Here is a 51,091-nt window from a genome sequence, read left to right as displayed (position 1 = left end):
TTTATCTCCGTTAACGAGTCTTTGAACTGGATGAATCCACCTTTTATCTCCGTTAACGAGTCTTTGAACTGGATGAATCCACCTTTTATCTCCGTTAACGAGTCTTTGAACTGGATGAATCCACCTTTTATCTCCGTCAACGAGTCTTTGAACTGGATGAATCCACCTCTGAACTCCGTTAACGAGTATTTGATATTAAATATATTGCGATCGCAGATGTTCTGCATTCCCAATTCCAGAGAGCATCAGCAGTTTAGGTGAATCGAACGCGCCAGTAGTGATTTGTTTAAAAAAAATCTGACCTTTCACGTCATATAAAAAAGCTAACGCTAAACCTAAATCCTGAGCAAGCTTTCTTACTAGGGAATGGAAGCGAGGTTTTCTAGATAAGAGTGAAAAGTCAGATATTAGAATGAGTGGAAAAAGAGATTGTGTTTGTCCTACCGCCAAGTAGAATCAATACTCAGTTCACCTGGAACTAAGCTTAATAAGTAGGCGGAGGTATTAGCCACGATCCCAGTGGCGATCGCGTTCATAGCGACGGTTATTGTCATAAATGTTGCGAAAGTTATTATCACGTTCATAACGACGATTGTTATCGCGTTCATAGCGACGATTGTTATCGCGTTCATAGCGACGGTTATGATCGCGTTCATAACGACGATTGTTATCGCGTTCATAGCGACGATTATGATCACGCTCATAACGGCGATTGTCACGAATGTTGCGAAGCTCGTTCTCGCGGTCATGGCGACGATTATGATCGCGTTCATAGCGACGGTTATGATCGCGCTCATAACGGCGATTGTCACGAATGTTACGAAGCTCGTTCTCGCGGTCATAGTCACCATTTCTGTAGTGACGACTCTGACGTTCGTAGTTACCATCATCGTTGCGTTGATAGCTGTAGCTATCTAACTCAGCAAGATAAGACGCTGGTGTATTAGCATCAGCTTTTGGAGAAATCGCCAAAGCTGAAGCAGATGCTATCAAGCCGGCGAGCAAAATAGAGGTCAAGCGGTTCATGATGTGAGTCAAAAATTGTTGACAGTAATTTATGCAAGTCCAGTCTGTTTAGGAAGAGCAGATTCCACAAGTCTTTTAATCAATCCTAACAGTGTTGAATAACTCGAAAAGTTTTCTTAAGTGCGGCGATCAAGAAATGTTTTGTCGTCTATACTACTTTCTGACTTTCCACATCTTGTTAAAATTAAAATGACTCTTTGAACTGGATGAATCCATTTCTGAACTTTGCCAACGAGTCTTTGAGCTTCCTTCATTAAATGAGTTTTTGAACCCATTAAGGGGTACAGCCGGGAAATGATTGCGGCTGGTAAAACCTTCCAGCAAGTTTAGCCAGACACATTGTTCTGAAAGTTGCGGTTAGTTTCCGGTATCACTGCCTAACTTAAATCAGAGACTTCTAGCAAAGAGGGTGCAGTGGGTGGAGCAGCTTTATTACTAAGAAAATGGGATTCTAAACTTTGCTGTCAACACATCACTAACCGCATTTATGCAACGCCCATCAATTGCGTAGCGGGTATTCTCAGCAACAAGTTACTCCATCCGACCGATCATCAAACCTAACTTGGGCATTCTTGGTAATAGTGAAGGAATTGATATTCAACAAGACCGAGCAATACTTGAACAACTACCAGGAATGACCCAAATAGTTTTATGATTCTCTACGAAAGCATATTTGAAATTATTTAGGTCTACTACCAAAATATTCTCAAGCTCATTCTGGAACATGGTGATTGGTGAATTACCGAAAGGTAATTTGTGCAATACTGGTTTTGAACCTTCTTCCAGAGTCAAATAAAGTACAGGGAGATGAAAAAGTATGGTTAAACACCCATTTCATGATCAACTGAGTTTAGAGGAACAAGCTGAAAAACTCGGAAAGCAAGCAGTAAGCTTGGGTTTGATTCCCAGCTTTGTGGTGCATTACTTTCCTGATACTTGGGTATTTTATATACCTAATGAAAGTAAATCGGAACCGCTGACACCAGAAGAGGCATACTTTCGTTTAAAGCAACTGGTTAAATAGTAGATATTTTGACGACAAATTTTTGAAGACAACGGCTAGATACTGCAATTGTTAAGTAATGGTAGTTATGGCGAAACCAGCAATTTTAACCGTCGATGACGATCCAGAAGTGTTGCAAGCGGTATCACGAGACTTGCGTCATCAGTATGGCGATCGCTTCCGCATTGTCCGAGCAGATTCAGGTATCACGGCTCTGGATGTGGTACAGCAACTAAAATTACGAAATGAAGCAATTGCTTTATTTTTAGTGGATCAACGTATGCCCCAAATGGGAGGCGTAGAGTTTCTAGAACAGGCAAAAGGCATCTTTCCCGATGCGAAACGTGCCTTGTTGACGGCTTATGCAGATACGGATGCTGCGATTAAATCGATTAATAGTGCCAGACTTGATTATTACTTACTCAAGCCTTGGAATCCACCACAAGAGAGACTATATCCGGTTTTAGATGATTTACTAGATGACTGGCTAGCTGGATTCCGCCCACCCTTTCAAGGCATTCGAGTCATTGGTAATCGCTGGTCGCCTTTTTCACATCAGGTGAAAGACTTCTTAGCACGTAACCAGATTCCATACAAGTGGTTAGATGTTGAACTGGAGCCGGATGCCGCAAAATTAGTGGAATACTCACAAGCTGATAGGCAGACAACAATTGCCATTGGTGCTGTTTCCCGATGGTTCCCGGTTAATTCAACCATCTAATTTAGAGATTGCTGCCAAAATTGGACTGCAAACTCAGGCAGAGCGCCCCTTCTATGATTTGGCGATTGTGGGTGCTGGCCCTGCGGGACTGGCAGCCGCCGTCTATGGTGCTTCTGAGGGATTGAGTACTGTCTTAATTGAGCGTGAAGCGCCAGGAGGACAAGCCGGTACGAGTTCGCGGATTGAGAACTATTTGGGGTTTCCTGTTGGCTTGAGTGGCAGTGATTTGGCAAGGCGGGGAGTCACCCAGGCGCGGCGATTTGGGGTAGAAATTCTCACTCCTCAAGTTGTAACTGGGGTTCGATTAGAAGATCCTTATCGGATTCTGCAATTGGCAGATGGTAGCGAGATTAGTTGCCATGCACTTTTAGTTGCAACCGGCGTTTCCTACCGTTGGCTAAAGGTTCCAGGAGCCGAGAAGCTCACAGGAGCAGGAATTTATTATGGTGCTGCCATGACTGAGGCGATCGCCTGCACCAACGAAGAGGTTTACTTGGTAGGCGGGGCAAACTCTGCTGGACAAGCAGCAATGCATTTTTCTAAGTATGCCAGCAAAGTGATTATGTTGGTGCGGGGAGAGTCACTAGCATTAAGTATGTCACAATATTTGATTGACCAAATTGCCGCGACAGAAAATATCCAAGTTTGCACAGGTTGCAGCGTCGTGGAAGTCAAGGGAGAAGAATATTTAGAAGCAATTGTGATTAATCATGCCAAGACTGGACAAACCCAAACTGTGTCGGCGCGATCGCTGTTTATTTTCATCGGTGCTAGCCCCAAAACTGATTGGCTCGATGGCGTTATTCAACGCGATACTCAGGGGTTTATTATCACAGGCCCAGACTTGATGCATAATGGCAAATCGCCTCGTGGTTGGCCTTTGGAACGCTCTCCTTTCTTATTAGAAACCAACATTCCCGGAATCTTCGCAGCTGGAGATGTCCGCTATGGCTCAATTAAGCGGGTAGCATCCGGTGTGGGAGAAGGTTCGATCGCCATTCAATTCGTTCACCGCTACCTAAGTAATGTTTAGCTAAAGCAGCCAATACGAAGCTGTGTAAAATCTGTAAACTCTTTCCCCTGCCCCCCTGTCCCATGGCTGCTTCATTGACTTGCGTTGATGCCAATTATCCCGATGATGATTAAGGCGATCGACACAAGTTTGATTAACGTGGCAGATTCCTGAAACCAAATAACACCAATAAGAGCAATTAAAACAGTTCCTAATCCAGCCCAGACAGAATAGGCGACACTCACTTCAAGTCTCTTAAGGGCAAAGGTCAAAAAAGTAAAACAAAGTCCATAGAAGACAAATATTAAAATTGAAGGAACTATTTTAGTAAATCCCTGCGATAATTTCATGCAAGTTGTGCCTGAAACCTCAAAAAGGATTGCTAATATAAGGTAAATCCAACTTGTTGACATATTTTTTGTAAGTGGTTTGTTAAGAGCAACTCGCCCTAAAAATAGAATAAACAGTCCGGAAGTAACTCATGAAAAATTTTTACAAGTATAATCTCAATTCTCCATGAAGATGCTTTGGGGGCAAGGCGTAGTCGAGTGTAAATATATGCAGCCTCACAAAGAAACGATCTAAGTAAATACAGTTCAGAATGAGCAACAAAACCCAAATGTAGATCCGCGATTGATTTATCGCAGATTTATCGCGTTTTGAAAGACTAATTATTTACATCAATAACCCTTAATTGAGCATATTGCGATACAAGTATTCCAACATTTAAAATCAAACGTGCAGTAGTATAATTGAGGCTGATTCCGGGGCTTTATGGCGATGAAATTGCTCAAGCATTGGGGCAACGTCTGCTGTAGTATGATTGTGTTTTTGTCCTACTAATGGTATAAGAGATGACGGCTCAATTTGAATACAGTACTCTTGCCGATCCAAAGGATATTCAGCAGCTAATATATATCCTTGAGCAGTGTTTCATCACCGGAGGTGGTGGCGAGGAAGCTTATATCAATCTCATTGGCGTAAAAAATTTCCGTATTATTCTGGGATTTGGGCAATTAATTGGTGGATTGGCAACTCTGGATATGGGTCAGTGGTGGGGTGGTATGCGTGTACCAATGACAGGAATTGCCGCTGTAGGTATTGCTCCAGAATACCGTGGTTCGGGAGCAGCGATCGCTCTCATGCAGCAGACGCTCAAGGAACTTTATGCTAGAGGTATACCGCTCTCTGCTCTTTATCCAGCTGTGCAAACCCTGTATCGAAAAGTCGGGTATGAGCAGGGGGGTAGCTGGTGTAATTGGGAAGTTTCTACTAAGAGTATCCAAATGCGGGAGCAACCCCTACCTTTGCAACCAATAGTGAGTATCAATCATCAAGTCTTTCACGAACTATATCAGCAGCAGGCGAGACTAACGCATGGATATTTAGACCGACATCGAGCAATCTGGGAGCGCTTAATCCAGCCAGATGAGAAAGAAACATTTTACGCATATTTTATCGGTACAAAAGAGGAACCCGAAGGCTACATCCTCTTCAGTCAACATTCAAAAGAGGATGGCCCAATTTTGCGAATCAAAGATTGGGTAATTCTCACAGTTGCAGCTGCACAAACATTTTGGTCTTTTCTTGCCAGTCATCGCTCCCAAATTGACCAGGTGCGATGGAGGAGTTCTGTGAGCGATTCTTTAACATTGCTGCTACCAGAGCAAACTGCCAAACTTAAGAATACGATGCGTTGGCTGCTGCGGGTAGTAGATGTAGTCAAAGCGCTGGAAATGCGGGGTTATCCATCGGGAATTGAAACTGAACTGCACCTAGATATTCAAGATAATTTGCTAGATGCAAACAATGGTAAATTCATCCTTTCTGTTGCCAATGGACGTGGTGAAGTTACAAAAGGTGGAAAGGGTGAGTTGCAGTTAAATATCCGAGAATTAGCACCACTATATACAAGTTTGTTCGCTCCCTACCATTTGCAAATAGCCGGAAAACTGCATGGGACAGAAACCGCTATTTCAGCAGCTACGCAAATATTTGCAGGTAGTTCTCCTTGGATGGCTGATTTTTTTTAACCTGAGCTGTCAACGAATCTCTCTATAGTTGAACTAAAGTTCAAGTGGAGGTGGGGTGTTAGGGGACTTTTGTAAGAAGTCTATTGGTGTCAACTTAAGCTGAAATGACTGTATGAGTTTTGCCCTCACCCCCAGCCCCTCTCCCAAAATTGGGAGAGGAGAGCAAACTCTCCAGTTCCCCTTCTCCCAACATGGGAGAAGGGGTTAGGGGATGAGGGCAACACCTCTGTCCACACACCCATAAACAAGTAGTAATTTATTTATTGATAATCCCTAAGCTGGAAACATAATTAATCCTTCGCTCGTCCTTCCGCTAGATTAACAATTTCTGTTGTTGTCAACTCACACCATAAATAAAACTGTCAGCGATTTACTTGTAATAAGTAATGATGATTTATCGTGCTTATCTAATCCCAAATATCATCTGGTAAAAATAACTCAACGGGATTTATGACTTTTTCTCCGGAAGTTCAGCACAGTTATCAGAAAACAATCTAAGTAAACCTGATTAGTTGATTCTTACTTGCACACCCACATTTACAACATGAAATCACATCTACTGGCGATTGGTTTAAGTAGTTTGCTTTTAGTTGCAGGACAAGCTAAAGCCTCACAATTACAGTCTTGGTACTATGATTCTAGCCAAAACCAATTAGACTTAACTACCACTTCAGGAATAGAACCAAAAGCCTTTTTATTAGATAATCCGAATCGATTAGTGATTGACTTACCTGGAACTAATTTTAATTCCGATACTATTAAACAAAGTTTTGGTAAGGCGATAAAAGAAATTCGCCTCGGCAAACCAGACTCTCAAACTACTCGTTTTGTCGTCGAGTTAGCTCCTGGTTATGATGTTACTTCCCAAAATATATCAATTAAAGGAGATTCTCATTCACATTGGATCTTCAAATTCAATTCATTTAACCGCCAAAGTAATCCCATTGTTGGAGAAAATAGAGAAGATATTGCCATCAAATCCACAGATGCATCTACATTTGCTGGAGTTGTGAATCTTGGTCAAGAAATGATTGGTATCACTTCTCAGATTCGCAGTTTATTAGCAAGTTATAAAACATTGAATCCAGGAATATTTTTCTTAGATTTATCTACAGGAAATTATATAGATATTAATGGCGAAAAAAGATTTGCTGCTGCCAGTACAATCAAATTCCCCTTATTAGTGGCTCTTTTCCAAGAAATAGATGCAGGTAGAATTAAACTCACCGATAAATTAGTGATGCGGCGCGATTTAAAGGTAGGCGAATCTGGAATTATGCAATACAAACCCATCGGCACTAAATTTAGCGTCCTAGAAACTGCTACCTTGATGATGACAATCAGCGATAATACCGCCACAAATCTGATTCTTGATCGCTTGGGTGGTGCAACAAAAGTTAGCCAACGTTTTCGCAGCTGGGGATTGCAAAATACAGCACTTCGGAATCTACTTCCAGACATCGGGGGCACAAATACAACTAGTTCCAAAGATTTGGTCAGATTGGCGGCGTTAGTTTCTAATAATCGTTTGTTATCCCCAACTAGCCGCAATCAAGTTTTAGGTATTATGCGCCATGTCAAAACCAATAGTTTACTACCAGCAGGTATCGGTCAAGGGGCGACCATCGCCCATAAAACTGGTACATTGAGATTTATCATCGGTGATGCGGGTATTATTCAAATGCCCAACGGCAAAAGCTATTTAGCAGGTGTTTTAGTGCAAAGACCAAACTACGATCCCAAAGCTGGAGATTTTGTCCGTGAAGTTTCTAGAAGAGTCTATAATTACCTAGACAATACCAAAATTAGCAATATAGAACCGATACTTGGCGATGCCTCCGGTGGGCTACGCCTACGCACTCCTTAATCAAGCGATCATTTAGTCCACCAGCTCAAATTCGGTAGATGAATAAGTTCGTAGTAAGGACTTTAGTCCTGGATTTTTAAGCACGTTTTGTGCTGACTACAAACTGATCATATTTAATCGCACAAACTACCACTAATATTGCACTAAATCGCAAAAATAGGGACGTACAGCTGTACGTCCCTACATATCTATCTGTATTCAGGTATTTTGTCGTGAAATGGAATTAACTCAGGAAATTTGGTGTACCACTATTACCATTCCTACCAACAGCAGGAATTTCCACTGTGTCATCTTTAGCTTTACCAGTGCCGTCATTGACAACGGAATTAGAGTTACCCACATGTCCATTAGGGATAAACAATTGTGGATGGTCAAAGGGCGCTTTATCATACCGAACTCGGTCATCAGTCAGTCCTTTTAAAAAGGCGACCAAATCCTGTTTTTCTTGTGGTGAAAGATTTAGGGGCGGAAGTACTCCAAAATCACCACCCCGATTGTAAAAATCAACCACTTGCTCTAGAGTCGCCTGACCTCCATTGTGGAAGTAGGGAGCAGTGAGTTCCACATTGCGAAGTCCAGGTGCTTTGAAAGCTCCGTTTGCAAGCACAGTTTCACTGGAATTCAAAGGTGGACTAAGGGTTGGGGGGTTTTCACCAAGGAGATCCTTAAATTTGCCCAACTGAGCCAATCGTGCTTCTGAAAGCGGATTACTACCCGGGAAACCGTCATGACCACCCAAACCGGGGTCGTCTGTGGGCGGTCTGACGCCGATATTGAAGAAGCCATTGTCTTCAGGGAGTTTTGGACCAAACGGCGCACGTTTGATTCGTCCCTCTTTAGCCACACTGCTCGCTGAAGCCGCTGTTAATTCTACTCCAGTGTGGCAACCAATACACAGACCTTTGCCCTCAAATAGCCCTTTCCCTCGTTGCTGCTGCACGGTTAAAGCGCTGGTGTTTCCTTCCAAGTAGCGATCATAGGGCGTATCATAGGAAATGAGCGTAGACTCGTACAACTGAATTGCCAGACCAAAGAATAGCGAGAAGTTGTACTCTAGCACCGTATATTCATTAGTCTCCAAGGAGCGATCGGGCCTTTTGACAATAGTCCGTTTACCGTCAGAGTCAACTTGGATGAGGCGAGTAGAATTCCACCACTCCGGCTTGAAGGCATCTTGAATCATCTGCTCGTATGTTTTATCTTTAAGTCCAGGCTGAGGCGATCTACTATATTTACCTAAAACGCTGTCTTGTGGATGCACAATCTGTTTAACTAGTGGTCTAAGAGGTAATAACTTTTTCGCAAGTTTTCGGGGGAGCTTTTTACCCTTAGCAGCGGTGAAAGATATTCTGTCAATTAGCCCCAACTTATCACTCCCGAACTTATCACCAATTTCTTCAAAAGTGCGACCATCTGCGGATGACTCAAAGGAACTGAGTGGCGGTCCAACAGCTTGAGACGCCAAAGACGAGTTCTTGAGGCTAACTTTCACAAATTCTGCCCTAATTGGGTTTATAGCCTTGACGACGGCAGCGTTAGGATCCCTTAAACCGAAGGGATTTACCCCATTAAAGATATTTTGTGCCCTTCCATCCCAAAAGTTGCGGAAGTTGAATGCAGCATTAATCACGGTTGGCGTGTTACGCGGCTCAACACGCCGCACATTGATACCTCCTACGTTGAACACCGGATCTAGGTCGGTTGTAACTTTGTCTTCTGCATTTCCAGGTGTGACATCCACAAACTTTGAATTGAAAATCCCCTGAGAAGAACTGACATCGTTATGGTCATATATAATAGTTTTAGGATCGTTTGGGTTTGACAGCTTGTGGAAGGGGAAATCTTCTGGTTTAAGCTGATAGTTTGGTAGTCCGCCGACATTAAAAACTGAATCTGGATTCTCTGTACCATTGGCGTTGACTCGCAAAAGCCCAGGAGCAATCTGATTTTTGGATCTATTGTCGGCTCCAGCATGGAAGTGACAACTAGCACAGGAGGTCTTTCCATCGCTCCCAATCTGCATATCCCAAAAAAGAGTCTTTCCTAACTCGATTGCAGCTGTTTTGTCTGCTACAAAGTCTCCAAGATTATCAGGTTCTGGAACCGATACGCTTTTGAGCGAAACTGGAGACTGGCCTGTAACTGCTGATACAGTATTTCCGGCTATTACTGCTACCAGAACAATGGCAGCAATTGTTATAGTCCTTGAAAATCTCGATCTTAAGTAGTTAGGCTTGCTATATCTGAATTTCCACTCTTGTTGCTTTATTTTTGTCACTAGAGATTTGAGCAAAAATCGACCTCTTGAGGTCAGCAATAAGTAACTTGATAATCCTGTGATAAAGATTACTAAACTGATTATGGGTATAATTCCCATAGTTGTTTTCTAAAGTAACACCGAGATAAAGTATACATTTACGAGGAAGTTTTAAATTTAATATTCATGTAAAATAAACACGCAAATTACGAATTTTATGTGAACAAAAAATACCCTCTTGGGGCTACGAATAATCAATTGAGTTTGGTCAGCTAATTGTTTTATATTGAATTTGCATTGACTAAGCTACTAATATCTATTCTCAACAAGAGTTTGATAAAATCAGTTAGGTATATCTTAAACTTATTATTAGCCCTACTGTGTGTAGGAGATTTGAATGTTACTACACCAAAGTTCGGGTCGGTGGCGCTTAGGGCTAGCATTATCGCTATTAACAGTCTTCTTGTGGGGAATTTTACCTATTGCCCTAGCAGTAACTCTACAAAAACTTGATGTCTATACCGTTATTTGGTTTCGCTTTTTGGTATCATTTATACTGCTTATTGTGTATTTAAGGATACGTGGCAAATTACCAAAATTAGAACAACTACGCTCTGCTTCTGGAAAATTATTAGCGATCGCTACAATATTTTTAGGGATTAATTACTTTTCGTTTACTCAAGGTTTAGCATTAACATCGCCTGCTAATGCTGAAGTTCTCATTCAATTATCTAGCCTTTTATTAGGTTTCGGAGGGTTAGTAATTTTTAAAGAACGTTATCGGCTGTCTCAATGGATTGGTGTTAGTGTAATGATTTGCGGTTATCTTTTATTTTTCCACGAACAATTAACGAATTTAATTACAGCACATGGTACATATATACTAGGTAGTGTTTTAATCGCGCTAGGATCGACAGCTTGGGCTATTTATGCTTTGGCACAAAAGCAGTTATTACAATCTTTATCTTCTACCAGCATCATGTTGGTCATTTATGGAGGCTGTGCTTTATTATTCACTCCTCTAGCCAAAGTTAAATCACTTTTTATACTTGATACTTTCCATTTAGGAATGTTGATTTTTTGTGCCTTGAATACCTTTATCGCTTACGGTGCTTTTTCTGAATCATTACAACATTGGGAAGCATCACGAGTCAGTGCAGTAATAGCTTTAGCTCCCATTGTGACATTAATATCAGTTACAGTTGTATCAGTTATTGCACCTGATTGGACACCATCAGAACACTTCACTCTTATAGCAATATTAGGAGCGGGTTTAGTAGTTACAGGTTCAGTAGCAATCGCTTTAGGAAAAGCTGATTAAATGCAATGTTTTTCCGGATTTTTACTGGCTTTTTCATTTAGTGATTTTGTGCAATATTCAAAGCTACAACATAAATACTGAGGCAGACTATTTTTTATTTGTTATGATTTAATAGTGAAGGCAAACTACTGAAGTCAGCTGGATACTTTACCCATCTGCATGATTTTGTAGTATTTAATTGTTGACTTTCTAGCCGAAATCTCCTTGAAAAAGAATTCAAAAATCAGAATTCAGGAGTCAGAATACATTCTTAGGGAATTGGAAATAACTACTTTTTAAAACTACCCAAACTAAGATTTAGTAGGAATTTCAAATCCATCATTACCCATCATTTTAAGCAAGCTACATTCGCAATTCATACATAATTCATCCTAATTTATAACTCCTGACTCCTAAATTCTGTTTTGATAAAATTGAGGCTAATAACTTGAATTAAACCAAGCAGGGCGCCCGAATAACTACCAAAGCCAACACCCGATAAAACCAGACCACCGAAATAGTTGAGCGATGAATAGTTTGTTTGGTAATTGGGCCAGCACCCTCAGAAAAAATTCTTTATTGCTGGTTCTTTCAATGGTGCTGCCAACATTTGGAATTAGTAATTCTGTCTTGGCAGCAGAGCGGATTTATGCATCTTATTCAGCCTTAGAGCTTTCCATTTCAGTAACCACTTTAGAGAACTACGCCAAAACAGGTGTAATTAACGAAGACTTAGCAGCCTATCAGCAATATCTGCCTCTAGAACAGCTTCAAGAATTGCGGCAGATTTTACTTAATCGTGTGAAAGTTAGTCCGGTAATAGTTTCGCAACTTCTCTACACACCGCAAGGAGAATTTTTACTGCATCGGTTGGCGCAAGTAATTAAAACTAGTCAACCAGAACCAGGATTAAGTACTTTGCGTTCGGCGCTAATTTTAGCCTCTGGTGAATCGGGAGGCTTGACACTTTTAAATGTGTTGCGTAAATATCCCACCAGCAGCATTCGCCTTGATGTCGCTGAGACTTTGGAAATAGGTACACAATTAGAGGAACTTGTTAACCAAACCCATCAGGCGATCGCAGCCGTTTCCCAAAAGTCTAAAATAGAAGCTGATAGTATTTCTCAACCAAATTTATCGCAATTGCCCGATTTAAAGGTTCCGGGAAAGTTTAAGTTGCAAAAATACACCCTGAACTTTTTCGACTCAACCCGCAATCGACTTTTATTGACTGATGTTTACATTCCGAATGTCCAGAATGCTGCACCGATAATTGTAATTTCTCACGGCTTGGGTTTAGACAGTAGTAACTTTGAATATTTAGCTACTCATCTAGCTTCTTACGGATTTGCCGTCATCGTTCCCAATCATCCTGGTAGTGATGCGAAACAATTACATTCTCTGTTAAAAGGACGCGCCATTGAAGTCGCACAACCAAGCGAATTTCAAGACCGACCTTTAGATGTAACATATATACTGAATCAATTGCAAAAAGGCAATCAATCTGATTCACGGTTTAAAGGTCGCCTAAATCTGCAACAAGTTGGAGTATTTGGTCAATCTTTGGGAGGCTACACAGCCTTGGCCTTGGCAGGCGCCAAAATTAACTTTCAGCAGCTAAAACAAGACTGTCAACCAACAGCACTGCAAAAAACCTGGAATATGTCTTTACTGCTCCAGTGTCGCGCTTTGGAATTGAGCATCAGCAAGTCTGACAAAAATTATAATCTGCGGGATGAAAGAGTGAAAGCTGCGATCGCAGTTAATCCGATTACTAGTTCTATTTTCGGCAAAGCTGGTTTAAGTCAAATTAAAACTCCAGTGATGCTTGTCAGCAGTAGTGATGATACAGTTGCACCAGCTTTATCTGAGCAAATTTTACCTTTCTCCTGGTTAGCGAATTCCCAAAAGTATCTCGTCGTGCTTGTTGGCGGTACTCACTTTTCCACCATTGGCAATGCAAACCCTGCAAATCAACAAGTAGCATTACCTGCCGATATGATTGGCGATGCCTCTCAAGCGCGTTGTTACATGAATGTTTTGAGTTTACCTTTCTTCCAAACTTATGTTGCAGTCAGGCCACAATACACACCCTACCTAAACGCCGCTTACACTCAAAGCATTTCTAGTAAGTCTCTTGGTTTGAATCTCGTCAAGTCATTGAATACAGCCGAATTAGTACAATTGCTGCATATAAAAGGAGCCAAACTTGTTAAAAAACAAGTTCCCAACACTATAGTTAGCTTCGGATTTTGGATGTTGGATATTGGTGTTGCATTGCTGCATGTAATGATTTTTATTTGATTTTTACAGACGTAATACCAATTTAAAATTCAAAATTCAAAATTAAGAAAGCTAGACATAACAAGGGTTTGGAAGTGTGTATCTATCGCATTCTTTTTTCAAATTGGTATAATTAATTACGTCTGTAAAATTTATTTGCGTGTTTATAAAATTAAAGGCTTAATTTTTGCTTGGACTTTTTCAATTATAGCCGTAGCCATATAGGTCAGGATAATGTTGATTGCTAAAAGCCTTGATTTCACGCTTGTTTATACTCAGCACGGGCTAAACGCCCTGCTGACGACGCTAACAGCACTTTGCTATAGGTGAATTCTAGTAAGAAATTTACCATAGCTGTTGGTTTCAACTTCACTCAACTAACTGAGTGGTCGAAAGTTGAGCGAACTTGTATTTAGCGACTCGTCCCCAACAAAGCCGAGGTAATACCAATTCTCTAAAATAAGGCAACAGATGTAAGCAGGAATTGCCTTGCTACATCTAAATTTCTCAATTGCGAATTGGTATAAGTCGAAGTAGTCAAAACTCGTTAACATAGGTATTTTTTCATCAGAAATCACCTTAGCTCTTATTCAATCTCCACAAATAAAACCTTTTTAGGTTTGGAGTCTAGTGCAGATGCACTTACCTTCATGACTGTAAAAAGCATAATATGCGATCGCATTCATACCTCTCGACATATACTTTAAAGAAATGTGACATTTAATTGCGCTATTGTAAAAGTCAGCTTTACATAAGTTCAGTTATGAGCCAGCCTGAATATACTACAGCCCAAGCTAATGCCCTGACTAATCATGATCGCATACCGATTCACATACCTGGCTCTATTCAACCTCATGGCGTTCTCCTGGCACTCAGTACTCAGCTAGAGATCCTGCAAGTTAGTAGCAATACCCAAATACACTTGGGTATTGCTCCAGAAGATCTGCTCAGTCAACCTTTGAGCTATTTACTTGACCCTCAGTCAGTGGAAATTGTCAAGCAGTGCTTGGTGAAAAAAATTGGCAGTACTAATACTTTTAAAGTATCAATAAATACTTTAGATAAAGGAAAATACTTTGACGCTATTGCTCATCGTACAGAAGAAGCTGTAATTCTGGAGCTAGAACCAACTGACTCAGAATTTGAGGTGAGTTTCTTAAACTTTCATAGTTTGGCGAGTGAAGCGATCGCTAAAATCCAAAGGACATCCAATCTAGGAGAATTTTTGCATCTGGTCGCCCAAGAAATCCAAAAAATCATCGGTTTCGACCGGGTGATGGTCTATCAATTTGACGAGTCAGAAGCGGGTTCTGTTGTTGCAGAAGTTAAACGGGAAGATTTATCACCTTATTTAGGACTCCACTATCCTGCTACAGATATTCCAGCGCAGGCTAGGGAGTTGTACACGCGCTGCTTTCTGCGATTTCTCCCCGATCTAACTGCCGAACCTGTCAAACTACTTCCAATAGAAAATCCAACAACACATCAGCATCTTGACTTAAGCTACTGTCTGCTACGGAGTTTCGATTGGTGTTGTACTGAATATCATCAAAATATGGGAGTAAAGGCTCTTTTGGTGATTTCACTTATTCAAGAGCAGAAACTTTGGGGATTAATATCCTGTCACCATCAAACACCAAAGTATATTTCTTACGAAGTCCGCAAGATGTGCGAATTTTTGGGACAGATTGCGTCTTCAGAACTAGCACACAAAATTAGTTACTCAGAATGGGATTATAAAGTAAAACTCAAATCGCTACAGTCTGATTTTCTAGAATCTATTTCCCAAGCAGACAATTTTATCGATGCCTTAATCAAACCGGAAATCCGCTTGTTGGATCTTGTTAGTGCTTCAGGAGCGGCGGTTTGTCTGGATAATGAAATTACCCTTGTAGGGACAACACCGAATATTGATGAAGTTCGGGCGCTCATTGAATGGGCAGATACCCAAGTTAGTGACAACCTATTTTCCACTGATTCTCTGCCGAAGCTTTACCAAGAGGCGCTGATGTTTAAAGATACTGCTAGTGGCTTGTTGCTACTGCGGATTTCTAAAATCCGGCGCTATTACATCCTTTGGTTTCGCCCCGAAGTTATCCAAACGGTACACTGGGCAGGAAATCCACAAAAATCCATGCAAGCACAGACAGATGGTAGCCTTACCCTGTCTGTACGAAAATCCTTTGAACAATGGCAAGAAACGGTTAGATTAACTTCTCTACCTTGGAAACCTTGTGAACTTGACAGCGCGATCGCTTTGAATAATGCGATCGTTGGTATTGTACTCTCGAAAGCGGATGAATTAGCTAAAATCAACCTGGAGTTAGAGCGCAGCAACCAAGAACTAGCATCCTTTGCCTACGCCGCTTCCCATGACCTTAAGGAACCTTTGCGGGGCATTTATAACTTCTCGACAGTGCTGCTAGAAGACTATGCTCAAGTATTAGATGATGACGGAATTGAATGTTTGCAAACAGTAGTATCCTTGTCTGTACGCATGGAAACTCTGATTAATGCTCTATTGCGACTCTCGCAGTTAGGACAGGCACAACTGCGTTTGCAAGCAACTGACCTCAAGGAATTACTCAACCAAGTAATTGACGTTTTTCGTGCTAGTCGTCAAGACTCTGGGCTTGTGGATATTCGCATTCCTCGGCCTTTACCAACAGTTTTATGCGACCCAGTTCTCGTTAATGAAGTCTTCAGTAATCTGCTTGGTAATGCGTTCAAATACAACGATAAAGCAGAGCAATGGGTTGAGATTGGCTATCTTTCTCAAGAAGAAGGGCAGAGGGGCAGAGGAATAGGGAAAGCAGGGGAAGAACAATTGATTATTGACCCATACCCCATGCCCCATGCCCAATGCCCAATCTTTTATATCCGAGATAACGGTATTGGAATTCCAGAGCATCACCTAGAAACTATCTTTAGATTATTTAAGCGGCTTCATTCCCAGCAAAAATACGGTGGAGGAGCCGGTGCAGGACTCGCTATTGTTAAGAAGATTGTTGAGCTTCATAACGGTAAAATTTGGGTGAAATCTACTGTAGGCGTTGGCTCGATGTTCTATTTTACGCTGCAATAGTTTAAAATAATCACTAAATATATATTTTTGTTAAGTTCTTTTAAGACCACTAATGACAAAAAAACTTCATGAACCGCTGCTCGTTGTTGAAGACAGCAATGAAGATTTTCGGATCTTACAACGTTTGATGCAGCGTATGTCCGTCCAGAACCCCATACACCGTTGTACTAATGGAGATGAGGTTTTAGAGTTCCTTTCTCAACAGAGGAACGATGCCTACGCTAAGAGCGAAGACCGACCCAATTCTAAAATAGGATTACGACCCTCTGTGATCTTGCTCGATCTCAATTTGCCAGGTATTGATGGCCGTGACATTTTAGATCGGCTCAAGCAAGACAAGAGTTTCAAGGGAATCCCCATCGTTGTTTTTACCACATCATCTAACCCCAAGGATATAGAATTGTGCTACCAAAAGGGCGCAAATGGATATCTGATAAAACCGATGGATGCTCAGGAATTAAAAAAGACGGTTCAGGCATTCGTGGATTACTGGCTTGAAGCCAATACTCCACCTGTGTTGGATTAATTTATTTATTTTCTGTTAATGTGGCAGTAGGGACAATAGGATAATTAAGAAAACAACTCAGGCAGACAGCGACATTTTCCTATTTGAATTACTGTGTCTGTCTTAAATGCGTTTTCCCCATTTCGCTGTTTTTCACACTGTCTTCGATTATTTTATATTGCTTTAGAATTACTAAAGAATTTAGATTTTATTTAGACTTAATTTTATATTATTTTTAGAATTACGCAATAAAAACACAATCTGGATAAAAGGGATCTATATAGCTCCCTGATCCTCATAACCTTATGTTGGACACATGGACGCTACTTATCATTGATGATTGTGCCGAAGATCGGAAAATCTATCGTCGATATCTTTTGAAAGATCCGCACCAGTCCTACAACATTTTGGAGGCAGACTGTGCAGAAGAAGGACTTGCTTTGTGCCGAGAAGTACGCTGCGATGTCATTGTGCTGGATTTTTGCCTACCCGATATGAGTGGGTTAGAACTTTTTGATCGCATACAGCAGGAGATATTTAAGACTTCTGTACCCGTGATTATGTTGACTGGGCGTGGCGATGAAGAAATTGCTGTGCAGGTAATGAAACGAGGTGCTTTGGATTACTTAGTCAAGCAACATCTTACACAGGATGTGCTGCAACTAGCAGTCCGCAACGCCATCAAGCAATCGCGCTTACAAGCCCAACTGCTCAAAACTCAGGAGAGACAGCGCTTAATTGCCACAACTGCTTTACGAATTCGCCAGTCTCTTGACCTAGAGCAAATTTTGAACACGGCTGTAGCTGAGGTACAGCAACTTCTGAAGTGCGATCGCGTGATAGTGTATAAGTCTGCCCCAGATACAGATGGTAAAATAGTTGCCTCATCAATTGAGTCAAACCGGACTGTGGCATTGTGCGATCGCCTCGGGGCTGGAACTGGGGACAAGGGGGGGAGGAGACAAGGAGATAAAGCACTGATGACTAAGGAAGAGTTTTGTCAATCCTCAATTCCTTATATCTATGAGCTTGGCTTGTGTAATTGTGTCAGTTTAAAAGAGCAATTTAATACTAAGGCAAATCTGGTGGTTCCGATTAATCTGAGCAACAATGGGAACTCAACCCCCAAAGTTTGGGGTTTATTAATTGCTCACTATAATTCCGGGGAACGACAGTGGCAAACTGATGATGCAGAAATGCTCAATGAAGTATCAGTGCAATTAGCGATCGCTATTCAACAGGCGGAATTGTTAGCCCAAACTCAAGCAGCCCTTGCCAAAGAAAAGCAACTCAATGTATTTAAATCCCAAATAATTACAACGGTTTCCCATGAGTATCGAACGCCACTAACTTCAATTCTGGCTGCGGCATCAACTTTGGTAAAACATAGTCAGCAACTAGATGAGTCCAAACAACAGAAATTCTTGGGAATCATCGAACAGAAAGCAAGATATATGTCCAAACTCGTGGATAATATGCTTCTGGTTAACCAACTGGAATTGGAAAAACCCAAGTTTCAACCAATATCAGTTGATTTACTGCAATTTTTTTCTGACCTTTTAGAACAAGAGCGAGAAACAATAGATGATCACCACGAATTGATTTTTAAAATTACTGGGAATCATCATGGATTTTGGGGCGATCGCGGACTTTTGCAGCAAATTTTTATTAACTTAATGTCCAATGCAATTAAGTACTCTCCAGATGGAGGTAATGTAGAATTCCACCTGATCGGCAAAGAATCAGAAGCAGTTTTTTACATCAAAGATCAGGGAATTGGTATCCCGATGGCAGATCAAGAAAATTTGTTTCAATCCTTTAGTCGTGGAAGTAACGTTGACACAATTCCTGGTACAGGATTAGGGCTTGCGATCGCTAAAGCTTGCGTAGAATTACATGGTGGTGATATTACTTTGTTTAGTGAAGTGGGACAAGGAACTAAAGTTACAGTCAGCTTACCGAAGTTATTCCCAAAGGATTAAGTATCTCTATCATCAACTTGACCTCTTCAGGGAGCAATGCTCTAACAGTGAGATCATCATAAAGACAGCAGGGGAGCAGGGAGCAGGGGGAATGGAAAAAGAACCAATAAAAAGTCATGAAGACTTGGAAGTATATAAAATGGCATTTGATATAGCCATGAAAATTTTTGAATTATCTAAGAAGTTTCCTGTTGAAGAACGTTATTTTTTAACTGATCAGATTCGTAGATCATCCCGTTCTGTATGTGCTAATTTAGCTGTTCGCGCAGCGTTACCGAAGGGTAGCTTGGAGAAAACGTCGTTATGAAGCAGCTTTTGTAGCTAAGTTGAATGACAGTGAAGCTGAAGCAGCAGAAACTCAAACTTGGCTTAAATTTGCTGTCAAATATAGTTATTTAGACGTTGATACAAGCAGAGAACTTTATGCAGTTTACAATCGAGTTTTAGGCATTCTAGTAACTATAATCAACAATCCATCTCCTTGGCTCATAAAACGCTAATTTCTAATCCCCCTGCCCCCTACAAGAACTGCGGTCTTAATGATAAGTCTTTAACCAGACACGATATTAGTTGTGTTCTAGCAGGTTTAGAATCTTGTTCACTAACTCCTCTGGTTCTAATGGCTTGCTAATGTGAGCTTGAAACCCAGCAGTCAGTGCTTTTTGCTGATCAATATCTGTGGCATAAGCGGTAAGTGCGATCGCTGGAATCGTTCCTCCCTGATTGGGTGGGCGCGAACGAATCTGCCCAATTAGTATGTAGCCATCCATATCAGCCATGCCTATATCACTCACAATTACATCAGGAATGAAACTATCAAGTACTTGCAATGCTTCTAGCCCAGACGCTACGGCTGTCACTTTTGCGCCATTGTGTCGTAGCAAAAATGCTTCAAACTTGCGCGTATCACTATCATCATCCACGAGCAAAATTTGCAGGTTACTTAAGGGAGTCTGGGCGCTTGATGTTTCAGCGTCGGCTGGCTCAAGTACAATTAGCGCTGACTGGTTCAAGATCGGTATTTGAACTGTAAAGGTTGCGCCCTGATTCTCACCCAGACTTTCTGCTTTGACTGTGCCACCATGTAGTTCTACAATTTGGCGGACGATCGCCAGCCCCAAACCCAAGCCACCAAATCTGCGTGTCGTCGAGCTATCCTCTTGCTGGAAATAATCAAACACATGTGGTATAAATTTCGGTTGAATGCCAATGCCAGTATCGATCACCCGGATCTGAGCCTGTCGAGCAATTTGCCTTAATTCAATGATTACTTGTCCCTCATCTGGTGTAAATTTGACGGCATTGGTAAGCAAGTTCCACACCACTTGCTGTAAGCGGGCAGTGTCACCAGAGATAGGTGCAGTCGGTTCAAGATCAATCTGTAAGTTAATATTCTTTGCTTGTGCTGCTAAACGCACCGTTTCCAGGGCAGCAGAAATAACAGAGATTAAATTAAGGGGAGCCACTGTTAAGGACAGCTTGCCCCGCATAATCCGCGAAACGTCGAGTAAGTCTTCAATTAATTGTGATTGCAGTTTAGCGTTGCGCTCAATCGTTAGTAGTGCTTCGCTTTGACGGGCGGCGTTGAGTTTGCCTTTTTGCAGCAGTTGTGTCCAGCCCAAGATGGGGTTGAGGGGCGATCGCAACTCATGAGACAGCACCGCTAAAAACTCGTCTTTAATCTGGTTGGCTCGTTGCAACTGTTCTGCGTGTAGCTGAATCGAGACAATTAGGTTGGCTCGATCCAAAGCGATCGCTATCTGCTCAGACATCAATTGCAGCAAATCGATTTCTTCTGAGGTAAAGTAAGTGCGAGTGCGGCTACCAAACGAGATGGTTCCTAATAACCGTTCTTGGACAATTAACGGTTGACTGACATAAGCGGTGGCACTCAGGTCGCGGATGATTTGGGCACGAGGATGAGTGGCAATTTCGGCGTAGTTGAGAACGATTTGCTGTCGTTCTTGAGCCGTCCATCCACAGAAGGATTCACCAAACTCAACCCACTCAAACGCCTCAGCCACCTGTTGAGCCATGCCCTCATGGTTTTTCAAATGCAGTCTGGGGCGGTTGTCTTTTGACTCGACGATGTAGTTGTAGTAAAAGTCCAACCCTAGCTGAGGTGCGAGTTTGCTGAATAAATTATGCATCAGCGTCATCGGTTGCTCGACCGCCAGGAGATCGCTGGTGATGTCATAGAGCAACCGCAAGCGTTCATCAGCTTGCCGCTGTGAAGTGATATCGCGCATGATTTTAATAAATCCTTGCACGTCGTCGGCTTCATTGCGTAAGGGCATTACAAAGCCACTACCCCAAAAGCGACTACCGTCTTTTCGGATATGCCAGCACTCATTTTCTGCCTGTCCTTGAGTTTGGGCATTCTGGAATTCCCAGCCAACGCGGTCTTGTACGTTGTCTTCAAGGGTGTAAAGGCTGCGACAGTCACGGCCAATCATTTCTGCTTCTGAATAGTCGAACAAGTCTTCGGCACCAGCACTCCAACTGGTAATTATACCGTTGGGATCAACGGTTAAAATGGCATATTCTTTTGCACTTGCCACCATTAACCGAAGGCGAGCTTCACTTTGTTTGAGGGCAATTTCGATTTTTTTACGATCGGTAATGTCGTAGGACATTGCCAGCATAGCATCAACTTCACCCCGATCATTGCGTAAGGGTGTGCCATGAGAGATATAGTAGCGATCGTGGCTGTTGTGTTCTAAGGTAAATGATTCGCCATTGAGAGCTTGGCGGTAGTAGGGTTCGTAGCTGTCTGCCAGGGCGGGTTCAAGGACTTCCCAGAGTGTTTTGCCGACAAAGTTTTCAGTAGTCATGCCGACCCACTCCAGCGCTTCGCCTTCTGCAAGCTCGTAGCGCAAATCTCGATCCACAATGAACACAGCGCCATGAGGCAGTTTGGCCGCAACTTGACGCAGGCGGGCTTCGGCAAGTTGGCGATCGCGCTTTTCTTGGGCTTCTCGCAGCGCTCGTTGGACACAAGGAACCAACCGCCCTAAGTTACGCTTTAGCACATAGTCGGTGGCTCCCAGTTTCAGCGCTTCAATCGCCAATTCTTCGCCCATACTGCCAGAGACGAAAATAAAGGGCGTGTCAGGACAAAGCTTCTGGGCAATTCTCAAGGCGGAAATGCCATCAAAACCAGGCAAAGTATAGTCTGCCAAAATCAAATCGAACGTATTGGTTTCTAATGCCTTCACAAATTCAGCGCGAGTTTCTACCCGGAGCAGTTCACAATTAGCGCTGCCATCCGTCAGGGTAACATGTATCACCTCTGCGTCAAGGGGATTGTCTTCGAGCAAAAGAAACCGCAGTACTGTCATGACTATGCCTCATGTTTCGGCAGCGAAAAGTAGAACGTTGCCCCCTGGTCGATTGCGCCTTCTGCCCAGATGCGTCCCCCATGTCGATGAATGATCCGCCGTACAGTGGCAAGCCCGACTCCGGTTCCAGGAAACTGTTCCTGGGGATGCAACCGTTGAAATATGCTAAATAGTTGATCGTAATATTTCATGTCGAACCCTGCACCATTATCTTTGACAAAGAAAATTACTGACTGCTCCTGTTCAATGCTACCAATTGTGATGGCAGCTTCAGTGTTATTGCAGCTGTACTTGATAGCATTCGATAGTAAATTTTGTATCACTAATCGTAACAGGGTCGGATCGCCTTCTACCGTTGGCAATGGCTCAATCTGCCAGTCAAGTGATCGCCCGATTAGTTCCGGCTGCAATTGTGCTTGCACTTGCTGCACCAATTGACTGATATTAACAGTAGTCAAATGCATTTCTGTCTTCCCCAGGCGGGAGAATTCCAGCAAGTCGTCTACCATTTTTTCTGCCTCAAGAGCAGATTGCCTGATAATGTTGAGACTCTGCAAACTGGATGTATCAACGAGGGTTGCATCGAGCTTGCCTTGCAACAGTTCGGCAAAGCTGCTGATGTAGCGTAGCGGCGTTCGCAAGTCGTGGGATATCAAGGAAGAAAACGCCTCCAGTTCTTGGTTGATGGCTTCTAGTTGAGCCGTGCGCGCTTTCACCTGTTGCTCCAAGCGAACGTTGAGCGTTTGTACCGCCTGCATCACCTGTTCGCGGTAAACCGCTTCGCGTCGCAGCTGTGCCAATTTGAGGTTCGCATCGATTCGTGCTAACAGTTCTCGTGTCGAGAAGGGTTTAATTAAGTAGTCATCTGCGCCAGTTTCTAAACCCTCCACCCGTGATTCTTCGCCAGCACGAGCAGAGAGCAAGATAATCGGGATTGTCTGGGTATTTGCTGAAGCCCGTAGCGATCGCAGCAACTCAAAGCCATCCATTCTCGGCATCATCACATCTGCTAATACCAAGTCATAGATGGCACTTCCACCACGCCGGATCGCAGTCAGTGCGGCCAACCCATCATTTGCAGTTTCCACCTCGTAGTATTGGTTTAATAACCGCCTGAGATAGCCACGCATATCGGCATTGTCATCCACCAGGAGAATACGCGCCCTCTTGGAGCTTTGTGCTTGAACCTCTGAGCTTTGAGCGTAAACCTCCGAGCTTTGAGCTTGAACCTCCGAGCTTTGAGCCTGAACCTTCGAGCTTTGAGCTTGAACCTCCGAACTTTGTGCCTGAACCTCAGAGCTTTGTGCTTGAACCTCCGAACTTTGAACTTGAAATTCTGTGCTTTCTTCAAGGGCAGTTCCCCCTGCTCCCTGCCCCCTGCTCCTCTGCTCCCCTGCTTCTTCAGGTAGCCAACGCAAAGCTTCTTCAACAAAAGCATTTGCAGTTACAGCCGTCGATGGCAGTGTCGAGGCAACCCAAATTTGGTCGGCGGGTAGATGGGCGATTCCGGTGGGGATAGTGACGGTGAAGGTTGTGCCTTGGTCTACTGCGCTCGTAACCGCGATCGCGCCGCCGTGTCGCTTGACGAGTTCCTGCACCAGAGACAAGCCAATGCCTGAGCCTTCATAGCTGCGCCCCTTCGCGCCTTTGACTTGATAGAACCTTTTAAAGAGGTGAGGCAGTTCGGAAGCGGAAATACCTACGCCCGTGTCGCTGACCATTAATTCAACTGTGTTTACTTTGAATTTGAGCGAGACACAAATCATACCCTCGAAGGTAAATTTTAAGGCATTGGAGAGTAGATTCAACACAATCTTTTCCCACATCTCGCGATCAACGTAAATGGGATCGGCTAGGGGGGGACAATCGACGACTAATTGCAAATTAGCATTCTCAATCGCCGAGCGGAAAACACTTGCCAGTTCCCCCGTGTAGGTGGATAAGTCGGTGGGTTCGTAGTTTGCTTTTAGGCGATCAGTTTCGATGCGGGAAAAGTCGAGCAGGGTATTAACAAGTTTCAGTAAACGCAAGCTGTTGCAATGTATTAGTTCTAGCTGTTTCCGTTGTGAAGAAGTTAGGGGATTTACCGAATCGCTCAAGGCATCTTGCACCGGAGCGAGTATCAACGTTAGCGGCGTGCGGAATTCGTGGCTGACGTTGTTGAAGAAGAGAGTTTTGGCGCGATCAAGTTCTGCCAGTGCCTCTGCCCGTTGGCGTTCTTCCTCGTGGGCAGATTGTTCTCGAATCCGTTGCAGTTCCGATTCGCGCAATTCTACTTCGGTGCGGGCGCGTTCGATGGTCGCCCAGGTTCGTTCAGCTACATCCTGCAACAGCGTGATTTCGCTTTCAGACCACTCGCGGAGTGAGGTATCCGCCACCAGCAAGACCGCGATCAGCCGCCTGTTCTTGACGAGTGGCACACCCAGAACAGACTGCATACCGATTGAGGTGTAGCGTTCGACGACGCGCTGGTTGAATAGCGGATAAGCCGAGAAGTCCGGGACGTTGAACACGCTTCCCGCGTGCAGGTAATCGGTGAATTCGGGAACGTCCGAGAGGTCATGAACGCCGACCATCGAAGGCAAGCCTTCCTTCACGGCATCTCGCAGAATTGTCGCAACCGTGCCGGTTTGATCGAACTCGTTATAGTAGCACCACCCAACATCGAAGTGTTCGCCAAGCAGGCGGGTTGCCGCGCCCTGGATATCTGCCGGGTCGGTGAGCGATCGCAGTGCATCCGACAGCTTCACCCGGAACGCATCGATTTGGGCCGTGCGACGCAATTGTTCTTCCGCCTGTTTACGCTCAGTGATGTCAGAAAATACGATCGCTACTTGCTTGTTTTGGGGATCGCCGTGCCGATACGCTGCCACTCGCAGGTATCGTCCTATATCGACTGGCAGAATTTCAAACTCGATTGGTTCGCCCGTGGTCAAAACCGTTTCATAGTTGGTGAAAATCACGGCTTCTAGATTCGGCGCCAGCTCGCGGGCAGTTTTACCGATCGCCTGCTTGAATCCGCTTTGGGTCTCAAATGCGGGATTGACTTCTAGAAAACGGTAGTCGAATGGCTGTCCATCCTCGTACAACATTTCGATGATGCAAAAGCCATCGTTAACATTCTCGAATAGCGATCGATATTTTGCCTCCGATTCGCGCAGGGCAACTTCTGCCGTTCGCCGCTCGATCAAATCGGCGGCTTGCCGCGCCAGCACGGCGAGCAGGCGCAATTCTCTTTCAGATGGCTGATGAACGTCGCGCCAGTGCGTCGAAATCATTCCGACGAAGTGCCCGTCGCGCGAGATCAGCGGTGTGGACTGCATGGCGCGGATGCCAGAGAGTCGATAATGCCAAAGGTTCTCCGTTTGGGCGACGAAATCCCAAAGCTCTACGTCGGGAACGATTACCGCCTCGCCGCGCGTCAACGCCAGAGCGCACGAAGTCGTGTCCTCCAGTTGCACCCATTCCCAAAACTTTGCCGATTCGGGAGCGAACCCTTTTTGAGCCAGAAGGAACAACTCGTTTCGTTCGGATGAAAGCATTTGAATACTTGCCATGTCCGAACGCATCACCGAACGCGCGGCATCGAGAATCTGTTTGTGAAACGCGTCCGTGTTGTTTTCCTCGAGCAAACTGCTGCTGATGCGCTGCAACTCCTGCGCGTCGGCGAGTTCAATTGCCAGTTTCGCTTCCGACGCGCGTAGGGCGACTTGGGCTTGTCGCTGCTCAATCAAATCGGCAGCTTGGCGGGCGAGTAAATCGAGAAAGCGCAGTTCGCGATCGCTCGGTCGATGGTGTTTGCGCCAATGGGTTGAAAACATACCAATCCGTTTGCCCGAACGGGTAATCAACAGCGTGGACTGGGCACAGAGATAACCTGCTTCCAGATGCATTCGGCACGAACCGTCGGGATCTTCGCTTTCTGGCACATCGTAATTTATAAAGCTGCGCTTGCCTGTTGCCAGTGCAATCCCACAAGGCGTGTTTAAACTGGCGTTGACGCGGTAGAAATGCTCGGTCATATTTCGCTCAAAGCCTTGTGTAGCTAGCAGCAACAGGTCTTGCGTTGCTTCATCGAGAATTTGCACTGTTCCGCCATCTGCCCGCATGAGGGCGATCGCAGCAGCTATAATTTCCTGGTAAAGTGTCTGAATGTCGCCTTCGGTTACAAGCCTCGCGCTCAGTTCGTGCAACAGCAGCGTATCTTTCAGGTCTGAGTCAACGGTTGGTTCGGCTTGTTTGCACTCGATGGTATCTTTGTCAAGTTGCTGCGCTTCTTGCAATGCCAGTTGTACCGATGGCACTAACCGCCCTAAGCGTTGCTTGAGTACATAATCTGTCGCGCCCTGTTTGATAGCTTCAATCGCCAATTCTTCACCTAAACTGCCAGAGATGAAAATAAACGGCGTATCAGGACGTAAGCGACGGGCGATCGTTAATGCCGCAATTTCATCAAAATTACACAAGGCATAGTCTGCCAAAATCAAGTCGATTTCGTCGGTTTCCAGTGTTCTTATAAAATCAGTGCGAGTCTCTACGCGCAAGAGTTCACAGTCAATACCGCCCTCTCTCAGCGTGGCTTGCACGACTTGTGCATCAGCTAGATTGGCTTCGAGCAAGAGAAACTGAAGTGCTGACATTATTTTCCTTCTGCTGTTTTAGTAGTACCGGGCGGTTTCTTCCACAGTGCAGAGCAAATTTGCGCCAGTACCTTCATATTTCCATTGATCACAAAAAGCTTTTTAGCCACACTACCTTAACCTTACTGACGGTAATAATCAGGCAACGCCTGACCAAAGAATCTTGCAGATCCTTTCAGCAAAAAAGCCTTAAGCATAAATAATTACAATTTATATATATTTTGCTAATTTTATCCTAAATTTTAGTAACCTAAATTGTTTATCATTTTTCTACAACAAATAGCAGCCCCCTTAAGGTATAGGTCAACAATTCCTCGTAACTAATGATTTTGTGTTATTCCAAGGTTTTCTCAACTTAAACAAACCATTTGACTGGACTTCCCACGACTGTGTAGCGCGGGTGCGAAAATTGTTGCGCCTCAAACGTGTAGGACACGCAGGAACCTTAGATCCAGCTGCTACAGGAGTTTTACCAATCGCACTTGGTAAAGCCACAAGATTATTGCAATATCTGCCAGAAAACAAAGCTTACAAAGCCACTATTCGGCTGGGTGTGCGGACTACAACCGATGATTTACAAGGTGAAATCATCACTTCTCAACCTTGTGCTAGATTGAGTTTAGCAGAGGTGAAAACTGCACTGGCACAATTTGAAGGCAAGATTGAGCAAATACCACCTAGTTACAGTGCAATTCAAGTGGATGGAAAACGTCTCTACGACTTAGCACGCCAAGGGAAAATGGTGGAAGTTCCAGTGCGGACAGTGGAAGTTTTTCAGATAGATATTTTGGACTGGAGAGAAGGAGATTTTCCAGAATTGGATGTAGCGATCGCCTGTGGTTCTGGTACATATATTAGAGCGATCGCTCGTGACTTAGGTGCAATCTTAGAAACTGGTGGCACTCTTGCGGCTTTGATTCGTACCCAAAGCAGTGGTTTCGATTTAACAGATAGTCTCACTTTTACCGACTTAGAAACTAAATTGCAAGGCGGGACATTTCAACCTCTTATCCCTGATGCAGCCTTACAACATTTGTTGTCTGTGACTTTATCAGCAACATCTGCTCAAAAATGGTGTCAAGGTCAGCGAGTTTTTCTAAATTCTGATGTGACTGGGATAGTGCGAGTTTATCAAGAAGAGACTCACTTTTTAGGTATTGGACAATTACAAGATGAAGTGTTGATTCCGCAAATGGTTTTTGAACCAATTTCTTAAAGAATTCAGAAGTCAAAATTGAATTTTGACTTCTGACTCTTGAATTTTTTTATTAAACTAAATAACTTGTATTAGGTACAAGCGCAAAGAAGGCATACTCGTACCAAGCAGTCCAGATGAAACTGCGAATCCATCGCTGACGCTTGTCGGGACTCAATTTATATTCAAACGCCCCACGAGATACATCAATGGAAGATAGATGAGAGTTGCAACCGCAGCCATGCTGATAAGTAAAACCGTATTTAGAAGCAACACTTTGCACCTTCATTTGAATAGCAAACACCTTACCTGCATGGAGTATGGCATCCCAAGCACGTTTATGCTCAATATCGCGTGGATCGAATCGCAAAGCACGTTCTTCAAAAACACAATCGCGGTAAATTGGGGCTAAATGCACGTGATAAAAGCTAGCAGGTAGTTCATAACCAAATTCATTGAACAAATCTATGCCAATGCGAACCACTTTTACTTCATCAGCGTCATCGATTCCTTTAGACTCCAAATCGCGAAGAATCTCTGCAAAGTTCGGATAGCTGTGTTCGAGAAAGTCTTGCCCAAAAAACTCTAAGGTTTCCCATGCTAGTTGTGCAAATAACTGAGAAAATGACGGTATTAGGTGAGCTAGTTGGGGGCGATCGCTAAATAAGTCAACATCACCACGTTCTAATTTATACAAAAATAATTGCGCCATTTCAACATAGCTTTGGGGTTGGGAAAGTCCGACACTCGTGGTTCCTCTAGCAATGTCTTGCCATATAGAAGGTAGTTGAGAAATATGAACCGCGTTTTCTCCAGCAATGACTGCAACAGCAGGACATTCGAGAAGTTGCATCGACAATCTCCTTTAAGACTTTAATGTGTAATTTACCTTAAACAATCGCTAAATCTATATTCTGAACACAATAAAAAATGTTTGACAGACTGTCTTTTGACAACGGTATCTACGATGGGCTATACCTACGCAATTTTATTTATAATTTTTGGGGTATTGGGCATTAGTTATTTTAGGATAATTCATAATTCAATTACCCACTCAAAGCACTCTCTTCACCCACCTGCTATTTTTTTATATATTTTTTCACCCTTGATTAACTCTTCGTAGTACTGTTCATAAGAGGTAAACCTGATAGATTCTTGTCTTCCTAAACCCAAGATACCAAAGGTGCAAAGGCTATTATAAAACAGTTCGTGTACCCGTTTTTGAAGTACCTGATTAAAATATATGAGGACATTACGACAAAAAATCACATTAAACTCATTAAAAGAACTATCAGTGGCTAAATTATGCTGGGCAAAAACAACATTTTCTCTTAAGGACGACCGAAAAATAGCATTGTCATAAGCTGCTGTATAATATTCGGAGAAAGACTTTTTGCCACCTGCTTTTAAATAAAGATGGGTATATTCTTGCATCATTTTCAGCGAGAAAATCCCACTTTTGGCATTTTGTAATACCTTCTCATTCGTATCAGTTGCATATATGCGGCAACGATGATAAAGTCCTTCTTCTTGCAGTAAAATTGCCATTGAGTAGACTTCTTCACCAGTTGAGCATCCAGCGTGCCAGATGCGAATAAACGGATAGGTTTGTAAGAAGGGAATAACCTGATTTCTGAAAGTATTATAAAAGCTGGGATCGCGAAACATTGATGTTACATTCACCGTCAGAGCAAGCAAAAATCGTTCTAAATAGGGACGATTGTGGAGTAACCGCTCTTGCAATGCAGAAACATTGGCTAATCCTTCTAATTGCATGAAGCCCTGAATACGGCGCTTAAGTGAGGAAAGAGCATAATTGCGAAAGTCATAACCGTAATACTGATAAACACCTTCCAAGAGCAGGTGTATTTCTATGTCCTCCAATATCGGTTTTGGCAGAGGCATAATATTCATCATTCATAGGTTTCAGTTTAACCAAGTGGCTCTTACTACTAAAACAGCGATCGCAATTATTGAAATTCCGGCTAGCCATTTAACCTGAGAGCGCAGATTTTTAATCTCTTGGCTCAAATTTTCTGTCTCTGGTATGGAATATGGTTCCAGTTTTACAACTTCAATAGCTACTTGTTCGGGTGTCTTTTGAGGTTTTTCAAAAGACACTTGTGTATGTAGCCAATTAGTAATCAGTTGGGGACAGTTCTTTTTAAACCAATATAAAGCTAAGATTTTAAAACCTGGTTTGGACATTCGGGCAATTAATTTCATCACCCTATTTAAGGGTTTCAAACGAAGCTTTTGATTAATCAGATTGACTGAACCAACATCATAAAGACAATCCAGAATAAGTTTTACAGTGGCTTCTTCACTGTTAATTAAGTTTTGCAGTAAAAGCAGAACATCATGCATACGCTCTGCTTCCATATACTTTTCTGCCAAGTTTTCTGGAGGACTTACAGAAGGATTTAGAGTTGGATTTAGGGTGTTTTTTCTTACTATTGTCATATTATTAACGTAGCAGTCAGAATAATATCAGTACACCTATCTACCGAGAGAAAGATTTTTTATCTAGAGAGAGAATCTAAAAGCCAAAATTTATTCGTGAGATATATCACTATATCGTGTCTGTAAAAAAGCTATTTATGTAGTTTTTGTAAACTTTTTATCTACTTCTGGGAAAATGAAATTTTTATTTAGATGCTAACACCTCAATTTGCAAAATTACCCGTTCTAATTCTTCAATAATTACAGGACTTTCAGTCTTTTTAAAAGCATCTACAAGCGCCCGATAATACCAAAGAGTACCTTCTTTACGCCCCTGAAAACGTTCCCAAAGTGATTCGCCCAAAATGCGATAATCTTTGAGAATAGACTGGGCATTGTAAAGTTTATCAGCTAATGACACAAGCAGAACTGATGGGGAAGCTGTAGGAATATGAGCAATATATGCCTCCTTGCGCTGTCGCCAAGGGGGTTTTGGAGTTGTATCAGCGTCAGTACAACCATCTACAATTGCCGTTACATTGTCACCAAAGCGACGGCGAATTTCTTCTCGTGTTGTAGCACCACCTTGATCTTCGATCGCATCGTGTAACAGAGCTGCGATCGCTTCATCTTCATTTGCCCCATATTCTAAAGCAATACTGGCGACACCTAATAAATGGGCAATATAAGGGACACCCGAACCTTTACGAACTTGGTTAGCGTGTAATTGGGTGGCGTAGGTAAGGGCTGCGGTAAAACGTTCTGAGAGCATTGTATAGAAAGAGTTAAGAGAACTCAACCTAAATACTGGATTTGTGTCAATTTTATAACAAATCGCTCCAAGTGCAGAGGTAAAAAAGGATGAAAGAGGTATATAAGTAAAATTTAAGTTTGAAATTAGATAGACAATATTTAAATATATATTCCATCGTCAGATAGATAAAACTCTGCTGTTAGTTTATTAAATTAACTCAAGGATGTGCTTAAAACTAGGAGTTAATTTAATAATGTCAGACAATCCTGGATTAGGAGAGCAAGCGCTCAATAAAGCAGCAGAAATAGGATTATCTAGTCAATTAGATGAAGTAGAAAATTTAGATGTAGACATCACGACAGACCCGCTGAAAATAGTTCAGGGAGAGGTGGATGAAGTCACAATTGAAGGTGAAGGTTTAGTTATGCAAAAAGACCTCCGCATGGAGGAATTTGAAATGCAAATGACTAATATAGCCATTAATCCTCTAAGTGTGGCTTTTGGCAAAATTGAACTCACTAAACCGACTGAAGCTCATACACGAGTTGTGTTAACTGAACCTGATATCAATCGTGCTTTCAACTCTGAATATGTGCGTTCACAACTGCAAAGTCAAAAAATACATATTAATGGACAACTGAAGACTATTGAACCTCAAGAAGTAGATTTTCGATTACCCGGTGATGGGAAAGTAGCACTAAATGCCAGCATAAAATTAGTAGAAACTGGTGAAAATAAACAAGTTGCTTTCTCCGCAATTCCTAAAATTAGTAGCAATGGAAAAAGTGTGACTTTGGAAAATATTGAGTATGGCGAAAGTAAGGAAATCTCGCCAGATTTGACAAAAGCTTTGGTAAATCAAACTAGCGAAATTCTGAATTTAAGTAACTTTGATTTAGAAGGTATGAGTCTGCAAGTCAACCAACTAAAAGTAGAAGTAGGCAAACTAATCCTAGAAGCTGAAGCTTATGTGGAAAAAATTCCTTCAGCTTAAAAATGTAACGTTGATAAATTCAGGATATTAATAATGGAAACTACAGAAACAACGCAAGTAGGCTCAACACCTTTCCCAAATATTCCACCAGTTATTGAAAGTAACGACAGTGAATATCGTGATACTGGTGTACCGAGTACAGTTGCGATCGCCGGACATCCCCTACACCCGTTAAGTGTGATCTTTCCTATAGCCTTTTTAGCCGCAGCCTTGGGAAGTGACATTGGTTATTGGTTAACTAGTGATTTCTTTTGGGCTAGGGCTTCACTATGGTTAATCGGGCTTGGATTAGCTGGAGGTCTCCTTGCATCTGCGATCGGTCTAAGCGACTTTGTGAAAATTGAACGAGTCCGCAAGCGCACTGCCGGTTGGACGCATTTGATACTTAACGTTTCTATATTAGTTTTATCACTCGTTAACTTTCTCTTACGCTTGGGCGACGCTGAGTCCCGAATAGTACCTTGGGGACTGTTAATTTCGCTCGTTGTTGGTACACTAACCAGTGCTTCTGGTTGGTTCGGTGCTGAACTTTCCTATCGCCACAAAATCGGTGTAGTAGGTGGAGGTAGCAAAAGATATCCTTAAAGGAAAAGGAGAAAGAAGATAGGAAAAACGCAGCACTTAACAAGATAGTTGGTCGGAGATACAAACTCAGCGACAGATTATTATTTACAGCTGATGCTAAGAATATTTAGCAGTTATCGTTTGTATTTGATACAGTTTTGATATATCTTGTGGGATGGAGATAAGTCCAATATAAAATTTTTCTAAATCAAAAATATGAAGGATATTTCCTTGACCCAGTAAGGCTTTTGAACCCATCTCACAAGAAAAAATCTAGCTTATTTAATTAATAACTGTATACTTTATTTATGTGGTGAAAAAAGTTACATCCTGTTAAATACTAACTATTTATATACACAAACTTATAAAAATTACAATTATACCAAAGGGCGAAATTGCAATATTGAATTTCATACTAAATTAAGTTTAAAAAAGTTCGTAAGCGGTAAATTTCCGACTTTAAAGTGTTTTAATAAAGTTATTACCGAAAGTTTAGAGAAGCAAAAACATGAAAGGTTTCAGGAAGTTATCTTCAATAGCAGTATTGCTATTTGCCTTTGTGTGTCCGTTCTCATTAGCTGAAGCGAAAGATATTTCTCTAAGTAATGCTTTGAGTGAACAGAGCGTTACACCAGATGCTAACTTGGTTGGAAATAAAACTGGAGAGCTTTTGATTGCTCAACGGCGGTCAAGACGATATCAGAGAATCCGACGATATCAGCGAATCCGACGACGGCAGCCCTACGGACGATACCAGATAATCCGACGACGGCAGCCTTACGGACGATATCAGCGAATCCGACGACGGCAGGACTTCAGACAACGCCAGATTATCGAACGACGGCAGCCCTACGGACGATACCAGATAATCCGACGACGCTATTAGAGATATGAGTAAAAATGACGTAGGCATAATACCCCTCTTATAACAGAGACGCTACGCCTAGCTTGCTTCCACGAAGTGGTATGGAAGCCTTCGGCTGCATGAATTTTGCCTACTAAGGATTTTGGATAAGGCACATAACTAGTTTCTAGAGATGTCTATTAAGGACTGGTGATACAAATAATATCGTGTCCGGTTAAAGACTTATCATTAAGACCGCAGAGAGGCAAAGGTGCAGAGGGGCAGAGGGGACGGGTTTTTGGTCTTTCTAGATAGATTCGGGAATTAGGAATTATAACTAATTAACCGGACATGATATAAGCCAATTGTTAATAGAAATCTGGTGAAAAAGAATGTAAAGACGCGGCACTGCTACATCTTTACAAAGGTTTGGATAACACATATTTAATTTCACCAGATGTCTCTCTAATGGTTAGTGGTTGTTCTATTAATCACTAACCATTAACTATAGTGGCTCACAGTCTGGGATTAATCACTGGTATCACCTTGAAATTAGCGATTTTCCAAGGTTGTATCATCAAGATTTGTTGCTGAGATGAAAATTCAGTAATGGCGGAACGTTCTAATAAATCTACTGAATTTCCAAGATTTAACCCTAAATCACTTTGTAAAGATAATTCGGCTGTTTCTCCGTGAGATTCATAACATCGTAGAATTAACTGCTGTGGATCGTCTTCAGATAGTTTCAAGGCCATCAAGATTAAATTTTCAGCTGATAAATCTAGGAAACTCACTCCTTCAATAGTGCTGTTAGCGGTAGCTGAGGGTTGAGCCAGTGGCCAATTCAATATCACTTGCAACGGTATATTTAATTCATAGCCACGCCGTACTGTATGAGCTGATTCCCAACTATCAGCATGAGGATACAAAGTATATTTAAACTCGTGAAAACCTCGGTCAGCCTCTGAGTCTGGCCAATTAGAACTGCGTAGCAGTGTTAGGCGGAGTTGATTTGGTTTGCTGTCATAACCGTATTTACAATCATTGAGCAAACTGACACCATAACGATTTGGGATTGCGGTATTTGTCTGTGTGTCCTCTGCTGTTAAATCAGCCCAACGCAAAGCAGGAACTTCCCATTTTGCTTGTTCTGCGGGGGTTTGTGGTTTAGTTGGGCGGCGAATCGCGCCACAGGGAATTTCATAAGTAGCAAAGTCGGCTTCAATATTTAGAGGAAAAGCAGTTTTCACTAATACATGATTTTCTTGCCAATTGACAGTTGTAGCGATGTTCAGCAGAGGTGAACCAGCTTGCAAAATATAGTCTTGGCAAAATTCCGATTCACCCAACTGACGCATCACGCGTACACGACTTTGCACTGGGCCTTGTTCTAACCACTGAATAGATTGAAGATTTGTTGAGGGTAAGGGATGTTGAGCATAATTGGGGTCTATATTCCAAGCATCCCAATATTGACCACTGTCTTTAAAAGCTTGCAGTTGATTCCCCGCCCCACTCAAAACTTCTCGCTGATAAGTTTTGTCAAAAACACTTGATAAATCTCCGGTGTCAGGATCTATAACAACTCGTAAGTATTCATTTTCTAAAATCCAGTCTGGGAGGAGTAGGGGAGATGAGGGAGAGACATGATTAATCTCGTCTGTACTGGGGAGTGAAGGGGAAAGCCAAAATATGCGGTAGCCTACGGGTGGAATTTCGGTAGCGAGAAATAGTAGGGTTGATGGTTCAGATAATTGACAGACAAGCTGCTTGCCAGAAGCATCGTAAATCTGCCATTCTTGGGTAGTTGTTGGTGGTGTGGGTAAGGCTACAGAGATTACCTCAGAACGTTGCCAATTGAGAGAATTGAAAACAAAAATAGGCAGACTATCGGGTTTTGGTGGTTCTGATAGGGTAATGTGAGATGCGATCGCTAAAAGTGATTCCCGTAATATTTTCGTTCCCACTTGTTCCACTTGTTGCCATTGGGGCAAGGCATCTGTGTAAACTTGGGTAATTGAAGAACCAGGTAAAATATCGTGAAACTGTTGAAATAACACTGATTTCCAAGCTGCTTCAATTTCTGCTTTAGGATATGTCACACCACAGCTTACAGTTGCCAAGGTAGCAAATAGTTCAGCTTGATATAATAAATTTTCACAACGACGATTCCAGCGTTTTTGATCTCCGTGGGTAGTATAGCAACCGCGATGGAATTCTAAGTATAGTTCGTCATTCCAAGTAGGGAATGAGGAAGAATCATCACTATTTTCTCCTGCCGACGCTCGTGGACTCGCTAACGCTGCGCTATCCTGCCTCTTGCCTCCTGCCTCCTGCCTCTTGCCTTTTTTACTGATTTGCTGTAAATACTTTTCAGCCGTCGTAAATTCTAAGTCTGGGAAGAAAGGCGACTTTTGCCAGCGTTGGGCGGTTTCTAACATATCACGGGTAGGACCGCCACCGTGGTCGCCGACACCGGGAAGCCAGAGGGATTCTGATAAACAAGTTTGGGTTTGCCATTCAAGAGCATAAGTTGCCATTTTAACCGGGTCAATGCTTTCACCGATGAGTGCAGACATCAAACTAAAGACTTCGCACCCATCAGGCGATCGCCACCAAAAAGCCTGATAATCAAATTTAGTAGTATCATTCCACCGCAACTTCTGCGTTACAAAATACTCAATTCCAGCATTAGCAAAAAACTGCGGTAAAGTTGCACAGAAACCAAAAGAATCTGGAACCCACACCACAGTTGAAAGCTTGCCAAATTTTTCCTGGATGTAGCGTTGACCATATAGTAGCTGACGGACTATTGATTCACCAGCAATCAAATTGAGTTCTGGTTCCACCCACATTCCGCCGACAACTTCCCAACGTCCAGCAGCTACCTGTGCTTGAATCGCCCCAAACAAATCCGGGCGATGTTCTTCAATCCAAGCATAAAGTACCGGAGTCGAATGACAGAAAATTAACTCAGGAAAATCTTCTTGCAACTTCAGAACCGACTCAAAAGTATTTTGCGCCGCATTCCAAGTTTCACTCACAGGCCATAACCATGCTAAATCTAAGTGAGCATGACCCAATAAAAAAATTTTAGATTTTATATCCGTAGCTTTCAAAAAGGGAGTTAAGATATCGGATTGAATTAAATTTTGGCGTAGAGATAAAAACGACTGTACTAACTCTCCCTTCTCTTCCTCCATGTTCTCTGCGCCTCTGTGGTTCGTAACTTCCCCCACCATCGCCGCCAAAACATCCAACTTCTGTGGCGCAAATTTTTCCAAATAAAGTTGCACTACAGCTAACTCATCAGCTACAAAACCCGGATCGGGATTATTATCAACATAAGACTCATAAACTAGGAGCGATCGCACTAAAGCACCATCACAATGTCCCGGACTCACTAACCGCAAAGCTACAATGAATTCTTCCCCTGGCGTTACGCCTTGACTAATAAGTACTCTCGGTGAACAATCAAATAAATCACCCTCCAGCACTAACTCGCCATTTACATAAATCTCAGCAGAATCCGCCCACCAAACCAGCGCCAGCCGCAAAGATAACCCAGCTAAGGGATAACCGTGTAAATCTTGGGGAACTACCAATCTTTGCGCTAGCCATAGTACTTTTTTCCCGCCCGTCCAAGCAATATGTTCTTTAGCATTCAACTGGGCAGGTTGCCAATTAGACAAATCAGCAGCTACAACATCAGTAATAACTAAATCAGATTCCTGATACAGCCACGTAGACTGAAGATTAACTTGACAAAAAGAGCGCAATTGCTCAATTGCTTGTGAGATAAATTTGGTCTGGGATTGAGAGACAGTCGGGGTCATATATTCGCTAAGATGAGGTGTTGGTCGTTTTTATTGTTTGGCGCGAGTCTCACAACTTAACAAGACTTGAACTAAAAAATTACTACTATGTCTTCTGGTTCCTCTGGTCGTTATCAAAGCAGACTATTTAACTTTGTTCACCAGCAATCTCGGCGGGTGACACAACAGTGGGAACATACCTTTCGGCATTTGCAAGTCGCCACTAAGTGGGGTGTCGAGGTACTACTTTACCCCGTGTATCTACTGTTTCAGTCATCTGAATCATTTGGGAAAACGCTACATACTAAAGAACCACAAACTAGATTAAAGTTACAACCAAATGATACCGATTTCCAGCCTGAAACTCTACCCAATGCTGATAGTCCTATTCAAAATGTACTAGAGGCAGTCAATTACCTGTCATTAGATGAACCCGCCTCCACTCCTAAGAAAGCATCTGAACATTTCAATCCCTTGGCTTTATTGGGAGTTTTTCGGCTAAAGTTCGTTGAAAATAACTCTAATCTTACTCAATCTTCAAATGTTACAGCTAATCAAGCTGTCAGTCTCAACCCTTCACAATTAGAAAATGCCCTTCAACAGCATCTTCCTATAGTGCGAGGAATTGCCACAAATTTGATGAATCGAAATTTAGTACTTGTTACTGCTAATAATGAAATTTTAGATATTTTAACACCGGAACAACAGGCAAAATTAGAAGACCGAATTATTAACGAAGTTGCTAATTACTGGCAATCTTATCTACGAGATGCTGCACAAAGGCGCTTGATTGTAGCTCAAAAAGAAACGCAGCTATTACCACAAATTGACCGATTATTAGCAAAACTCACTGACGTAAATCCAGCTGAAATTCCAGTTTTAGCGGAGGATACACCCAAAGATTTACTCAATACAGATAGATTATTAGCATTTCTAGATATAGCCATTGCTAAGTTGGAATCGAATGCTTTAGTCCCAGTGCAAGAACGTAGCCAGAAAATTGTCCAAGTTGCTCAAACTCAGTTAAACATATTTCTTTATGGCAAAGAGCAATTAGCTGCCAAAGGAGAAATTGCCCCTAACGCTGATGGTTTAGAAACTCATTCACAGAATTTTCAGGCTTTGATTGAAGCGGCGCTTAATTACTTTTTTGGTGTTGGTAATAGAAAAACACTTGAGACAACAACCAGCAATGAGAAATTGCCAAGTAAACTATTTCCATCACGTTTGAGAAAAGCCTTGTCCAAAAGCCCTCTGATAGAGAACCAAGATTTAACAGACGATCCTTGGCTAACGTGGAATGATTTATTTGGTGACACCAAAACTATTGCTGACAAGCCAGTTACACTTTCTGGGGAGAAAAATCCTGCTTTAGCCCCAATATCTATAGGGCATTTTCCACAAAATAATTTGAGTGTAAAACAACCTAAAATTGGATCTGGCTTGATAAAAAGGAAACAACCAAGTAGTAATCTTGTCTCAAATCAAAAAACATCTGGAAAAGTCGCCTCTGTAAAACAAACTCAAACCCGCATTTCCCAAACTAAAAGCGAGAGTCATAAAGGGGAAATTTTACAACAGCAATTTCACCAAAGCAGTCATGTTGAGGCACAGCCAGACTGGATAGAAACCACAGCAACTTCAACTGGCTATGAAAAGCACCCTTTAGAGCAACTTTTGGAATGGCTTGATTATATTATGGTCTGGCTAGAAGAAAGATTTGTAAGGCTTTTTCAGTCGTTGCGGCAGCTATGGCGAGGGAAATAATACTAATTCGTTATTCGTAATTAAGACTTGTCAGATTACATCTGAGTTTCTAGGTTTACATCTATAGCCTAATTTTGGAGAATTTGTATAAACTGGCAGATATTTTTTAAAAACCTATTATAATAGTAGGAATTTTTAAATTTAAGGATAATCAAGATTATCTATAAATGTTATTGGTGGTTGTCTAAGTGAAAATTATTGTTTACTGTAAATACTTCAATTTCAAAAATCCATTAGATAAACCGAAAATTGAGACGTTTGTAGTAATTGTATCTCAAATACCGAAAATAGGTGAAACAATTGTAGTCGAAAGAATTTCACCCCAAAAGCAGTTTGTAATTATCTTTGAATATATTGTGACAGCAGTGCAATTTAATGCTTCTAGAGAATCGGCTGATACCGCAGATGCTCAAGTAAGCGCATTTTTGAACCACTGTTGGGAGGGAACATCAAATTTCAAAGTTACAAACTTTTTAGAACAATAATTTATCACCACAAGATATGATTGAGTCAATAATGTAACAGCTTTAATCCTGTTGGTTCTTGATAATCAGTATCGCATTTTGCAACTTTTCCAAAGCTATGTTTACTTTGTGGAATTTTGGTCTAGTTGTTTGGGAAACCCGTACTTTGAAAAAAGAATAGATGTTGACTTTTTAGTAGCTTGTTGCGAGAATACGTAAAAAATTAACCAGATGATTGACCATAGCGATCGCCTAGCGTCTCGTAAAGAAGACAGATTCCAAGGTGTTGGAGGACTTGAACTGTATTATCAAAGCTGGCATCCAGAGAGTATCCGGGCAATATTAGCCATTGTGCATGGACTTGGAGGGCACAGCGATCGCTACAGTAATATAATTGAGCATTTGATACCCAAGCAATACGCTGTCTTTGCCTTAGACTTGCGTGGTCATGGACGCTCACCAGGTCAGCAAGGCTATATCAACGCTTGGAGTGAGTTTTGTGAAGACCTGGGAGCTTTTTTACAGCTAATTCAGACTCAGAATCCTGGATGCCCAATTTTTCTTTTGGGTCATAGTTTAGGAGGAGTAATTGTCTTAGATTACATTCTGCGCTATCCCCAACAAGCATCATTATTGCAGGGTGCGATCGCTCTTGCGCCAAGCTTGGGGGAAGTAGGAGTTTCATCTATTCGGGTACTTTTAGGAAAAATGCTCTCACGGGTGTGGCCGCGTTTCACCCTGAATACAGGTATTGACATCAGCGCGGCTTCACGAGATCCGCAGGTTTTAGCCGCGATCGCTCAGGATACAATGCGACATACGCTTGCTACTGCCCGTCTGGCTACAGAATTCTTTGCAACAGTTGATTGGATTAATGCTCACGCAGGTGATTGGCAATTACCATTGTTGATTCTCCACGGCGGTGCAGACCGAGTAGCTTTGCCGGGAGGAAGCGACATCTTTTACCAACGGGTAAACTGCAAAGATAAGCTGAGAATCGAGTATCCGGGAGCCTATCACGAAATTCAGAGTGATATAAATTACCGCGAGGTGATGGCTGATTTAGAAGATTGGTTGGAGCGACACCTACCATCTGAGGTGGTACAGTTAGGACAGGAAAACACTGAGTTAGAGTTTCCTAGTTTTTAGTATTCTGACTACAACCTTCTTTCTATCAACCGTCGAGTTAAATCTTCGATTACATCTATACTCAGTTGATATCCATTAAAAATCGTAAACAAAGGGCTAACAGCTTGATTAACGTACTGTGCTAATGCAGAGCGAGGAGTTTCAAGCAGTACATTAACGAACGCCAAAACTTCATCTTGATATGCTGAACCTTGGAAATAATTAGAACGCTCTTGATTTGCCCAAGAACTAAGTCTACGTCCGCGCAAGCCAGTCCATTTAAATGCAAAAGCTAATTGCGTTTTTTCTGGCTCGCAACCCATTGCCTTTGCAAACTCAATACCAACTGCTATAGCTTCAGCCGTTCTAATTACAGGTAGACCAAAATCAAGAACTGTCATGGGTGGGGGTGCGTAATTCTTGACTGACATATCATCTTGTAATGCTCGCCTCAGATAGAATTTACCCTTAGGATCGAACCGCATGAAGTCAATGTCCCTGCCCAAACCTGAACTCAGACTAACAATAAGCGCTTCCCAAGCTCCGTTATAAACATAAGGTTGGTGTTGGTCAACAAAACCTCGACTATCTACCCCACACAGGCCAACCAGTATATTTAGGATTGTTGAAAGCCAAAAGATTAAGAAATTGCGTATTTGCAGAGTGTTGAGGCACTTCTCCAATAATTATTAATGCTACCTGCGAAGTACCATGCTCCGGTAAAGTAATATTACGTTCTTTAACTACAGTGTTAAATCTTTCTTCACTTTGTTGAAGATAATGTCGCAGTCTATCTTCAATTGATTCCTCTGGTTGTATTCCTTGTGTAATTGTAGAAGCCAATTCACGGAGCAGAGAAGGGGTAAGACCACCAAGATGGCGTCGTAAAAAACGACCAATATCTGCTTCACGATTATCGAAGCATAAATTCATGATGCGTTCCCAGTCATTATAGCGAGGTTCTGAACTGCTAAAAGTATTATTTGTATTCAGACTTCGCACATAAACACTATGAGCTTTAATTAAATCCTTACCTTGTTCATCCTTTAAGCCAGCCTTTGCTGCTACAGGTGTTATAAATCCAGAAGGAATTTCTAATGCTGGATACTCTTGACCATCTTTTTTAAGATAGTGAATTTTTACTTCAAAAGGTTGACTGCAAAATTTACTGGCAATAGACTGAATAACATCTGGATGAAAACTTTCTCTTGGATTTTGATGCGCTCCCTGAATATCAGGAGAACCATCATTGTTGAAACCAATCAAAAACATACCTCCATCATTATTTCTGAGGGCAATGCAAGCCTTGGCTATCTTTGCCATACCCTCTTTAGATTGAGGATCAATCCATCTTTTAATCTCTACAGATAAACTTTCAGATGGATTCAAAACTAAATTATTAAAGTAATCTTGATTATAGATACTTCCCATTTTTAGCTTTAATTTATTATCAAGCAAGGTACATTAGCACTAGAGTAACGCACCTTTATCTGTTTAAGTATTTTTGTACTATAAAATTTATTACGAAAGTGCGATCTACAAAACGCAGTAGGATGTTAATGTCTATGAGGTATACCACTGCTAAGGATGATCCTCATAAATACTTTCACGAGTCACAGCATAATCTGACAGCACTGCTAAATTTGACCCAACACATAGCGCAAATTCGTCAGCTAACATTATCTATAACGACTTCAAACTCCTGATTGTTCAGTTGATCCTGTGTCTGAAGTTTTGCCATCAACTGAGCGCATTTTCCTTCTTGGCTTTTGCACTGTTGATCTTGAAAGATGAGCTGTTGAAGATATTCACTGGCTGAACTATAACCGCTTTTAGCTACTTGTTCTTCGACAAAGACTTTCATCGACTCAGGTAAGGAAATCTGAATGTTAGTCATACCTTGAGATATCTGGTGGGCGATTTTATCTACTACGTTAGCACTGCGATCGCATCCATTTCTATCAAACAGGCGATCGCATATTAAAATTTAGAGTCAGTTATTTACATTATCTGAAAAATACGTTGCTGAGGATTGAGAGTTTTTTGTAGCTAAGATAGGTTTTCCCTTTACTCCTCCACGACTGAGAGTACAAATCTTATAAAAGTTTTCACACTCAAAGATTGCTAGAACTAGCTCTTTCCCAGTTTGGTAAGAGGATGGCAAAGGTTTACCTACCTCGCATTCCATATCAATTTCGTTATCACGCCACTGTAACTTCCAAATACGCTTTTCGGTTATTGGTGCTTTAAGAGACTGAGCAAGAGCACTATACACCTGCTCTGCTTTGATATCATCCTTGGCTGCTGGCACAAAAAACTTCATAAGCTGAGGTTACAAATAACGTAGGTTTCATTAGCACCAGCGTAACGCAGTTACCAAGGCAATCTGCTCCCATCCCACGAGAAAAAGTGTCCACTATCGCCTTCTTGAAGCTGTTCGATGACAGCCAATAATTGGGTAACAGTACGTTCCACTGAAAATAATTTTTCCGCAGGTACATTTCCCTGGAAAGGACGAGAAAGGCGAGTATCAGTTGTACCAGGATGTAATGTTACTATTAATGCTTTCGGACAACTTCTTTTATACTCAATTGCCGCAGTTCGCATCAACATATTGAGTGCTGATTTAGAAGCCCGATAGCCGTACCAGCCACCAAGTTGGTTATCGCCAATACTGCCCAATTTAGCAGAAATAGTCGCGAACACGCTGCGTTCTCCATGCCGCAATAGAGGCAATAAATGTTTAGCCAGTAAGACAGCACCAATACTATTTATCTGAAAGTAGCGCAGCAAATTTTCTGAATTGATCTGTCTTAAGCTTTTTTCAGGTTGCAAAGTATCTTCATGTAACAGTCCTACACAGTTGACTATCAAATGTAGTTTCTCAACTTGAGTATGTATTTTTTGAACAGCTTCAATAATCTGTAACTCGTCAGTAATATCCATCTCCAAACAAACTAATCGCTTAGGATATTCGTCTGCAACAGCTATTAACTCTGAAGCCGATTCCGGTTGACGAGAAGTTGCATAAATTTTAGCTATTCTGTGATCTTGTAGCAATTTTTTTATAAAACCCAAACCAATACCTTGGCTGGCTCCCACAATCAAAGCATTGACAGGATTAATTTCATCGATAAAAGACATATCAATTTAGATAACTGGTGGAGGTATTTGATATTCATAGCCAAAGACGAAATAAGCATCAACTTGTCTCTGGCTGCGATCGCAAAAACCAAAGCCTTGATATACTGCTTTCAGGCGCGGATGCGAATCATCACATAGACGTAAATAAAGTTTACTAAGTTTTTGTATGTGTTCAACAGCCCAGAGTAAAATTTTTGTTTGAGTTTGCATTAGTTACTACTCTAAACAATTCCACAACAGTATTCATTTTCCTTAACCTTCCAATAATCTGTAGGTGATTGCACTAATAATTACAGCAGTTGGTAAAGTTAAAATCCACGATAGAAGAATCTGATAAAAAACACGAGTATTAGATTTAGATTTTTTGCTAATTAATCCTACACCAAAAATAGAACCAACTGAAACATAAGTGGTAGAAACTGGAAGCCCAAACTGAGTAGCTGCAATGACCAGAACCGCAGTTACTATATTTGCTGATAAGCCTTGATTATAATTCATTGAGGTAATCTTTTCACTCATGGTTATTGCAACTTTTTGAGAGTTGAGTAAACCGCCAAGTGCTGTTGCGATCGCTATCGTGATCATTCCTCCCTGAATCGAAAAATATTCAATAATTAGGATGAGTGAAACAATTTTAGGAGTATCATTTAATCCTCTAGTAAAACTGACAATTGCAGCACTGAAAAAATGGCACCCATCAATCATTTTTTGGTTTACTGGTAGATGCCATTTTGAATTAATATAGCCAGATAAGCTGTAAACTCCTGCTCCTAAGGGAATAGCAATGATTGGACTGAGTAATAAAGGTAAAATAAAGGAATTTCCCAAGGCGGCAAAATTAACTTGTAGTCCGATCGCCACTAATCCAGCGCCAATCAGCGCACCTGTTAAACTGTGAGTTGTGGAAATGGGAAACCCCATGAGAGTCGCAATGAGTACAGTTAATCCAGTAGCGAGCACTACTGCCAGATGAAACTCTGGAGCATTAGCGATCGCATCAGGTAATAGTCCTTTTCCAGAGAAGTTTTTAATTAATCCTCCTGCCAAAAAAGTTGCGGTTATTGCACCAGCGAAAGTTGTGAAAGTTGCCCACAAAATTGCTGTTTGATAGCTGCTAGTTCGGCTACCAAACAGCGTTGCTACACCTTTAAAATTATCATTTGCTCCATTTGAATATGCTAAAAAAAGCGTAGCTAAAAACAGACTAATTGACAACATTTTGGAATTTATAAAGAAGAAGTAAAAAATTAGAATTCAAAATGTAATTATTGAAAGATTCAAATTGTGTATTCATTACCCAGTCGCACAGAACCATTCTAAATTCTGGCTCCTAATACCTGAATTCTTTCTTAAATAAATTAACAGCAACTACCACCGCTATAATGCCAGGAATTAGTAACAATTATTTCTGCTGGGTTACTAGCAGTAAGTTTAGCAGCAGTTTTATCACACACCGCAGCCGGAATACTTAGCTAAAGTACTACTTCCCGCATAGCCCCAACCGATTCAACGGCAATTACAGCACTTGCATAACAGGAAAAATAAGCGAATTGCAACGCTTCTAAGCCGCCACCAACGCCGACATACAGCACAGTAGGTTGGTTTCCTAGTTCGGTGGGGTGAACGGTAGTGCCACAACCATAATTCATTTCCTGCATTAGCAAAGGAATTTTCAATCCTGGTAGTTGCAGGGGCGTACTTTGTACACAACAAAGTCCAACTTGCGGGGTTTGGGCAACTTCACGATAGAATTGCGCTGCTGTTTCTAGATAGGTCATGCCATTTTGGGTTTTTAACTTTGGATTTTAGACGATCAAAGCTTTGTGCATCCTAATATAAATAACTCAGAGTTGGATGAGTTTTTGCTGAGATTGCCAAAAACCCCAAATCCTTCTATAGTAGAAAGCTTGAGATTTTACCGTTATTTGACACTGGAAGACGAACAAGAAGTTAAGAAAAGATGAGGGAGCAGGGAAGGAAAGACAAGGGGGACAAGTCTCTCTCCGAAGTTCTGATGCCTACGGCGGGCTACGCCAACGCCGGAAGCCGGCGCTCAGACTTCTCTCCTTATCTCCCCCTTCTTCCTTGTCTACCTTGTCTCTTCTCAATACCCAATACCCAATGCCCAATTCAATCATGCAATGTGTAGCCAACACCGATGACAGTTTGAATGAGACATTTTTCGTTATTGGCTTCAAGTTTTAGGCGCAGGTAGTTAATGTAAGGTTCAATGATGTTAGCATCGCCCATGAAGTCATAACCCCAGACTTGCTCTAAAATGCGATCGCAGCTAATTACCTGTCGCGGATGAGCCAGTAAATATTCTAGTAAATCAAATTCCTTAGCAGTTAACTCAATTAACCGCCGAGCTCGATACACTTCCCGTGTGCGACGATTTAAACTTAGATCTTCAAATTCTAAAACATCCGCGCTCTCTGGTTGCTTGCTTCTTCGCAAGTGAGCGCCGACTCTGGATAATAATTCATCAATGCTGAAGGGTTTAACAAGGTAATCATCAGCACCAGCGTCTAAACCTGCAATGCGATCACTTATTTCATCTTTAACGGTTAATAAGATTATCGGCACTTTCTCAGCTATACTTCGCAGGCGGCGGCAAATTTCCAACCCCGATAAACCTGGCAACATCCAGTCTAAAATTACTAAATCCAGATGCAACTCACGCGCTGCGGTGAGTGCAGTTAATCCATCGTAGGCAATACTGACTTGATAGCCTTCATAATTCAATTCCAATTCGACAAATCGTGCCAGTTTGACCTCATCTTCAATCAGTAAGATGTGCGTCATGATGATGTTAATGATTTCAGCAGGATACGGTAAGCAATAATACGGTCTAGAAACACTTTATTAAGGTGTCAACTACTTACATAGCCAAACATCTAATTAGGTGTACGTTAGCTTAGTATAAACCTTAGTAAGTAACAACCGTAAGTCTGCAATTACCGATCGCGCCTCGATCAAAGAACAATCCAACTGACTATTAGCAATAAGCTGTGATATCTTCACCGCAGTCATCGGCAAGATAACAGAGCGCTCTAAAACGCAAACCAACCACTTCTTCGTATAGTGGATTTAATTTACACATCGGTGGAAGATGAAATAGCTTTTGACCAAACAGCGCGATATCTTGCTCAAAGGGACACTGAGCAGGAATAGCTTTGCATAGGAAATGAGCTAATTTGGAGTTATGAATTTCTATCGTTTCCAACCACTCGCGGACTGGGTGCAGTAGATCGTTGTGTAAGTGAGCTTTAATAAAGCTTGTCATAATTTTTCACCTTGATAATTTCAAACTAAATTGAGTTTTTTGGATTTGAACCTTTATAAATAAATACAGTTAGGTTTTGTAGTTTTATGCACTTATTACTTTTTCTTTTGTTCTCTACAGAGGTAGATGGAGTACTATTAACTACACATTCAAGTATTACAGTTCCTGATAATTTGTCCTGACTTTTCACTTCAGATTGAAAAACCCATCCAAAACTTAACTCCCTAACCTTTCCCTCATAGGGAAGCTCGATTTTCAGGGCAAAATGTAGATAGGACAGCGTTTTTCAGCAAATTGGCACTATTTGACAAATATTTCGGCTCAATCTCTTAATGATGCAGAATTTTTCAGGTCACTGACAGTAATTTATGTTTCTATCTAGTCTGCGTATTTATTAATCAATTTAATATCAAGCTAATATAAATAAAGGTTTTTAAGTGTAATTACTGTTTTTTTTAGCACATTAGTGTAATTTATGCAAGCGAAAATCTCGTGAAAATGGCTACGAACATATACTGAATAATTTAACAAAATTTATTATTTGCCTTCTTATGTCTCAGAAAATATACGCTCACAATCATTAACCAATATAGATATGCTTATGAGAGCTAATTCGCTCTCATAAGAAACTTGGTATCAGTTACTAAAACTATGACGAGTAGTTGGGCTACTAGTCATCCTTCTCACTCTTCTCTTTCAAAGACAAGAACGCGTGACGATCCAAGCGGCGCTAACGCAGCGATCGCAAAGCGTCTCATTGGCGCAACCTCTGGTAGAGAAAAGAAAATAGCCACTAGAGAGCGACTGTTACCGTTCTACAGCGCTGGCTCACCGTTTTGACCAATTTAGCCAGCAGCTACTTTTTCAACTAGGAAGGTAAAAAATGGAATGGGCTATTTACAAAAAGAATACAGGCAGTTTTGTAATAGCAGTCGCAATTATGACTGGTGTTGGCATAATCTCATATCTTAGTTTGCTTCAGTATAGAGAAAACGCTCAATGGGTAACACATACACGCGAGGTGCTTGAAAAGACAAAAGAAGTAATGTCAGAGGTCAAAGATGCAGAGACTGGACAACGGGGCTATCTTCTCACGGGCAAAGAACGGTATCTGGAACCGTATCGCACTGCAACTGGCGAGATTGCTGAGAAACTTCAGGCTCTACGCCAATTGACTGCGGATAACCCCAATCAACAGCAGCGGCTTGATCGCCTTGAACCCCTAATTGCTAAAAAACTGGTTTTGATTGAACAGACGATTAACGCTAGGAGCAAAAATTTAGAATCCGCACTGCAAATAGTTCAGACAGATCGGGGTCAGCAGATTATGGAAGACATCCGAATCCTAACTACAGCTATGGAGAATGAAGAGAATAAGTTGTTGAAACAGCGATCAATGAAGGCGAACGCCAGCGCTCATCAAACAACTTTGCTGACTATTTTTGGCAGCATTATCGCTTCTATTATCGTCGGTTTCGCAGCCATGATCAGCAATCAGGAACTCGTCAAACGCAAGCGGATGGAAAATTCTTTGCAAAAGGCTCGTGATGAATTAGAAATAGAGGTTAGCAAACGGACTGCTGAACTAAGAAGCACTAACAAAGAATTGGAAACTGAAATTAATGAGCGCAAGAAGGCGGAGTCAGAAATTCTGCGTCTGAACGTCCAGCTTGAGCAGCGAGTTGCAGAACGCACAGCACAACTCGAAGCTACTAACAAAGAGATGGAAGCATTTAGTTATTCTGTGTCTCACGACCTGCGGGCCCCCTTGCGGAGCATCGACGGCTTTAGCCAAGCACTCCTAGAAGATTATGCTGACAAGTTGGACGCACTAGGTCAAAACTACCTCCAACGAGTGCGTGCAGCCACCCAGCGGATGGCACAACTAATCGACGATTTACTAAATCTGTCACGATTGACGCGTAGTGAGATGCGTTATGAAAAGGTCGATCTGAGCGCCTTGGTGGAGGCGATCGCTACAGAGTTGCACAAAACCCAATCAGAACGCCAAGTAGAGTTTATCATTACGCCGGGATTGGTTGCTAATGGTGATGCTCATCTGTTACGGATCGTGCTAGAAAACCTGCTGGGTAATGCCTGGAAGTTTACAGGAAAGCATCAAAAAGCCCGAATAGAATTTGGGCTTTTGCAGCAAGATGACACTTATATGTATTTTGTCCGTGATGATGGCACAGGCTTCGACATGGCCTATATTGACAAACTCTTCGGTGCTTTTCAGCGCCTGCACGCCATGACTGAGTTTGAAGGTACTGGTATCGGACTAGCTACTGTGCAAAGGATTGTTCACCGTCATGGTGGCCGTGTCTGGGCCGAGAGCGTAGTGGAGCAAGGCGCAACATTTTACTTCACCCTTTAACTTGAGGAATACAACATGATTTTACTTGTAGAAGACAATCCTGACGATGAAGCGCTAACCCTACGCGCACTCAAGAAAAACAATATTATGAACGAGGTAGTAGTAGCACGGGATGGAGTGGAAGCTCTAGATTATCTTTTTGGTAAAGGTGTGTACGCTGATCGCGACATGAATGTTATGCCCCATATCATCCTCTTGGATTTGAAACTACCTAAAATGGATGGTCTGGAAGTTTTACGACACCTGCGGGCCGACGACAGGACAAAAATCCTTCCTGTTATTATTCTCACCTCTTCTAAGGAGGAGCAAGACTTAATCAATGGTTACAGCTTGGGTGCTAATAGCTATGTTCGGAAACCAGTAGATTTTTCCCAATTCAGTGAAGCGGTGCGACAACTAGGATTGTACTGGTTTGTCTTAAACGAATCACCACCGAGGATATAACTTATACCAATCCTCCAAAATCAGGTTATAGACGCAAGGCTAACTTTCTTAACTACGAATTACGAATTACATGGGTATACCACTGCGCGTATTACTTGTTGAGGATTCAGAAGACGACGCTTTGTTGCTGCTGCGTGAACTACAACGTAGTGACTATGAAGTAACCTTTGAACGGATTGATACACCCACAGCCATGAAAGCTGCGATCGCAGAGCAAACATGGGATATCGTTATTTGTGATTATTCTATGCCCACTTTTAGCGCCCCTGCTGCATTGAAGCAGGTTAAGGAAAGTGGACTTGACCTGCCATTTATTATCGTCTCAGGAACTATTGGTGAAGATACCGCAGTCACCGCCATGAAAGCTGGTGCCCATGACTACATTATTAAAGGCAATTTAGTGCGACTAACCCCTGCTGTTGCCCGCGAATTGCGTGAGGCACTAGTGAGGCGGGAGCGTAAACAAGCAGAGGAGCAGATTAAAGTATCGCTTCAAGAAAAAGAGGTGCTATTGAAAGAAATTCATCACCGCGTAAAAAATAACTTGCAGATTATTTCTAGTCTGCTCAACCTACAAGCAGAGTATCTCAAGGACAATCAAGCCCTTGAGGTATTCAAAGATAGCCAGAACCGGATTGAATCAATGGCTCTGATCCACGAGAAACTATATCAGTCTCAAGACTTGGCAAGAATTAATTTTGCCGACTATATTCAAGATTTAGTAACTAATACCAATTCTCTAAAAGCTGGCTACAGATAGTGCCTCTAAAATATATTGCCTTCGGGCAATAGATGCAATAATTGGTTTGGTTAATTTG

General features: G+C 42.0%; 38 protein-coding genes and 4 pseudogenes. 22 read left to right on the top strand and 20 right to left on the bottom strand.

All coding sequences use genetic code 11. The features are described 5' to 3' along the window. Positions 1–261 (top strand): annotated as a pseudogene (locus tag V7K89_RS33895) (hypothetical protein); the annotation flags it as partial. Between the two features lie 243 nt (positions 262–504). On the opposite strand, the gene V7K89_RS33890 reads toward V7K89_RS33895, so the two are convergent. Next, on the bottom strand, positions 505–1,026 hold the full coding sequence (locus tag V7K89_RS33890; protein WP_335195241.1) for a hypothetical protein: 522 nt from the start codon (positions 1,024–1,026) through the stop codon (positions 505–507). 817 nt (positions 1,027–1,843) lie between these two features. On the opposite strand from V7K89_RS33890, the gene V7K89_RS33885 reads away from it, so the two are divergent. Then, complete coding sequence (locus V7K89_RS33885; protein WP_335195239.1) at positions 1,844–2,050, top strand: hypothetical protein; 207 nt, start codon at positions 1,844–1,846, stop codon at positions 2,048–2,050. A 67-nt stretch (positions 2,051–2,117) separates the two neighbouring features. After that, positions 2,118–3,783 (top strand): annotated as a pseudogene (locus tag V7K89_RS33880) (FAD-dependent oxidoreductase). Positions 3,784–3,854: 71 nt separating this feature from the next. Here V7K89_RS33880 and V7K89_RS33875 read toward each other — a convergent pair. Beyond that, positions 3,855–4,175 (bottom strand): DMT family transporter, encoded by a 321-nt coding sequence (locus V7K89_RS33875; protein ID WP_335195237.1) that lies wholly within the window; start codon positions 4,173–4,175, stop codon positions 3,855–3,857. A 441-nt stretch (positions 4,176–4,616) separates the two neighbouring features. Between V7K89_RS33875 and V7K89_RS33870 the strand changes: the two genes are divergently transcribed. Together V7K89_RS33870 and V7K89_RS33865 are read left to right on the top strand one after the other, a co-directional pair. Next, positions 4,617–5,795: a GNAT family N-acetyltransferase gene (locus V7K89_RS33870; RefSeq protein ID WP_335195235.1), complete on the top strand. Its 1,179-nt coding sequence runs from the start codon at positions 4,617–4,619 to the stop codon at positions 5,793–5,795. Positions 5,796–6,339: 544 nt separating this feature from the next. Then, positions 6,340–7,662, top strand: a complete 1,323-nt coding sequence (locus V7K89_RS33865; protein ID WP_335195233.1) for a serine hydrolase — start codon at positions 6,340–6,342, stop codon at positions 7,660–7,662. A 223-nt stretch (positions 7,663–7,885) separates the two neighbouring features. Here V7K89_RS33865 and V7K89_RS33860 read toward each other — a convergent pair whose 3' ends face one another. Beyond that, positions 7,886–10,039 carry a cytochrome-c peroxidase gene (locus V7K89_RS33860; protein WP_335195231.1) on the bottom strand — a complete coding sequence of 718 codons (2,154 nt, stop codon included), beginning with the start codon at positions 10,037–10,039 and terminating at the stop codon, positions 7,886–7,888. Between the two features lie 277 nt (positions 10,040–10,316). On the opposite strand from V7K89_RS33860, the gene V7K89_RS33855 reads away from it, so the two are divergent. From V7K89_RS33855 to V7K89_RS33830, 6 genes and pseudogenes are all read left to right on the top strand, one after another. Next, on the top strand, positions 10,317–11,240 hold the full coding sequence (locus V7K89_RS33855; RefSeq protein ID WP_335195229.1) for a DMT family transporter: 924 nt from the start codon (positions 10,317–10,319) through the stop codon (positions 11,238–11,240). Positions 11,241–11,747: 507 nt separating this feature from the next. Beyond that, a complete protein-coding gene (locus V7K89_RS33850) occupies positions 11,748–13,523 on the top strand; it encodes an alpha/beta hydrolase (protein WP_335195227.1) in 1,776 nt (591 codons plus the stop codon). 742 nt (positions 13,524–14,265) lie between these two features. Next, entirely contained in the window at positions 14,266–16,587 is a 2,322-nt protein-coding gene (locus tag V7K89_RS33845) for an ATP-binding protein (protein ID WP_335195225.1), read from the top strand. Positions 16,588–16,639: 52 nt separating this feature from the next. Then, positions 16,640–17,113 carry a response regulator gene (locus tag V7K89_RS33840; RefSeq protein WP_335195223.1) on the top strand — a complete coding sequence of 158 codons (474 nt, stop codon included), beginning with the start codon at positions 16,640–16,642 and terminating at the stop codon, positions 17,111–17,113. A gap of 284 nt (positions 17,114–17,397) precedes the next feature. Then, positions 17,398–19,074 carry an ATP-binding protein gene (locus tag V7K89_RS33835; RefSeq protein WP_335195221.1) on the top strand — a complete coding sequence of 559 codons (1,677 nt, stop codon included), beginning with the start codon at positions 17,398–17,400 and terminating at the stop codon, positions 19,072–19,074. A 91-nt stretch (positions 19,075–19,165) separates the two neighbouring features. Beyond that, positions 19,166–19,574: pseudogene (locus V7K89_RS33830) on the top strand (four helix bundle protein). 66 nt (positions 19,575–19,640) lie between these two features. Here V7K89_RS33830 and V7K89_RS33825 read toward each other — a convergent pair. Together V7K89_RS33825 and V7K89_RS33820 are read right to left on the bottom strand one after the other, a co-directional pair. After that, positions 19,641–22,415: a response regulator gene (locus tag V7K89_RS33825; RefSeq protein WP_335195219.1), complete on the bottom strand. Its 2,775-nt coding sequence runs from the start codon at positions 22,413–22,415 to the stop codon at positions 19,641–19,643. Between the two features lie 2 nt (positions 22,416–22,417). Next, positions 22,418–27,055 carry an ATP-binding protein gene (locus V7K89_RS33820; protein ID WP_335195217.1) on the bottom strand — a complete coding sequence of 1,546 codons (4,638 nt, stop codon included), beginning with the start codon at positions 27,053–27,055 and terminating at the stop codon, positions 22,418–22,420. A 331-nt stretch (positions 27,056–27,386) separates the two neighbouring features. Here V7K89_RS33820 and truB point away from each other — a divergent pair, with 331 nt between their 5' ends. Further along, complete coding sequence (truB, locus tag V7K89_RS33815; RefSeq protein ID WP_335195215.1) at positions 27,387–28,271, top strand: tRNA pseudouridine(55) synthase TruB; 885 nt, start codon at positions 27,387–27,389, stop codon at positions 28,269–28,271. 52 nt (positions 28,272–28,323) lie between these two features. Here truB and V7K89_RS33810 read toward each other — a convergent pair whose 3' ends face one another. From V7K89_RS33810 to V7K89_RS33795, 4 genes are all read right to left on the bottom strand, one after another. Next, positions 28,324–29,103 carry a hypothetical protein gene (locus tag V7K89_RS33810; RefSeq protein WP_335195213.1) on the bottom strand — a complete coding sequence of 260 codons (780 nt, stop codon included), beginning with the start codon at positions 29,101–29,103 and terminating at the stop codon, positions 28,324–28,326. 215 nt (positions 29,104–29,318) lie between these two features. Beyond that, positions 29,319–30,155 (bottom strand): CheR family methyltransferase, encoded by an 837-nt coding sequence (locus V7K89_RS33805; protein ID WP_335195243.1) that lies wholly within the window; start codon positions 30,153–30,155, stop codon positions 29,319–29,321. Between the two features lie 21 nt (positions 30,156–30,176). Next, complete coding sequence (locus V7K89_RS33800; protein WP_335195211.1) at positions 30,177–30,713, bottom strand: hypothetical protein; 537 nt, start codon at positions 30,711–30,713, stop codon at positions 30,177–30,179. A gap of 184 nt (positions 30,714–30,897) precedes the next feature. Further along, positions 30,898–31,464 carry an HD domain-containing protein gene (locus tag V7K89_RS33795; protein ID WP_335195209.1) on the bottom strand — a complete coding sequence of 189 codons (567 nt, stop codon included), beginning with the start codon at positions 31,462–31,464 and terminating at the stop codon, positions 30,898–30,900. A gap of 235 nt (positions 31,465–31,699) precedes the next feature. Here V7K89_RS33795 and V7K89_RS33790 point away from each other — a divergent pair, with 235 nt between their 5' ends. The 3 genes from V7K89_RS33790 (at position 31,700) to V7K89_RS33780 (ending at position 33,890) form a co-directional block, all read left to right on the top strand. After that, positions 31,700–32,440: an LmeA family phospholipid-binding protein gene (locus V7K89_RS33790; RefSeq protein WP_335195207.1), complete on the top strand. Its 741-nt coding sequence runs from the start codon at positions 31,700–31,702 to the stop codon at positions 32,438–32,440. A 33-nt stretch (positions 32,441–32,473) separates the two neighbouring features. Continuing rightward, positions 32,474–33,025 (top strand): DUF2231 domain-containing protein, encoded by a 552-nt coding sequence (locus tag V7K89_RS33785; protein WP_335195205.1) that lies wholly within the window; start codon positions 32,474–32,476, stop codon positions 33,023–33,025. A 487-nt stretch (positions 33,026–33,512) separates the two neighbouring features. After that, positions 33,513–33,890: a hypothetical protein gene (locus tag V7K89_RS33780; RefSeq protein ID WP_335195203.1), complete on the top strand. Its 378-nt coding sequence runs from the start codon at positions 33,513–33,515 to the stop codon at positions 33,888–33,890. 473 nt (positions 33,891–34,363) lie between these two features. Here V7K89_RS33780 and V7K89_RS33775 read toward each other — a convergent pair whose 3' ends face one another. Then, on the bottom strand, positions 34,364–37,684 hold the full coding sequence (locus V7K89_RS33775) for an alpha-mannosidase (RefSeq protein ID WP_335195201.1): 3,321 nt from the start codon (positions 37,682–37,684) through the stop codon (positions 34,364–34,366). An 87-nt stretch (positions 37,685–37,771) separates the two neighbouring features. On the opposite strand from V7K89_RS33775, the gene V7K89_RS33770 reads away from it, so the two are divergent. From V7K89_RS33770 to V7K89_RS33760, 3 genes are all read left to right on the top strand, one after another. Next, positions 37,772–39,430 (top strand): hypothetical protein, encoded by a 1,659-nt coding sequence (locus V7K89_RS33770; protein WP_335195199.1) that lies wholly within the window; start codon positions 37,772–37,774, stop codon positions 39,428–39,430. A 188-nt stretch (positions 39,431–39,618) separates the two neighbouring features. Further along, positions 39,619–39,915: a hypothetical protein gene (locus V7K89_RS33765; RefSeq protein ID WP_335195197.1), complete on the top strand. Its 297-nt coding sequence runs from the start codon at positions 39,619–39,621 to the stop codon at positions 39,913–39,915. 210 nt (positions 39,916–40,125) lie between these two features. Then, positions 40,126–41,043, top strand: a complete 918-nt coding sequence (locus V7K89_RS33760; RefSeq protein WP_335195195.1) for an alpha/beta hydrolase — start codon at positions 40,126–40,128, stop codon at positions 41,041–41,043. Between the two features lie 8 nt (positions 41,044–41,051). On the opposite strand, the gene V7K89_RS33755 is transcribed toward V7K89_RS33760, so the two are convergent. The 10 genes and pseudogenes from V7K89_RS33755 to V7K89_RS33710 all read right to left on the bottom strand — a co-directional run bounded on the left by V7K89_RS33755 (position 41,052) and on the right by V7K89_RS33710 (position 47,452). Beyond that, positions 41,052–41,507, bottom strand: a complete 456-nt coding sequence (locus V7K89_RS33755) for a hypothetical protein (protein ID WP_335195193.1) — start codon at positions 41,505–41,507, stop codon at positions 41,052–41,054. A 100-nt stretch (positions 41,508–41,607) separates the two neighbouring features. After that, entirely contained in the window at positions 41,608–42,480 is an 873-nt protein-coding gene (locus V7K89_RS33750; RefSeq protein WP_335195191.1) for an AlbA family DNA-binding domain-containing protein, read from the bottom strand. A 211-nt stretch (positions 42,481–42,691) separates the two neighbouring features. After that, a complete protein-coding gene (locus V7K89_RS33745; RefSeq protein ID WP_335195189.1) occupies positions 42,692–42,919 on the bottom strand; it encodes a ribbon-helix-helix domain-containing protein in 228 nt (75 codons plus the stop codon). A 96-nt stretch (positions 42,920–43,015) separates the two neighbouring features. After that, entirely contained in the window at positions 43,016–43,345 is a 330-nt protein-coding gene (locus V7K89_RS33740; RefSeq protein ID WP_335195188.1) for a hypothetical protein, read from the bottom strand. 50 nt (positions 43,346–43,395) lie between these two features. Continuing rightward, positions 43,396–44,166 (bottom strand): SDR family NAD(P)-dependent oxidoreductase, encoded by a 771-nt coding sequence (locus V7K89_RS33735; RefSeq protein ID WP_335195186.1) that lies wholly within the window; start codon positions 44,164–44,166, stop codon positions 43,396–43,398. Between the two features lie 6 nt (positions 44,167–44,172). Beyond that, complete coding sequence (locus V7K89_RS33730) at positions 44,173–44,376, bottom strand: hypothetical protein (protein ID WP_335195184.1); 204 nt, start codon at positions 44,374–44,376, stop codon at positions 44,173–44,175. Positions 44,377–44,418: 42 nt separating this feature from the next. Beyond that, positions 44,419–45,384, bottom strand: coding sequence for an inorganic phosphate transporter (locus V7K89_RS33725; RefSeq protein WP_335195182.1), 966 nt, complete (start codon positions 45,382–45,384; stop codon positions 44,419–44,421). 266 nt (positions 45,385–45,650) lie between these two features. Further along, a pseudogene (locus V7K89_RS33720) lies at positions 45,651–45,944 on the bottom strand (arsenosugar biosynthesis arsenite methyltransferase ArsM); the annotation flags it as partial. Positions 45,945–46,296: 352 nt separating this feature from the next. Then, positions 46,297–46,971: a response regulator transcription factor gene (locus V7K89_RS33715; protein WP_335195180.1), complete on the bottom strand. Its 675-nt coding sequence runs from the start codon at positions 46,969–46,971 to the stop codon at positions 46,297–46,299. A gap of 193 nt (positions 46,972–47,164) precedes the next feature. Further along, positions 47,165–47,452, bottom strand: coding sequence for a Mo-dependent nitrogenase C-terminal domain-containing protein (locus V7K89_RS33710; RefSeq protein WP_335195178.1), 288 nt, complete (start codon positions 47,450–47,452; stop codon positions 47,165–47,167). 651 nt (positions 47,453–48,103) lie between these two features. Between V7K89_RS33710 and V7K89_RS33705 the strand changes: the two genes are divergently transcribed. From V7K89_RS33705 to V7K89_RS33690, 4 genes are all read left to right on the top strand, one after another. Continuing rightward, positions 48,104–48,292, top strand: a complete 189-nt coding sequence (locus tag V7K89_RS33705; protein WP_335195176.1) for a hypothetical protein — start codon at positions 48,104–48,106, stop codon at positions 48,290–48,292. Between the two features lie 43 nt (positions 48,293–48,335). Beyond that, complete coding sequence (locus V7K89_RS33700) at positions 48,336–49,829, top strand: sensor histidine kinase (RefSeq protein WP_335195175.1); 1,494 nt, start codon at positions 48,336–48,338, stop codon at positions 49,827–49,829. A 15-nt stretch (positions 49,830–49,844) separates the two neighbouring features. After that, on the top strand, positions 49,845–50,273 hold the full coding sequence (locus V7K89_RS33695) for a response regulator (RefSeq protein WP_335195174.1): 429 nt from the start codon (positions 49,845–49,847) through the stop codon (positions 50,271–50,273). Positions 50,274–50,343: 70 nt separating this feature from the next. Then, positions 50,344–51,033 carry a sensor histidine kinase gene (locus V7K89_RS33690; protein ID WP_335195172.1) on the top strand — a complete coding sequence of 230 codons (690 nt, stop codon included), beginning with the start codon at positions 50,344–50,346 and terminating at the stop codon, positions 51,031–51,033. Positions 51,034–51,091: the final 58 nt, after the last annotated feature.

It is taken from the genome of Nostoc sp., from assembly GCF_036917515.1.
In the GTDB taxonomy this organism is placed as follows: Bacteria; Cyanobacteriota; Cyanobacteriia; order Cyanobacteriales; family Nostocaceae; genus Nostoc.
Note: the sequence above shows the minus strand (reverse complement) of the source record. Positions and strands in the feature narration are given on the sequence as shown.

Bases quoted from the DNA above. Each gene is read 5' to 3' on its own strand.
- V7K89_RS33730 (WP_335195184.1), bottom strand. From the start codon at position 44,376: ATGCAAACTCAAACAAAAATTTTACTCTGGGCTGTTGAACACATACAA.
- V7K89_RS33715 (WP_335195180.1), bottom strand. From the start codon at position 46,971: ATGACGCACATCTTACTGATTGAAGATGAGGTCAAACTGGCACGATTT.
- V7K89_RS33700 (WP_335195175.1), top strand. From the start codon at position 48,336: ATGGAATGGGCTATTTACAAAAAGAATACAGGCAGTTTTGTAATAGCA.
- V7K89_RS33825 (WP_335195219.1), bottom strand. From the start codon at position 22,415: ATGACAGTACTGCGGTTTCTTTTGCTCGAAGACAATCCCCTTGACGCA.
- V7K89_RS33780 (WP_335195203.1), top strand. From the start codon at position 33,513: ATGAAAGGTTTCAGGAAGTTATCTTCAATAGCAGTATTGCTATTTGCC.
- V7K89_RS33725 (WP_335195182.1), bottom strand. From the start codon at position 45,384: ATGTTGTCAATTAGTCTGTTTTTAGCTACGCTTTTTTTAGCATATTCA.
- V7K89_RS33870 (WP_335195235.1), top strand. From the start codon at position 4,617: ATGACGGCTCAATTTGAATACAGTACTCTTGCCGATCCAAAGGATATT.
- V7K89_RS33855 (WP_335195229.1), top strand. From the start codon at position 10,317: ATGTTACTACACCAAAGTTCGGGTCGGTGGCGCTTAGGGCTAGCATTA.
- V7K89_RS33745 (WP_335195189.1), bottom strand. From the start codon at position 42,919: ATGACTAACATTCAGATTTCCTTACCTGAGTCGATGAAAGTCTTTGTC.
- V7K89_RS33820 (WP_335195217.1), bottom strand. From the start codon at position 27,055: ATGTCAGCACTTCAGTTTCTCTTGCTCGAAGCCAATCTAGCTGATGCA.
- V7K89_RS33790 (WP_335195207.1), top strand. From the start codon at position 31,700: ATGTCAGACAATCCTGGATTAGGAGAGCAAGCGCTCAATAAAGCAGCA.
- V7K89_RS33810 (WP_335195213.1), bottom strand. From the start codon at position 29,103: ATGCAACTTCTCGAATGTCCTGCTGTTGCAGTCATTGCTGGAGAAAAC.
- V7K89_RS33845 (WP_335195225.1), top strand. From the start codon at position 14,266: ATGAGCCAGCCTGAATATACTACAGCCCAAGCTAATGCCCTGACTAAT.
- V7K89_RS33800 (WP_335195211.1), bottom strand. From the start codon at position 30,713: ATGACAATAGTAAGAAAAAACACCCTAAATCCAACTCTAAATCCTTCT.
- V7K89_RS33835 (WP_335195221.1), top strand. From the start codon at position 17,398: ATGTTGGACACATGGACGCTACTTATCATTGATGATTGTGCCGAAGAT.
- V7K89_RS33865 (WP_335195233.1), top strand. From the start codon at position 6,340: ATGAAATCACATCTACTGGCGATTGGTTTAAGTAGTTTGCTTTTAGTT.
- V7K89_RS33770 (WP_335195199.1), top strand. From the start codon at position 37,772: ATGTCTTCTGGTTCCTCTGGTCGTTATCAAAGCAGACTATTTAACTTT.
- V7K89_RS33860 (WP_335195231.1), bottom strand. From the start codon at position 10,039: ATGGGAATTATACCCATAATCAGTTTAGTAATCTTTATCACAGGATTA.
- V7K89_RS33695 (WP_335195174.1), top strand. From the start codon at position 49,845: ATGATTTTACTTGTAGAAGACAATCCTGACGATGAAGCGCTAACCCTA.
- V7K89_RS33760 (WP_335195195.1), top strand. From the start codon at position 40,126: ATGATTGACCATAGCGATCGCCTAGCGTCTCGTAAAGAAGACAGATTC.
- V7K89_RS33740 (WP_335195188.1), bottom strand. From the start codon at position 43,345: ATGAAGTTTTTTGTGCCAGCAGCCAAGGATGATATCAAAGCAGAGCAG.
- V7K89_RS33775 (WP_335195201.1), bottom strand. From the start codon at position 37,684: ATGACCCCGACTGTCTCTCAATCCCAGACCAAATTTATCTCACAAGCA.
- V7K89_RS33785 (WP_335195205.1), top strand. From the start codon at position 32,474: ATGGAAACTACAGAAACAACGCAAGTAGGCTCAACACCTTTCCCAAAT.
- V7K89_RS33885 (WP_335195239.1), top strand. From the start codon at position 1,844: ATGGTTAAACACCCATTTCATGATCAACTGAGTTTAGAGGAACAAGCT.
- V7K89_RS33875 (WP_335195237.1), bottom strand. From the start codon at position 4,175: ATGTCAACAAGTTGGATTTACCTTATATTAGCAATCCTTTTTGAGGTT.
- V7K89_RS33755 (WP_335195193.1), bottom strand. From the start codon at position 41,507: ATGCGGTTCGATCCTAAGGGTAAATTCTATCTGAGGCGAGCATTACAA.
- V7K89_RS33705 (WP_335195176.1), top strand. From the start codon at position 48,104: ATGACGAGTAGTTGGGCTACTAGTCATCCTTCTCACTCTTCTCTTTCA.
- V7K89_RS33890 (WP_335195241.1), bottom strand. From the start codon at position 1,026: ATGAACCGCTTGACCTCTATTTTGCTCGCCGGCTTGATAGCATCTGCT.
- V7K89_RS33690 (WP_335195172.1), top strand. From the start codon at position 50,344: ATGGGTATACCACTGCGCGTATTACTTGTTGAGGATTCAGAAGACGAC.
- V7K89_RS33795 (WP_335195209.1), bottom strand. From the start codon at position 31,464: ATGCTCTCAGAACGTTTTACCGCAGCCCTTACCTACGCCACCCAATTA.
- V7K89_RS33840 (WP_335195223.1), top strand. From the start codon at position 16,640: ATGACAAAAAAACTTCATGAACCGCTGCTCGTTGTTGAAGACAGCAAT.
- V7K89_RS33710 (WP_335195178.1), bottom strand. From the start codon at position 47,452: ATGACAAGCTTTATTAAAGCTCACTTACACAACGATCTACTGCACCCA.
- V7K89_RS33735 (WP_335195186.1), bottom strand. From the start codon at position 44,166: ATGTCTTTTATCGATGAAATTAATCCTGTCAATGCTTTGATTGTGGGA.
- V7K89_RS33850 (WP_335195227.1), top strand. From the start codon at position 11,748: ATGAATAGTTTGTTTGGTAATTGGGCCAGCACCCTCAGAAAAAATTCT.
- V7K89_RS33805 (WP_335195243.1), bottom strand. From the start codon at position 30,155: ATGCCTCTGCCAAAACCGATATTGGAGGACATAGAAATACACCTGCTC.